Annotated in this window: 47 protein-coding genes and 2 tRNA genes (2 of these 49 cut by a window edge); 23 read left to right on the forward strand and 26 right to left on the reverse strand. The window is 31.9% G+C overall.

Annotation, left to right across the window (positions count from 1 at the left end; all coding sequences use genetic code 11):
- The 9 genes from KK2020170_RS02395 to KK2020170_RS02435 all read left to right on the forward strand — a co-directional run.
- Positions 1–257, forward strand: the 3' end of a protein-coding gene (locus tag KK2020170_RS02395) for a bifunctional UDP-N-acetylmuramoyl-tripeptide:D-alanyl-D-alanine ligase/alanine racemase (RefSeq protein WP_221259213.1). The gene continues 2173 nt to the left of window position 1, outside the view; 257 of the gene's 2430 nt are visible here — the last part of the coding sequence; its start codon lies beyond the left edge, outside the window; the stop codon is at positions 255–257.
- A 54-nt stretch (positions 258–311) separates the two neighbouring features.
- Positions 312–719 carry a large conductance mechanosensitive channel protein MscL gene (mscL, locus tag KK2020170_RS02400; RefSeq protein WP_221259214.1) on the forward strand — a complete coding sequence of 136 codons (408 nt, stop codon included), beginning with the start codon at positions 312–314 and terminating at the stop codon, positions 717–719.
- Positions 720–883: 164 nt separating this feature from the next.
- Entirely contained in the window at positions 884–1873 is a 990-nt protein-coding gene (locus tag KK2020170_RS02405) for an aspartate-semialdehyde dehydrogenase (protein WP_221259215.1), read from the forward strand.
- Between the two features lie 69 nt (positions 1874–1942).
- Positions 1943–2281: a hypothetical protein gene (locus KK2020170_RS02410; RefSeq protein WP_221259216.1), complete on the forward strand. Its 339-nt coding sequence runs from the start codon at positions 1943–1945 to the stop codon at positions 2279–2281.
- A gap of 46 nt (positions 2282–2327) precedes the next feature.
- Complete coding sequence (locus KK2020170_RS02415) at positions 2328–4706, forward strand: TonB-dependent receptor (RefSeq protein ID WP_221259217.1); 2379 nt, start codon at positions 2328–2330, stop codon at positions 4704–4706.
- 12 nt (positions 4707–4718) lie between these two features.
- Complete coding sequence (locus tag KK2020170_RS02420; RefSeq protein ID WP_221259218.1) at positions 4719–5273, forward strand: type 1 periplasmic binding fold superfamily protein; 555 nt, start codon at positions 4719–4721, stop codon at positions 5271–5273.
- Positions 5274–5454: 181 nt separating this feature from the next.
- Positions 5455–7581 (forward strand): prolyl oligopeptidase family serine peptidase, encoded by a 2127-nt coding sequence (locus KK2020170_RS02425; protein ID WP_221259219.1) that lies wholly within the window; start codon positions 5455–5457, stop codon positions 7579–7581.
- Between the two features lie 74 nt (positions 7582–7655).
- Entirely contained in the window at positions 7656–8345 is a 690-nt protein-coding gene (locus tag KK2020170_RS02430; RefSeq protein WP_221259220.1) for a carboxypeptidase-like regulatory domain-containing protein, read from the forward strand.
- The gene (locus KK2020170_RS02435; protein WP_221259221.1) at positions 8342–9313 is read left to right on the forward strand and encodes a transglutaminase domain-containing protein; all 972 of its coding nucleotides are present in this window, start codon (positions 8342–8344) and stop codon (positions 9311–9313) included. The genes KK2020170_RS02430 and KK2020170_RS02435 overlap by 4 nt, the downstream gene beginning before the upstream one ends.
- Positions 9314–9349: 36 nt before the next feature.
- Here the strand turns inward: KK2020170_RS02435 and KK2020170_RS02440 are convergent, their stop codons facing one another.
- The 11 genes from KK2020170_RS02440 to KK2020170_RS02490 form a co-directional block, all read right to left on the reverse strand.
- Positions 9350–10150, reverse strand: a complete 801-nt coding sequence (locus tag KK2020170_RS02440; RefSeq protein ID WP_221259222.1) for a TIGR00266 family protein — start codon at positions 10148–10150, stop codon at positions 9350–9352.
- A gap of 88 nt (positions 10151–10238) precedes the next feature.
- Positions 10239–10553, reverse strand: coding sequence for a hypothetical protein (locus tag KK2020170_RS02445; protein ID WP_221259223.1), 315 nt, complete (start codon positions 10551–10553; stop codon positions 10239–10241).
- A 103-nt stretch (positions 10554–10656) separates the two neighbouring features.
- Entirely contained in the window at positions 10657–11334 is a 678-nt protein-coding gene (mtgA, locus tag KK2020170_RS02450; RefSeq protein WP_221259979.1) for a monofunctional biosynthetic peptidoglycan transglycosylase, read from the reverse strand.
- Positions 11335–11400: 66 nt separating this feature from the next.
- On the reverse strand, positions 11401–12513 hold the full coding sequence (locus tag KK2020170_RS02455; RefSeq protein WP_221259224.1) for an NAD(P)/FAD-dependent oxidoreductase: 1113 nt from the start codon (positions 12511–12513) through the stop codon (positions 11401–11403).
- A gap of 187 nt (positions 12514–12700) precedes the next feature.
- Positions 12701–14173 (reverse strand): T9SS type A sorting domain-containing protein, encoded by a 1473-nt coding sequence (locus KK2020170_RS02460; RefSeq protein WP_221259225.1) that lies wholly within the window; start codon positions 14171–14173, stop codon positions 12701–12703.
- 143 nt (positions 14174–14316) lie between these two features.
- Complete coding sequence (locus KK2020170_RS02465) at positions 14317–14511, reverse strand: hypothetical protein (RefSeq protein WP_221259226.1); 195 nt, start codon at positions 14509–14511, stop codon at positions 14317–14319.
- A 1-nt stretch (position 14512) separates the two neighbouring features.
- Complete coding sequence (locus tag KK2020170_RS02470) at positions 14513–19540, reverse strand: LamG-like jellyroll fold domain-containing protein (protein WP_221259227.1); 5028 nt, start codon at positions 19538–19540, stop codon at positions 14513–14515.
- A gap of 97 nt (positions 19541–19637) precedes the next feature.
- The gene (locus tag KK2020170_RS02475; RefSeq protein ID WP_221259228.1) at positions 19638–20297 is read right to left on the reverse strand and encodes a LytR/AlgR family response regulator transcription factor; all 660 of its coding nucleotides are present in this window, start codon (positions 20295–20297) and stop codon (positions 19638–19640) included.
- Between the two features lie 10 nt (positions 20298–20307).
- Complete coding sequence (locus KK2020170_RS02480) at positions 20308–22005, reverse strand: tetratricopeptide repeat-containing sensor histidine kinase (RefSeq protein WP_221259229.1); 1698 nt, start codon at positions 22003–22005, stop codon at positions 20308–20310.
- A gap of 118 nt (positions 22006–22123) precedes the next feature.
- Positions 22124–22819, reverse strand: a complete 696-nt coding sequence (locus KK2020170_RS02485) for a DedA family protein (protein WP_221259230.1) — start codon at positions 22817–22819, stop codon at positions 22124–22126.
- Positions 22820–22821: 2 nt separating this feature from the next.
- Entirely contained in the window at positions 22822–24084 is a 1263-nt protein-coding gene (locus tag KK2020170_RS02490; protein ID WP_221259231.1) for a dicarboxylate/amino acid:cation symporter, read from the reverse strand.
- Positions 24085–24316: 232 nt separating this feature from the next.
- Between KK2020170_RS02490 and KK2020170_RS02495 the strand changes: the two genes are divergently transcribed.
- From KK2020170_RS02495 to KK2020170_RS02515, 5 genes are all read left to right on the forward strand, one after another.
- The gene (locus tag KK2020170_RS02495) at positions 24317–28510 is read left to right on the forward strand and encodes a reprolysin-like metallopeptidase (protein ID WP_221259232.1); all 4194 of its coding nucleotides are present in this window, start codon (positions 24317–24319) and stop codon (positions 28508–28510) included.
- Between the two features lie 92 nt (positions 28511–28602).
- Complete coding sequence (locus KK2020170_RS02500; RefSeq protein ID WP_221259233.1) at positions 28603–30504, forward strand: S9 family peptidase; 1902 nt, start codon at positions 28603–28605, stop codon at positions 30502–30504.
- 208 nt (positions 30505–30712) lie between these two features.
- A complete protein-coding gene (locus KK2020170_RS02505) occupies positions 30713–31231 on the forward strand; it encodes a hypothetical protein (protein WP_221259234.1) in 519 nt (172 codons plus the stop codon).
- 7 nt (positions 31232–31238) lie between these two features.
- The gene (locus KK2020170_RS02510) at positions 31239–31751 is read left to right on the forward strand and encodes a hypothetical protein (RefSeq protein ID WP_221259235.1); all 513 of its coding nucleotides are present in this window, start codon (positions 31239–31241) and stop codon (positions 31749–31751) included.
- A gap of 154 nt (positions 31752–31905) precedes the next feature.
- Positions 31906–32244 (forward strand): helix-turn-helix domain-containing protein, encoded by a 339-nt coding sequence (locus KK2020170_RS02515; RefSeq protein WP_221259236.1) that lies wholly within the window; start codon positions 31906–31908, stop codon positions 32242–32244.
- Between the two features lie 38 nt (positions 32245–32282).
- Here KK2020170_RS02515 and accC read toward each other — a convergent pair whose 3' ends face one another.
- From accC to pdxA, 6 genes are all read right to left on the reverse strand, one after another.
- On the reverse strand, positions 32283–33626 hold the full coding sequence (gene accC, locus KK2020170_RS02520) for an acetyl-CoA carboxylase biotin carboxylase subunit (protein ID WP_221259237.1): 1344 nt from the start codon (positions 33624–33626) through the stop codon (positions 32283–32285).
- A 96-nt stretch (positions 33627–33722) separates the two neighbouring features.
- Entirely contained in the window at positions 33723–34220 is a 498-nt protein-coding gene (gene accB, locus KK2020170_RS02525; protein ID WP_221259238.1) for an acetyl-CoA carboxylase biotin carboxyl carrier protein, read from the reverse strand.
- 33 nt (positions 34221–34253) lie between these two features.
- Entirely contained in the window at positions 34254–35252 is a 999-nt protein-coding gene (locus tag KK2020170_RS02530; protein WP_221259239.1) for a beta-ketoacyl-ACP synthase III, read from the reverse strand.
- Between the two features lie 159 nt (positions 35253–35411).
- Positions 35412–35606 (reverse strand): 50S ribosomal protein L32, encoded by a 195-nt coding sequence (rpmF, locus tag KK2020170_RS02535; protein WP_221259240.1) that lies wholly within the window; start codon positions 35604–35606, stop codon positions 35412–35414.
- A gap of 2 nt (positions 35607–35608) precedes the next feature.
- Positions 35609–36160 (reverse strand): YceD family protein, encoded by a 552-nt coding sequence (locus KK2020170_RS02540; protein ID WP_221259241.1) that lies wholly within the window; start codon positions 36158–36160, stop codon positions 35609–35611.
- 88 nt (positions 36161–36248) lie between these two features.
- On the reverse strand, positions 36249–37292 hold the full coding sequence (pdxA, locus tag KK2020170_RS02545) for a 4-hydroxythreonine-4-phosphate dehydrogenase PdxA (protein WP_221259242.1): 1044 nt from the start codon (positions 37290–37292) through the stop codon (positions 36249–36251).
- A 57-nt stretch (positions 37293–37349) separates the two neighbouring features.
- On the opposite strand from pdxA, the gene KK2020170_RS02550 reads away from it, so the two are divergent.
- Complete coding sequence (locus KK2020170_RS02550; protein WP_221259243.1) at positions 37350–37940, forward strand: riboflavin synthase; 591 nt, start codon at positions 37350–37352, stop codon at positions 37938–37940.
- A gap of 12 nt (positions 37941–37952) precedes the next feature.
- Here the strand turns inward: KK2020170_RS02550 and KK2020170_RS02555 are convergent, their stop codons facing one another.
- The 3 genes from KK2020170_RS02555 to mce all read right to left on the reverse strand — a co-directional run bounded on the left by KK2020170_RS02555 (position 37953) and on the right by mce (position 38944).
- Entirely contained in the window at positions 37953–38156 is a 204-nt protein-coding gene (locus KK2020170_RS02555; protein WP_221259244.1) for a hypothetical protein, read from the reverse strand.
- A 225-nt stretch (positions 38157–38381) separates the two neighbouring features.
- A tRNA-Ile gene (locus tag KK2020170_RS02560) sits at positions 38382–38455 on the reverse strand.
- 87 nt (positions 38456–38542) lie between these two features.
- Positions 38543–38944, reverse strand: coding sequence for a methylmalonyl-CoA epimerase (gene mce, locus KK2020170_RS02565; protein WP_221259980.1), 402 nt, complete (start codon positions 38942–38944; stop codon positions 38543–38545).
- A gap of 206 nt (positions 38945–39150) precedes the next feature.
- Between mce and rbfA the strand changes: the two genes are divergently transcribed.
- Positions 39151–39543, forward strand: a complete 393-nt coding sequence (rbfA, locus tag KK2020170_RS02570; RefSeq protein WP_221259245.1) for a 30S ribosome-binding factor RbfA — start codon at positions 39151–39153, stop codon at positions 39541–39543.
- Position 39544: 1 nt separating this feature from the next.
- A complete protein-coding gene (locus tag KK2020170_RS02575; RefSeq protein ID WP_221259246.1) occupies positions 39545–40744 on the forward strand; it encodes an ABC transporter permease in 1200 nt (399 codons plus the stop codon).
- A gap of 444 nt (positions 40745–41188) precedes the next feature.
- Here the strand turns inward: KK2020170_RS02575 and KK2020170_RS02580 are convergent.
- A tRNA-Leu gene (locus KK2020170_RS02580) sits at positions 41189–41268 on the reverse strand.
- Between the two features lie 204 nt (positions 41269–41472).
- Here KK2020170_RS02580 and KK2020170_RS02585 point away from each other — a divergent pair.
- The 3 genes from KK2020170_RS02585 (at position 41473) to pth (ending at position 43733) form a co-directional block, all read left to right on the forward strand.
- On the forward strand, positions 41473–42414 hold the full coding sequence (locus KK2020170_RS02585) for a ribose-phosphate pyrophosphokinase (RefSeq protein ID WP_221259247.1): 942 nt from the start codon (positions 41473–41475) through the stop codon (positions 42412–42414).
- Positions 42415–42440: 26 nt separating this feature from the next.
- Positions 42441–43046, forward strand: a complete 606-nt coding sequence (locus KK2020170_RS02590) for a 50S ribosomal protein L25/general stress protein Ctc (RefSeq protein WP_221259248.1) — start codon at positions 42441–42443, stop codon at positions 43044–43046.
- A gap of 120 nt (positions 43047–43166) precedes the next feature.
- Complete coding sequence (gene pth, locus KK2020170_RS02595; protein WP_221259249.1) at positions 43167–43733, forward strand: aminoacyl-tRNA hydrolase; 567 nt, start codon at positions 43167–43169, stop codon at positions 43731–43733.
- A gap of 46 nt (positions 43734–43779) precedes the next feature.
- On the opposite strand, the gene KK2020170_RS02600 is transcribed toward pth, so the two are convergent.
- The 3 genes from KK2020170_RS02600 to KK2020170_RS02610 form a co-directional block, all read right to left on the reverse strand.
- Positions 43780–46548 carry a zinc-dependent metalloprotease gene (locus tag KK2020170_RS02600; RefSeq protein ID WP_221259250.1) on the reverse strand — a complete coding sequence of 923 codons (2769 nt, stop codon included), beginning with the start codon at positions 46546–46548 and terminating at the stop codon, positions 43780–43782.
- A 134-nt stretch (positions 46549–46682) separates the two neighbouring features.
- Complete coding sequence (locus tag KK2020170_RS02605; RefSeq protein WP_221259251.1) at positions 46683–49460, reverse strand: T9SS type A sorting domain-containing protein; 2778 nt, start codon at positions 49458–49460, stop codon at positions 46683–46685.
- Positions 49461–49602: 142 nt separating this feature from the next.
- Positions 49603–52290: a reprolysin-like metallopeptidase gene (locus KK2020170_RS02610; RefSeq protein ID WP_221259252.1), complete on the reverse strand. Its 2688-nt coding sequence runs from the start codon at positions 52288–52290 to the stop codon at positions 49603–49605.
- A 135-nt stretch (positions 52291–52425) separates the two neighbouring features.
- On the opposite strand from KK2020170_RS02610, the gene KK2020170_RS02615 reads away from it, so the two are divergent.
- From KK2020170_RS02615 to KK2020170_RS02625, 3 genes are read left to right on the forward strand one after another with little or no spacing between them, the layout of a single operon-like run.
- Positions 52426–53361 carry a bifunctional riboflavin kinase/FAD synthetase gene (locus KK2020170_RS02615; protein ID WP_221259253.1) on the forward strand — a complete coding sequence of 312 codons (936 nt, stop codon included), beginning with the start codon at positions 52426–52428 and terminating at the stop codon, positions 53359–53361.
- Positions 53354–54649 (forward strand): HTTM domain-containing protein, encoded by a 1296-nt coding sequence (locus KK2020170_RS02620; protein WP_221259254.1) that lies wholly within the window; start codon positions 53354–53356, stop codon positions 54647–54649. Before KK2020170_RS02615 ends, KK2020170_RS02620 begins: the two co-directional genes overlap by 8 nt.
- Before the next feature lie 18 nt (positions 54650–54667).
- A complete protein-coding gene (locus tag KK2020170_RS02625) occupies positions 54668–55960 on the forward strand; it encodes an HTTM domain-containing protein (RefSeq protein ID WP_221259255.1) in 1293 nt (430 codons plus the stop codon).
- Between the two features lie 30 nt (positions 55961–55990).
- Here KK2020170_RS02625 and KK2020170_RS02630 read toward each other — a convergent pair whose 3' ends face one another.
- Together KK2020170_RS02630 and KK2020170_RS02635 are read right to left on the reverse strand one after the other, a co-directional pair.
- Positions 55991–57379 (reverse strand): dipeptidase, encoded by a 1389-nt coding sequence (locus KK2020170_RS02630; RefSeq protein WP_221259256.1) that lies wholly within the window; start codon positions 57377–57379, stop codon positions 55991–55993.
- A 102-nt stretch (positions 57380–57481) separates the two neighbouring features.
- Positions 57482–57671, reverse strand: partial view of a hypothetical protein gene (locus KK2020170_RS02635; RefSeq protein WP_221259257.1) — the 3' portion only. Its footprint extends 3890 nt past the window's final position; the window shows 190 of its 4080 coding nt (coding positions 3891–4080); its start codon lies beyond the right edge, outside the window; it ends in the stop codon at positions 57482–57484.

The following is a 57671-nucleotide window of genomic DNA, read 5'->3' on the forward strand; positions in this document are numbered from 1 at the left end:
ACGGAATTCGACGATCTTGGGGTAATGAAAAGGGCTATGTTTTTATCAATAATCAAAAAGCTACAATTCTAGGTAATGTTTGCATGGATATGCTAATGGTTGATGTAACCAACATTGAATGTTATGAAGGTGATGAAGTAATTATTTTTGGCGAACACCCATCAGTAATTGAAATAGCAAACGTTGTAAACACTATTCCATATGAAATTCTTACAGGAATTTCGCAACGTGTTAAAAGAATTTTCTTTAAAAACTAACTAACTGTTAAAATATTTTATAAATTCGTAATAAATTAACTAACACTAATCATTATGCTAAAAGAATTTAAGAATTTTATTATGACTGGAAACGTTGTTGAGTTTGCAGTTGCAGTAATTATGGCAGGCGCAGTAGGTGCTGTTGTAAATGGTTTTGTTAACGATATTGTTATGCCTTTTGTAGGTTATTTTACAGGTGGTGTAGATTTCGCTGACAAAAAAATTGTTTTAACCGAAGCCATTGCTGCTTCTGAAGGAGTAGCTGAAGTAGCTGAAGTAGCTATTCGTTATGGCTCTTGGGTAAACACTTTAGTAAACTTAGTAATTGTTGGATTCGTAATGTTCATGATTGTTAAAGCTTATAACAAAACAAAAAAACCAGTATTTGAAGAAGCTCCGGCACCAGCAGGACCAACTCAAGAAGAATTGTTAGCAGAAATTAGAGATTTACTAAAAAAATAATTTAGTTACATAACGCTACACTATATATTCTAACAAAACCCCGACAATAAATGTCGGGGTATTTTTTTATAAAAATTTATAAAGTATAATCTTTTGTGAAATTTTGAATCCGCTTACGTGGTAATTCAAATAATATCTACTTTTGCATATCAAATTTAATCTTTATGAAAATAGCAGTTGTTGGTGCTACCGGAATGGTAGGCGAAGTAATGCTTAAAGTTTTAAGCGAAAGTTCTTTACCCGTTACAGAATTAATCCCTGTTGCTTCTGAGAAGTCTGTTGGAAAACAAATTGAATGGAGAGGTAAGACATATAGTGTTGTAGGATTGGTGACTGCTGTTGAAATGAAACCTGATGTTGCATTATTTTCTGCAGGTGGACAAACCTCTTTAGATTGGGCACCAAAATTTGCAGCTGTTGGAACAACTGTTATCGATAACTCTTCAGCTTGGCGAATGGATGAAACAAAAAAGTTAGTGGTTCCAGAAATCAATGCGAATGTTCTAACTAAGGAAGATAAAATTATTGCTAACCCTAATTGTTCAACTATACAAATGGTTATGGCTTTAGCTCCACTTCATAAAAAATACAAAGCAAAACGTGTCATTGTTTCAACCTATCAATCTATAACAGGAACTGGTGTAAAAGCGGTTGAACAATTAGAAAACGAATATAAAGGAACTCAAGGTGAAATGGCTTACAAATACCAAATTCACCGTAATGCAATTCCCCAATGTGACGTTTTTGAAGAAAATGGCTACACTAAAGAAGAAATGAAATTAGTTCGCGAAACTAAAAAAATATTAAACGATAATACCATTGCTGTCACAGCTACTGCAGTTAGAATTCCTGTAGTAGGTGGTCATAGTGAAGCTGTTAATATCGAATTTGAAAATGATTTTGACGTAAATGAAGTGCGTACATTATTAAGCGAAACTCCTGGAGTTACTGTCCAAGACAATTTAGAGGCGTTTTCCTACCCTATGCCTTTATACGCAGAAGGGAAAAATGATGTTTTTGTAGGAAGAATTAGAAGAGACGAAAGCCAGCCCAACACTTTAAATATGTGGATTGTAGCCGATAATCTAAGAAAAGGAGCAGCAACAAATACCATTCAAATTGCAGAATATTTAGTTAAAAATAACTTACTATAAAAAAAGAGTCTCAATTGAGGCTCTTTTTTTTAACAAATTTTTTAATTTATACTTTCTATCTTTGTAAAAATGATGAGAAAGTATCTATTAGTAAACCTATTTTTAATGTTCGCTGTATTATTTGCAGTGAGCTATCAATCGGTGCATGCATTTTCACATCATGAACACAATTTTCCTTCTTGTCATCATGAAGGAGATAAAAACAAAAATACTTTTGAAAAAACAATTTCAGAAAAAGAAGATTGTCCCATTTGTGAATTCAAGTTTGCAACCTTCTTAAAAACTGAAATTTTTACCTTTAACTTTTATGCTCCATTTAAAGAAAGTCCGTATTCTTTTAGCGTAAAAGAAGCTACATCGTTCTTTTGTGGCAGTTTATTTTCTCATCGCGGTCCGCCAATTAATTAATTTATTCTAAAAATAAAATTAGAGTTTAATTAATTATAAATTGTAAATGCAACGTTTATTGCTTTGTGTTTTCTTATTGTCGCATATTATAGTAAGTGCTCAATATTCTTTAAAAGGTACAATTACAAATGAAAATAATGTACCCATTAACGATGTGCATATTCACTTAGGCAATAAGATTACAACAACAAATAGTGAAGGAAAGTATTCGATTGAAAATCTTATAGAAGGAAATTATAAACTATACATTTCCTACATTGGTTATGAATCTATCTCTAAAACTATTTTAATTACTGAAAATACTGAATTTAGCATTCAATTATTTCCAAGTGTTACTAATTTAGAATCTGTTGTGGTTAGCGAACGTATTATGAAAAATAGTACAATTGATAACGAGCAAAAAATAAATTCTGAAACTATTGAAAATTATAGCAATGTAACTTTAGGTGATGCTTTGAAAGAGATTTCGGGTGTAAGTACATTAAAATCTGGAACAACTATTGTAAAACCAGTTGTTAACGGCTTACATAGTTTTAGAGTACCCGTTATTAGTGACAATGTTCGACTAGAAGATCAACAATGGGGCGTAGAACATGCTCCCAATTTTGATGTAAATGCCGCTAATTCACTTTCCGTATTAAAAGGAGCGTCAACACTTCAATATGGAGGAAACGCTATTGGCGGAATTGTTGTAATCGAACCAATTTCTTTAAAAAAAGACACAATAATAGGAAAAACCATTATTACTGGAGCTTCAAACGGAAGAGGTGGAAGTATCAGTTCGAGCTTAACAAAAGGAACTCGAAAGGGTTGGGCATGGAACATTGTTGGTACTGCTAAATATTTTGGCGACCGAGAAGCTCAAAATTACGTCTTATCTAACACTGGCAATCGTGAACAAAACTTTTCGGGAAACTTAAAATATGTTCAAGATAATTATAGTATTTCTGGTTCTTATAATTTCTATAATGCGCAAATGGGTATTTTAAAAGCTTCTCATATTGGTAATGTAACCGATTTGTATAATGCGATTACAAACCAAGAGCCATATATAGTAGAGCCGTTTAGTTACAATATAAATCGCCCTAAACAAGAAGTGCAACATCATTTGGCAAAATTATTTTACGAACAAAAGTTAAATGATTTTTCAAAAATCGATTTCCAATATGCTTTTCAATTTAACAATAGAAAGGAATTTGATGTTCGTAGAAATAGTGAAGATGAAAGACCCGCTTTAGATTTAAATTTAGCTTCGCATAACTTTCAAACGAACTACAAATATTCTAAAGAAAGTTGGAAATTTACAAATGGTATTAATTTTGGTTACCAAAACAATGTTGCAAATCCTAATACAGGTGTCAGACCATTAATTCCAAATTTTGACAAATTTGATTTTGGTATCTATTCAATTACGAATTATAAAATTGACAATTCGCTTAAAATTGAAGGTGGAATTCGTTATGATTTTTCAAGGATTATGGCTTCGAAATATTATTTGAAATCGAGATGGGATGAACGTGGTTACGATGAAGATTTTTCGCAATTCATTGTTGAAGACTATGGAACACAATGGCTAACAAAACCAACTTTTGATTATCACAATTTTGCTGGAAGTATTGGTTTTAACAAACAGTTTCATCATGAAATTAATTGGCTGTTTAGTATTGGTTTAGCAACAAGAAATCCAAATGTTTCTGAACTTTTTAGTGATGGTTTACATCATGCTATTGGTCAAATAGAATTAGGTGATTTACGTTTGCAACAAGAAAAAGCTTTGAAAATCAATTCAACTATTCGAAAAGAATGGAAAAAAGTAACACTTGAAGCTAATCCTTTTATCAGTCGTATAGCCGATTTTATTTATTTACAGCCAACTGGATTTGAAACAACAATTCGTGGAGCATTTCCTGTTTGGGAATACAATCAAACCGATGCTTTGTTAACCGGAATTGACGTTAGCGGAAGTTGGATTATCAATAAACATTTTAGTTATAGTGGAAACTTAGCTTATATAATAGGTCGCGATATAAAAACAGATGATTATTTAATCGACATGCCTCCATTTAACACAACGCATAGTATTCAATACAAAAATGAAAAATGGAATAATTTATTGTTAGGATTAAAGTCAGAAACGGTTTTAAAACAAACTAATTATCCAAATTTTAATTTTGAAACGAACATAGTTGTTGATGGAAATTTAACTCCTGTTACTGTTGATATTAGTTCGCCAACAAAAACTTATAGTCTTTTACATTTTCAAGCCGAATATCAATTTTCAATATTTAAAAACAAAACACTAGCGACTGCTTTTTCTGTTCAAAATTTATTAAACACTAATTATAGAGACTACCTAAATCGCCAAAGATTTTATGCCGAAGAAATGGGTAGAAATTTTCAAATTCAATTAAAATTTAATTATTAAAAATTTAAAAAAATGAAACATTTAAAATTAACATCATTCGCATTATTAGCATTTACATTATTTTCTTGTTCAAACGATGATTCTGGGCCAGTAAACGAAGAAGAAGTAATCACTACAATTAGGGTTACTTTAACAAACGGTGGAAATACTATTACTTTACAATCTCAAGATTTAGATGGAGACGGGCCAAACGCTCCTGTAGTTACAGTTTCTGGAAATTTAGATACGAGTACAACTTATTTAGGTTCTGTAGAATTTCTAAACGAATTAGAAAATCCTGCTGAAGACATTACAGCAGAAGTTGAAGAAGAGGGCGTAGATCACCAGTTATTTTTTGACTTAACAAATTCTTTAGGAACAATTACTTATGACGATGTAGATGATAATGGTAACCCAATTGGTTTAGAGTTCAATTTAGTAACTGGTAGCTCAGGCTCTGGCACTTTAACTGTTACTTTACGTCACGAACCAAACAAAGAAGCTTCTGGTGTTAGTGATGGAGACATTACAAATGCAGGAGGCTCAACAGATGCCGAAGTTAGTTTCCCAATAACAGTTTCGTTATAAATTTTTAAAACCCTTTGAAATTTCAAAGGGTTTTATTTTAACAAAACTTAACAAATCTATTTAGTATTTTTGTTTTCAACCAAAAATTTTTAGAACGAAATGCCTAACTACAAATTTTTAAACATATCAAAGATTTTAATAAAGGCATTACATCTTCATTAATCTAAAATATTTTATAAAGATGAAAAAAACAATAACACTTCTTTTTGCTGCTACCGCAATTATTGCATGTAAAAAAGAAGAAACTAAAACAGAAGAATTAGACATGAGTGTGGTTTATCCGCAAACAAAAAAAGTTGATACAATTGATGTATACTTTGGTGATTCCATTAATGATCCTTACCGTTGGTTAGAAGACGACAGAAGTGCAGAAACTGAGGCTTGGGTTAAAGCTGAAAACGAAGTAACATTTGGTTATTTAAACAAAATTCCATTTCGTAATCAAATTAAAGAACGTTTAGAAAAACTTTGGAATTACGAAAAGATTTCTGCACCATTTAAAGAAGGAAATTATACTTATTTCTATAAAAATGATGGTTTACAAAATCAATCTGTTTTATACAGAAAAGACGCAAGTGGTAAAGAAGAAGTTTTCTTAGACCCAAATACTTTTTCAAAAGATGGTACAACTTCACTAGGTGGTTTAAGTTTTACAAAAGATGGAACAATGGCTGCCTATGCTATATCTGAAGGAGGAAGCGATTGGAGAAAAGTAATCGTAGTAGACACACAGACTAAAGAACAAATTGGCGACACAATTGTTGATGTAAAGTTCAGTGGAATGTCTTGGTATAAAAATGATGGTTTTTATTATTCAAGCTATGACAAGCCAAAGGGAAGCGAGCTTTCGGCTAAAACAGACCAACACAAACTATACTATCATAAACTTGGCACAAAACAAAGTGAAGACAAAGTTGTTTTTGGTTTAAAAGAAAAAAGAAGATATGTAGGTGGTTATGTTACTGAAGATGAGAACTATTTAATTATTTCGGGCGCAAATGCCACAAACGGAAACGAATTGTATATTAAAGATTTATCAAACAATGGTCCTATTGTTAACATTATCAACAACTTTGATAGCAATAGCGATGTGATTGATAATATTGGCACAAAATTCTATGTTGTAACCGATTATCAAGCGCCAAACAAAAAAATTGTAACTTTTGATTTAGCAAAACCTCAACAAGAAAATTGGGTTGATTTTATTGCAGAAACAGAAAATGTATTATCACCATCAACTGGTGGCGGTTACATCTTTACAAAATATATGAAAGATGCTGTTTCTCAAATCAAACAATACGATTATGAAGGAAAACTAGTTCGTGAAATCGAACTTCCCGGAGTTGGTTCTGCAGGTGGATTTGGAGGTAAAAAAGAAGAAACAACTTTGTATTATTCGTTTACTAACTATGTTACTCCAGGGACAATATATGAGTTTGATCCAAAACCTGGAGCTTCAAAAGTTTACAACAAACCAAATGTAGATTTCAAATCAGAAGATTACGAGTCAAAACAAGTATTTTACACTTCTAAAGATGGTGCTAAAGTTCCAATGATTATAACTTATAAAAAAGGAACTGAATTAAATGGTAAAAACCCAACTATCTTATATGGTTATGGCGGATTTAATGTTAGTCTTACGCCAAGTTTTAGTATTGCTAATGCTGTTTGGATGGAAAATGGTGGAGTTTATGCCGTAGCTAACTTACGTGGAGGTGGTGAATATGGTAAAAAATGGCACGATGCAGGAACTCAAATGCAAAAACAAAACGTATTTGACGATTTCATTGCTGCTGCAGAATATTTAATAAAAGAGAAATATACTTCATCAGATTATTTAGCAATTAAAGGTGGTTCAAACGGAGGTTTATTAGTTGGTGCAACGATGACGCAACGTCCTGATTTAATGAAAGTAGCGATTCCACAAGTTGGTGTTTTAGATATGTTACGTTATCATACATTTACAGCAGGAGCTGGTTGGGCTTACGATTATGGAACAAGCGAGCAAAGCAAAGAAATGTTTGAATACTTAAAGGGTTATTCTCCGGTTCACAATGTAAAAGAAGGAACGCAATACCCTGCAACTTTAGTTACTACTGGTGATCATGATGATAGAGTAGTTCCTGCACACAGTTTCAAATTCGCTGCTGAATTACAAGCGAAACAAACGGGACCAAACCCAGTTCTTATTAGAATTGATACCAATGCTGGACATGGTGCTGGTAAATCTACTGAAGCCATTATTAATGAGCAAGTAGATATTCAAGCATTTGCTTTGTATAATATGGGGATTAGAGAATTGAAATAATTTGATTTATAAAATAAAAAAACCGCTCATATGAGCGGTTTTTTTTATAACTTGCCATAACTAATAAAATTGTTATGAGTAATAAATTCTATTTAAATATTGACTCTCCTTGTTCAGAAGATTTTAATTCATTTACTCCTACTAAAGAAGGTGGCTTTTGTAGTTCATGTACAAAAAATGTTGTTGATTTCACAAAATTATCTCATGAAGAAATTAACACTTATTTCAACAACAAACGAAACAATAATATTTGTGGACGCTTTAAAACGGAGCAATTAAATACTATTCGTGACCCACAATATAAAAGAAGTAACTTTTTTGGATATCTAAGTGGAATTGCAATAGCCTGTCTTACATTTTTTAATAGTTCAAATTTACAAGCACAAGAAATTAAAAATCAAAATGAAACCAACGATAAAACTAAAATAAAAACCGAAGACACAAAAGAACAAAAACTAATTACTGCTAAAGGAATAGTGTCAGATGATTTAGGGCCAATTGCTGGAGCAAGTGTTACATTAGAAGGAACTAATATAACAACAACAACGGACTTTGATGGTAATTTCGAATTCCCTAAAAAGCTTAAAGTTGGTGATGTCTTAATCTTTAGTTATGTGGGTAATACCTCCAAAAAAGTAATAATGAATGAAAATTCTGCTTCTAATGTAGAATTAAAAGTAGATTTAATTGAGTGCGGTGTTATGATAATGGGTAAAGTAGCCAAAAAGGGAGTTTACTCTTCAAAAAAACAACTTTATAGGTGAGAAGATTATTTATCATTTTATTTTTTTTTACAACTTTATCACCTAAAGCTCAGGTATCAGATTTTGATTCAATAAATTTTACAAGAGCAGATAATATTGCAAAACTCAATGAAGGTGAAAGTTTAGATAATTTGCCAATTCTTGCTTATAATCTTACTCACAAACTCAACACTGATATTGAGAAATTTAGAGCAATTTTTTATTGGGTAAGTAATAATATTAATGCTGATGATGCACTTAATTCAAAAGTCTTACATAAAAGAAGAAAATTTAAGAACGATAGCTTAGCTTTTATTAGTTGGGATAAAAAAAATAAAAAAAAATTCTTTAAAAAACTTATAACCCAAAAACGAACTGTTTGTACTGGTTATGCTTATTTAATAAAAGAACTTTGTTTTTTTTCAAATATCGAATGCGAAATAATTAATGGTTATGGAAGAACATTTGAAAGCAATGTTGAATCATTAGACTTAGTTAACCACTCATGGAATACTGTAAAATTAAACAACAAATGGTATTTATGTGATGCTACTTGGGCAAGTGGGTATTTAGCAGAAAAAGGAAAGTTTATAAAGGAATATAATGATGGTTATTTCTTGACTGAACCTCACTTATTTGAAAAAAATCACATTCCTGAAAATAAAAAAAAGGAAATAAATCAAATCTTTCCTCTTGTTTATGGTGAAACTTTTAAATTAAACATTGACCCAATTTTACCTAGTACTTTAAAATTAAATTGTAAAATAGGAGAAGTAATTACTTTTAGTTATAAAAGTTTAAACAATGAATATATACCATCACTCATTCAACTAAAGGGAGTTAAAGAAATTCCATTTAAAATTTTTGATGTTCAAAAAAAGAATAATATAACTTCTTTTAAATATTCTTTTACAAATAAAGGAAATTATGATGTACATCTTAAAGCAAATAATGATATAGTTGCTACTTATATTATTAATGTAGAATAAAAAAAACCGCTCATATGAGCGGTTTTTTTATTATGATTAAAACCTATTATCTCCATCTAAAAGATTTCCAAGTCCGCCAAGTAAACTTCCTTCTCCTTTATCCTTTCCTCCCATTTGTGGTGCCGCCTGAATTACTCTATCAGCTAAACGGCTAAACGGTAAGGATTGTATATATGCCACTCCAGGTCCGCGAAGTGTTGCGAAGAAAACACCTTCGCCTCCAAAAATGGTATTTTTAATTCCGCCTACAAATTCAATATCGTAATGTACGTCTTTAGTAAATCCAACAATACAACCCGTATCTACTTTTAAAACTTCACCTGGTTGAAGTTCTTTACGTGCTAATGTTCCACCTGCATGTACAAATGCCATTCCATCTCCTTCTAATTTCTGCATGATAAATCCTTCTCCACCGAACAATCCTCTACCTAACTTTCTTGAAAAGTCAATTCCTACCGAAACTCCTTTTGCCGCACATAGAAAAGCGTCTTTTTGGCAAACAAATTTACCACCATATTTCATTAAATCTATCGCCACAATTTTCCCAGGATAAGGCGATGCAAAAGATACTTTGCGCTTGCCCATATCTATATTTTGGTAAGCCGTCATAAACAAACTTTCGCCTGTTAAAACACGTTTCCCTGCCGATAACAACTTACCGAAAATTCCACCTTCTTGTTTGCTTCCGTCTCCAAAAATAGTTTCCATTTTGATACCGTTTTCCATCATCATAAAACTTCCTGCTTCGGCAACAACAACTTCTTGCGGATCAAGTTCTATCTCAACATATTGCATTTCTTCACCATAAATATGGTAATCTATTTCATGTGCTTGCATAATTTTAAGTTTTTGTTTTATTAGTCGGGAAACGAAATAAATTGTTACTTTTTGAAACTAAAAAATCCCGAACAAGTCGGGATTTTAATTATTTAACAAACTTTGAAAGTTTTATTGTTTCGCCACACATATCGCTGGTTATTTTAAAAACAACATCTCCTTTCTTACCTTCATTTGCCCAACGAACTTCTTTACCTACATTACAACCAATACTTGTTTTACCACTTTTATTTATACTTACAAAACCTGTACCTGTATGAATGCTTACTTTTTCTTTTGTATCGTTTATCAGTGTGAAGCTTTTTTCTAATGTAACTTCTTTCAAAAAAGATTCAGTTTCATTAATATTAAAAACATTTAAACCAATAACTACAAAATAGAACGAGATTAATAGTGTTTTCATAAATTATAGATTAACATAAATAGACGAAACTAAAGTAGATTAAAAAAAATTAAAAAAGTGGGTGGATTTGTGAAATGGCATTTTGAGTTTCTAAAAACATTATTTAATATGTTAAATCTACATACCCAATATATTTGGTAATAGTAGCTTTTCTACGATTAATATAGGGCCCAGAATTTACAGGTTTATATTTTCTGGGATTAGGTAAAATTACTGCAATTCCAGCTGCTTCATATTTCGATAAATTTCGCGCCTCTTTATGGTACCAATGTTTTGAAGCTGCTTCGGCGCCATAAACACCATCACCCATTTCAATGCTGTTTAAATAAACTTCCATAATACGTTCTTTACTCCACAAGAGTTCAATTAAAACTGTAAAGTAAGCTTCAAAACCTTTACGAATGTAGCTACGTCCTGGCCAAAGAAAAACGTTTTTAGCCGTTTGTTGTGAAATGGTACTTCCCCCTCTAATTTTTTTCCCTTTTTGATTTTTCTCAAACGCCTTTTGCATAGAATCAAAATCGAAACCATTATGCTCTAAAAACTTGCCATCTTCGCTAGCAATAACCGCTTTTTGAAGATTGGGAGAAATATATTCAATATCAACCCAATCGTGTGAGCAAGTCATTTCTTTCCCGGCTTCCTTTTGCTCTAAAGCTCTTATCGCCATCAACGGTGTATAAGGTACAGGTACAAATTTGTATAATAAAACAAAGAAAACACTAATGATATTAAACCATAGAAAAGTTTTCCAAACAAAACGGAAAATTTTCTGACCCATGCTTCTTTTTAAAGGTTTTTTTGTAGGTGTAGTTTTCTTTTTTAATGTAGTTTTTTTTGCCATAAACTAAAGTAAGTCTGCTAATTCTTGTCCTATTAAACTTCCTATTGCAACTCCCATTCCTCCCATTCTTACACCACAATATACATTTTCAGTAAGTTGTTCTACTATAGGCTTTTTATGATTTCCTACACCCATTATTCCGCTCCAACGATGTTCTATTTCGAAATCATATTTTGGCAAAATTACATTTTTAAGCAATTGCTCTAACGAATCTTGAATAATTTTTGTCTGATTCAAATCGGTTGTTGTTTCACCTTCGAAATCTAAATTTCTTCCGCCACCAAAAAGTATCCTATTTTCAAAATTTCTAAAATAATAATAGCCTTTATCGAGATGAAATGTTCCTTTTATATCTAAATTTTCAATTGGCTTAGTAATTAAAACTTGAGCTCTTGCTGGTTGCACTTTACCTTCGGTAAGTTGGGTAGCAAATCCGTTGGTAGCAAAAAGTAATTTATTGGTAGTAAATGAAATTTCATTGGTAACTACCTCAACTTTATCATTTAAATCTTGATACGAAGAAACATTTTGCTGATTTAAGATTAAAATATCCTTTGAAGTTGCTTCTTTTAGTAAAGCTTGCATCATATTTCCGGTATCGATTTGACCTTCAAACGGATTGAAAATTAAATAGTCGAAAATATTTTGAAAACCAAATCGGTCTACTTGTTTTTCGAAAACATCGGTTTTAAAAACAGGTTTTAAAACCTCGTTAATAAATGGAATTTTTTGAATACATTCTTCAAAAAAAGCTTCGTCGTCTTTAAGGAAAAGCTCGTAACCGCCATATGGTTTAAAATCGATAACTGAATCGCCTAAATTTTTACGAAGTAATTGTAAACCTTTCCAGCGTTTTTCAACCAACGCTACAACCTCATCTTCAGAATGTGTTTTTAAATCATCTAAAATTTCCGAAATACTTCCAAAACAAGCAAAACCAGCATTCTTCGTACTTGCTCCTTGAGGTAAAATTCCTTTTTCGAGAATTAAAATTTTGGAAGTTGGAAATCTCTCACGCAAAGCCAAAGCGCAATGCAAACCGACAATTCCACTACCAACAATAGTGTAATCGACATTTGAAAACCAATTTTTTAACTCCCAATAACTAAGTTGCATGCTAACTGAATTTAAAAAGTAAATGTAGTAATATTTTAGGTTTAACTGCAACGTTTAGTTCAACAAAAAAGCCGGCAATAGCCGGCTTGAAATTATTTAAAATAAATAAACATCCCTAAAGAAAACAAAAGAATATACACCAATAGTAGTGTAAACTCAAGTCTTTTATCTTCTGGAATTTTCATTATTATCTTTTGATTAATTTAAAAGTTTTTAAACCTCCGCTTTGGTTAGTCACCGTAAGTAAATAAATACCATTAGCATAATTAGATAAATCTAAATTGCTTGAACCAATTGACACTTTAGTAGAAAGCACTTTTTTACCAATCATATCGTAGACAGTAACTAAGCTTTCTTGTTGAGATGTTATACTAAAAACACCATTTGAAGGATTAGGATAAACAGTTAATATATTATCATCATTAATAGCGAAATCGTTATTACTTAATGTAGCACAATTATTTCCAGTTGTTACAATAGAACCCGCTAACCAATTAGAAGTTGCACTGTTTAAGGTAAAATTATTTAAAGTTCCATTATTACCATTAGAAGATGTATCTGATAAAGTTGTTTCAGTTGAATTATTTGAGCCATCATTCCCTTGATTGAAATTATAATATGCAACCAATCCAGTTTCTGATCCATTTAATTCGCAATCTTTCGAATTATTAATTTCAACATTTGATCTAGCTACATTCCAAAATCTTACATCATCAATATCTCCATGAAATGCTCTTACTGGGATATAGGAATCTATTTGACTTCCAATTCTTACATTATCATTATTTGTTGCTAATGGAGTACTTACTGTTTGTGTCCCTTGTAACACACCATCTACATACAAAGATTTAAACCCATTATTACATGTAACAGCAATGTGATGCCAATTTCCATCATTAACGGAAACTGTAGAAGCTAAATCATCTCCAGGACCTGTACCAAATGCTATTAAATTTGTTGAACCAAAACGATGAATTCTTGGGCCTTGCTCTCCTTTTGAAATAACGGTTTGCCATTCTTCTGTAAAAGATGTAACACGTACCCATGCTTCTATAGAAAAACTAGTAGTAAAATCAAAATTTGATTCATTTGCCAATTCAACTCGATCATTAACCCCATCAAAATTTAAATGTGTTGCTGGTGATGCTGGCGGAGAAACAAACGTTTTAAACCAAATATCATAAGTATTATATAATCCTGGGTTCCCACTACCAAAATAATAGCCCCCAGGCCCATAACCTCCAAAATTTGCGCGAAAATTAATACTTGCTGAGCCTAATCCTCTAAAATCAAAAGTATACATGTTTCCAGCGGTTATACTTACAGGTGAAGATAAAACTATAGCATACTCTTCTGTTAAGCCCGAAGATGTCGAACTAATATTTAATGTTGTAGTATTTAAAACAGCTCCGGCGTAACCATTACCATTATATATTGTTAACTGAAAGTCTCCAGGAGTAAAAGCTCCAGTATCACCAAGCCTTAAATTAATTTGACTTAAATCACCTGTGACACCTGCTGTAAAGGACTGTCCTTGAGGATTCGCTGCATTAGCGCCAGAATCTATACCTGAAGATGACACACTTGACTGATCTAGTGTTTGCCCAAAAGAAAACAAACTAATAAAAATTGCAATTAATAAGTAAAGTTGCTGTTTCATAAATTTATTTTTAAGTTTATGAAACAAACCTATTAACTATATTTTTTTTTTGTAAAAAAATGGTGTGAAAGCACGCAAATTTGTATGTGAATGATATTTAAAAAAAATACCTCAAAAATAAATTTACTTCTGAGGTATTAAAATTATTTTGATATGGAAATCTTATTTTTTAAAATATAAAAAGCATATAGAGCAGCAAATAAAAACAAAACAAACAACCATTGATTAATTGGTGCTGGTGGTGGATCATCATCTGCCGGTGGATCTACAGGTTGTGCTATAACAGTTTGGCATATAAAAAAAAGGCCAAGTAAAATTTTTAAACTTATGTTTTTCATTTTATTTCAATATTTTTTTAGTGAAAACTGAGCCATTTTCATTTGCAACTCTTACTAATAATACTTGATTCCCAAAGGTATTAGCAATAGAAAATTGATTCGCATTTATTTCATTTTGAGTAAATAATTGTCTTCCTGAAATATCAAAAATCTCAACTTTACTCAATTCAATTTTCATGTTTTGAATTTGAATTTGATTTGTTCCATCAATAAAAACTTTAAGATTATTCTCCAAATCAATATTATCACTAGAAAGAACTGAATTATTAGTATAAACTACTGAAAATCTGTCATTATAAGTTCCGGCAGTTGCATTAAAGATATAGTCTGCTTGTTTAATATTAAATCTAATATTTAAAATTTTATCCCAAATAAAAATATCTTGATTGACAAATAATCCATCAAATGAATCTAATGAAATTCTATAATCTCCATCTTGATTGACTGTAAAACTTAATGCAACTTCATCACTATCAACAAAGTTTTCACTTCTACCTTGAATTACATATTTTTTATTATCAAAAATTGATGATAAATGAGTAGACGAATTTGTGAATAATTCACCATCTATACCTTGATCAAATCCAATAGTAGCTCCGGTCATATAAGCAATCATCATTTGATTATAGTCTTTAGTATCATCAGATAAATTTAACCATAAACGATGTCTTTCAATTGTGTTTACTGTTCTAAAGAATTGTCCAAAACTTTCTACTTGTCTTAAACTATTTTTAAATTCTACATTACCTACAGAATTTATATTTGTAATAAATCCTTGTCCTACCTGAGTTAACCCGTCAGGCTGTAAGCCACCAGCTGCTGCAGCAACTCCACCCGCTATTGTGTAAGAAGCGTAGTTATTTAAAGGATAAACACCACCACTTGCAGGAACTGTATGAGTCCAATAATACAGCACATTAACTCCAACATCTTGATTTTCAGATATAAATTGAAGATTATCTATTGGTGAAGGATATGGGTTTCCTAATAAATTATAACCTACCGTTACTGGAATTGTAATATCACCATTATTTGGAACTCCTTCAAAAAGACCACTGAATGGTGATGCTAAAGTTGCATTCCAATTATTTGCCGCTCTTATTAAATATCCTTTACCAGGTGTAAATATTGTAGTACTTGGATCTGCAACTGAAATCCATGCAGAAGCTGTAGTTGTTCCTGACGGATCATAAGTATAAAAACGATTAGTAAGTGTTAGCGGAGAAAATCCTAATAAATTTTGATTAGCAACTGGCGATGACCAAGCTGTGTAATCTAATCTTATAATTGGTGCACTATCACGAATCATTTTTACATTTCCAATATTTGGTATATTACTTACTTGAACTAAATATGCATTGTTTTGAAATTCTAAATTAGCAGTTGCAGCAACTATAACAGTTCCTTGCACATGTAAAGTTTCATTAGAATTAATTATTACTTCAGCTGTTCCATTAACCTGAAGAGAACATGCGCTAAAACCAATACCAGTATAATTACCATTAAAAACAACTTGTTTAGTTTCATCTGGAAATCCATTTGACCATGAAGAACCGCTCCAAACAGTTGTTGAAGTACACGGACAAGCAATCTGCACAGGAGAATTTCTATTAGTAAAATCTCCTAAACCTAATTGTCCAGCCCAATTATTTCCTGTTGACCAAATTTCTCCAACAATATTTAATGCTATTAAAAATCCTTCACCACCATCAACATCATACCAATTTGTAGCTGTTCCAACTTGTGTTGGCACTAATCTATTAGAATTATCACCTAAACCTAATTGCCCCGAATTATTTCTTCCCCAAGTATATAAAGTTCCATCGCTCTTAATAGCCATACTATGAGAATTTGCGCTTATAAATTTATACCAATCTGTAGCTGTTCCTATTTGAGTAAATTCATTTAAATTGGCAGTATTATTCTGTCCTAATTGTCCAAATTGATTGTTTCCTGTCCCCCAAAGCGATCCATCAATTTTTTGTGCTAAAGCAAAAGCACCTAATCCTACTTGTACTTTAGACCAATTAGTATCTGTTCCAATTTGTACAAAACTTAATCTTTGAATATTATCACCTAAACCTAATTGCCCATCAGCATTAGCTCCTGTTCCCCAAAGAGTTCCATTTGATTTAATTGCATAGGTACTTTGACCTGCACCATTAATGGCAATCCAGTCTGTATCAGTACCTATTTGTGTTGGCACTAGTCTTTGAGTTAAATCTCCCAAACCAAGTTGTCCTTCATTATTTCCGCCCCAAACCCATAAAGTTCCATCTGTTTTAATAGCCAAAGAAGTGTTAGATCCACAATCAATTTTATCCCAATCGGTTGCAGTACCAAGTTGAGTTGGTACATTCCTTTGTGAAGTATCTCCTAAACCTAAATGTCCTTGTGTATTTCTACCCCAAACCCAAAGCGTACCATCTTCTCTTAGGGCTAGAACGTGTCTGTCTCCACTAGAAAGTGTTTTCCAATTTGTTGCAGTTCCTATCTGAGTTGGTACTAATCTATTCGAAGTATCCCCTAATCCTAATTGAGCTTCGGCATTAAAACCCCAAGCCCAAAGCGTACCATCATTTGCAATTGCATACGTTTGGTTTACTCCTGTATAAATATTTTTCCAACAGCCAGAAATTGAAGCAATAACTGTAACCACAATCTCGACTCTTTCACTTTCACAACCATTTGTATTTACACTAGATACCCAATATGACATATTACCAGCAGTTGACGTACTTGGTGTTGGCGCTGTTGTTGAACCTGTTCCTCCTGTTGCTGATGTATACCATAATAAATCTGTGCCGTTTGCTCCAACTGTTGCTGTTAAAGGTGTTGCAGTATCTCCTTGATTGTAAACCACTGGAGTTGTTACGCCTGGATTACTTGGCATAATTGAACCTGATACAACTGGCGAACCTGCTAACCAATTTGATGTTGCTCCGTTTAAGGCAAAATTATTTAAAGTTCCGTTATTACCATTAGAAGACGAATCTAATAAAATTGTTTCTGTTGAATTATTTGAGGCATCATTCCCTTGATTAAATTTATAGTAGCTTACTAAACCTGTTTCAGTACCTTCTAGCTCACAATTCATATTATCTTGAATATCCGATTGTGCTCTTGCTATATTCCAAATACGAACTTCATCAATTTCTCCATCTAATAATTCTCCCCAAAATGTTGTTCTATAAGTTGAACCAATACCCATTAAGTCACCATTTGTAGCATATGTTTTATTTGTTGTACCAACATTTACACCATCAACATAAACAGTTAATAAATTACCATCAAAAGTTACTGCTACATGATGCCAATTATTATCATTAATAGATGTAGTAGTGGTATAATCGTTAAACTCGCCAATTACAAGCACTCTTCCAGAACCATCTAATAAAACACCAAATCTTTGATTAGTAGATTGATTTCCATAATTAACTATTGTTCCAACATTTGATGTACTTGTCTTAACCCACGCCTCTACTGTTCTAGCACTATTTCCAAAAGGTAATAAATTATTATTAGCAGAAACATAATCATTTACGCCATCAAAATCTAAATGTGTTGCTGGTGTAACTGAATTTACAGTTACCACAATCTCTACTCTTTCACTTTCACAACCATTTGCGTTAGTTGAAGAAACCCAGTAAGAAGTAGTGCCTACTGTTGCAGTGCTTGGCGTAGGAGCAGTTGTAGAACCAGTACCACCTGTTGCACTTGTATACCATACTAAGCCTGTTCCATTTGTGCCAATTGTAGCTGTTAAAGCAGAAGCAGAATCGCCTTGGTCATAAACTATTGGAGTTGTTACTAAGGCATTTGAAGGAACAATAGAGCCAGTAATTACAGGAGAACCTGCTAACCAATTTGAAGTTGCTCCGTTTAAGGCAAAATTATTTAAAGTTCCGTTATTACCATTAGAAGACGAATCTAATAAAATTGTTTCTGTTGAATTATTTGATGCATCATTCCCTTGATTGAAATTATAATAAGACACTAAACCTGTCTCATTACCTTGCAATTCACAGTTCCTAGAGCCATTTATTTGGTTTATAGTTCTAGCTATATTCCAAATACGAACTTCATCAATATTTCCTGTATAAAAACGAACGGTGTAATCTGAATTATTACCAATAAATACAGGAAAATTTGAATTTACAATACTTCCTGTTGCTAGAACTTGATTTTCTAAAACTCCATCAATATATATTTTTATTGAAGTCCCATCATAAACACCTGCCACATGATGCCAGTTCCCATCTGTTATTGAAGTAGTAGATACAGCTCCAACTCCTGATGTTCCAGAACAAGTAAAATCTACAGTTCCTGTATTATTTAAATGCAACCTCCAACTGTTATCCCCTTTTGTAATTAATGGATCCCATTGTTCTGGCATTACATTTGAATTCATCCAAACTTCGACAGTCATAGCGGTTGTAAAATCATATAATGATTCATTTGGCAGCTCTACTCTATCATTTACACCATCAAAATTTAAATGTGTGGCTGGTGATGCTGGCGGAGATACAAACGTTTTAAACCAAATATCATAAGTATTATAAAGTCCTGTGTTTCCACTAGCAAAATAATAGCCTCCAGGTCCATAATTTGAAAAATTTAAGCGAAAATTAATACTTGCTGAGCCTAATCCTCTAAAATCAAAAGTATACATGTTTCCTGCGGTTATACTAACAGGTGAAGAGAGAACAATAGCAAACTCCTCTGTTAATCCCGAAGATGTAGAACTAATATTTAATGTTGTAGTATTTAAAACAGCTCCGGCGTAACCATTACCATTATATATTGTTAACTGAAAGTCTCCAGGAGTAAAATTTCCATTATTACCAAGCCTTAAACTAATTTGACTTAAATTACCTGTGACACCTGCTGTAAAGGACTGTCCTTGAGGATTTGCTGCATTAGCGCCAGAATCAAAACCTGAAGATGATTCACTTGACTGATCTAGTGTTTGCCCAAAAGAAAACAAACTAATAAAAATTGCAATTAACAAGTAAAGCTGTTGTTTCATAAATTTATTTTTAAGTTTTGAAACAAACCTATTAACTATATTATATTTTTTGAAAAAAAATGGTGTGAAAGCACCCAAGTTTGTATGTGAATAAAATTTAAAAAGAAAAATCGTATTTTTTTGAAAATGGAATTTCATGATTTTCAATAAATAAACTTGATTTTGTTTTTTTCTGAATTTTAGAACCATTTACAATGTAAGAACGATGTACTCTAAAAAAATTTGAATTTGCTATTTCTTCTAAAAAACCTTCTAATGATTGACGAATAGAATATTTTTTTGATGTAGTTTGAATATCTATGTAGTTGTTGTCACTTTTTATAAATAAAATATCATCATGATTGATTTTTATATAATCGTATCCATCTTTAATTGAAATAATATTCAGTTGTTTCTTTAAAAGCACCAACTTTATTGCCGCCATTAAATCATCTTCTTTTATTGGCTTAGTTAAATATGTTTCTGGATTAGTTGCTAATGCTTTATTCATTAAAACCTCATCATTTTGTCCTGTAAGAAAAATAATTGAGGCGTTTTTATTCGTGTTTTTTGCCAATTCAATCCCAGCATTTTCTCCATTTAAATTAATATCCATTAATACAATTTCGGGCTCAAAGCTTTGAAAAAATTTGACTGCAACTTCGGGCTTATGAGCCATTTCTATATCAGAAAAACCTTTCATTTTTAGAAAGTCTGCAATAAAATCTGCAATTAATATTTCATCTTCAACAATTAGTATTTTAGTATTTAAACTCATTATTTTAAGTTTATAGTGATTTAGTAAATGTAAACTGAAACCCGCTTTTATTTTCTATACAACAATCTACTTCTAATTGCCTGCATAGTTGATGAATTAGTTTGGGCTTAGGAATTGTTTTAGTTAAAATTGAATTTCCATTGTCTTTGTAATAAAATTGGATTTGATTCTCTTCAACTTTTAAGATAAAATTAATTTCTTTTTTTTCTTGATCAGTAAAAGCGTGTTTGATTGAATTTATATATAATTCAGTTAGAATTAGTCCAAAATATAAAGCATAATCGATTTTTACAAGTATTGAAACCGCACTTATATTTGATTGAATTTTATTTTCATTAAATATATCTGAAAAGCTAAAATGCACATCAAAAAGATAATTTCTTAAATCTATTTGCTGCTTATTTTTAGATTTATATAGCTGTTTGTGCAAGGTAGCAATTGAATTGATTTTTTTTAATATTTTTTCAAATTCAATTTTCTCAGTATTATTTAATTTTTCTTGTTGATTTTTAATTAAAATCAGAATTAACTGTAAATTATTATTAATTCTATGACTTGCCTCACTTAATAAAAACTCATTTTCTGCAGACAAAATTCGAAGTTCATTATTAGATTTTTTCTCTCTTTTGAAAAAATATGTCAATGTAAGAATTCCGATAGTTACTAAAATAAAAATGATAAAAACCAACCAAAACTTTTTTGAACTATTTTCAATTTCAAGATTTTGAATTTTGATCTTGTTTTCATTTTCTTGAATTTGTTTTTCTTTTTCCGCTAAATCATATTTTTTTTCGAGCTTATTAAGTTTAAAATAGACTTCTTGATTATTAATGTCTTGAGTATATTTGTAAACTTTATCGGCTGCATATAATGCTTTTTTAATTTGGTTTGTTTCTTTATAGTATCCCTTTATTTGTAGATAAAAACTACATTTTTGTCTTATGTTTGATCCACTGTCAACTTTTTCAATTAATTTTTCTAATATTTCAACTGCTTTTTTATTATCATTTCTATATCGCGCATAAAGTGCTGCCAAATTATAGGAAATATCAATTTCTGCATTTAATAATTTGTGTTTTTGAGCATACTTTAAAGCTATCTTATATTTAGCAAACGCCTTATTTCTATCACCTTTATAATCTTCAATTTGAGCAACTTCATTTAAGGTATAAGCAATAATTTCTTTGTTGTTAATTTGCTTTTCTAAACTAATAATTTGCTTCGCTATTTGTTTTATAATTTCTAAAGTATCTTTGCTTCCATGATGATAACCATTAAAAATTGCCATTTTTCTGTTTAAAGCATAGGCAACAATATCTTTATTCTTAATTTTATCAAGATTGAATTTTTCAATATTTAAAAGACAAGTGTCTGCTTTTTTTCTTTCACCAAAGTATCGATAAAACTCAGTTTTAAGTGTATATGTGTAAAGTAAACTATCATCAATTTTTCTGTTTCGGTAATCATTTTCTGCTTTAGTAATATAATAAAAACTTGAATCTGATATATTTTGATATTTCAAAATAGTTGAATATAAAAGATGGTATTTAGATTTATTACTTTTGGCTTTACGAATTGCAATTTGAATAGATGATGTAGCCTCTTCTATTTGATTGTTTTGTAAATAAACAACAGCGTTATTGTATTCAGTTTTTTGAGAGAAAATTGAAAAAGATAAAAACAAGAAAAGTAAAACTACTCTCTTCATAATTTAAATTAAACTATAAAATTAATTCATTTTACTTTACAAATAAAAAAATGATGTAAAAGCAGTTAAGTTTGTATGTAAAACTAAGCGAGTCGTTCTATTAAGCGTAATTATAAAATTATAATTCTTCATTATTCTTAGTTTTCCTTCTCGATTTAATAGCTTTCATAGCTAAAGGAAAAGTAGTAACAGCAATTAAAATCAAGATTATTTTTTCAATGTGTTCCTTTAAGTCTAATCCAAATTCATCTTGGAAAAAGCCATATAAATAATGTCCAGCAAAAACTAATGCAAAAGACCATAAAATTGAACTCAAAACATTATAAAACATAAATCTCGGTTTGTCCATATGAACAATTCCAGCAATTATAGGAACAAACGTTCTAACAATAGGAAGAAAACGAGCAAAAATTATTGCTTTACCGCCATGTCTTTCAAAAAAAACTTGAGACTCAATTAAGTACTTTTTCTTAAAAAAGAAGCTATCTTCCTTTTCATATAAGAATTGACCACTTCTTGCACCAAACCAGTAACCAAAAATATTACCTAAAGTTGCAGCAGCAGCAATTAAAAGTGACAAAATAGTTACATTAGAAAAATCACTTGGAATATAAAAAAAGGTTTCAACAAGTTCGCGCGAATAAATTCCAGACAAAAAAAGTAAGCTATCTCCAGGCAAGAAAAAGCCAGCAAACAAACCAGTCTCAGCAAATACAATAAATAAAACCATGTAAATTCCAATAGGAACTCCATTAATTTCCATTGTTATATAAAACTCTGGATTAAATAATTTGGTCCAATGAAAATCTTCCATTTCTATTCTAATTTATCTACTGATTTTGCAACAACCATTGAAACAGCAGCGTCACCAGTAACATTTACAGTTGTTCTGCACATATCTAATGGTCTATCGATTGCAAAAATTAAAGCTAAACCTGCTTCAGGAATTCCTGCTTGCGCTAATACAATTACTAACATTACCATACCAGCACCCGGAACAGCAGCACTACCAATAGATGCTAAAGTTGCTGTTGCTATTATTCCAAGTTGAGCGCCAAGACTTAAATCCATACCGAATGCTTGTGCAATAAAAACTGCAGCAACTGCTTGATACAAACTTGTTCCATCCATATTTATCGTAGCGCCAATTGGCAATACAAAACTCGCTACTTCATCGTCTACACCTAAATTATCAACTACTCGTTCCATAGTTACAGGTAAAGTAGCTGCACTTGAACTTGTTGAAAATGCTAAAAGTTGAGCTGGCGAAATCCCATTAAAGAAGAATTTTGGACTCTTCTTAGCTAATAGTCTAACTAAAAGCATATAAACGCCAATCATTAATACTAGACCAATAATAACTGAAAGTCCATACATTCCAAGAGCTTTAAATAAATCTAAACTTGGAGATTCAGCAATTAGAGAAGCTAAAAGTGCAAAAACACCATACGGAGCTGCTAGCATTATGATGTCAATCATTTTGAGAATAACTTCGTTAAATCCATCAAAAAAGGCTTTAACTGGCTGTGCTTGTTCTTGTGGAATAAGTATTAAGGCAATACCAAAAAATATTGCAAAAAAGATCACTTGAAGCATATTACCATTATCTGAAGCTGCTTTTACAATATTGCTAGGAACAATATCTTCTAATGCTTGTAAAGGACCTGCTTGTTTTTGATTTTCTGCCGCTGCAATTTTAGAGTTTGCATCATTAGCATAGCTTCCCACTAATTCAGTTCGAGTGTCTTCTGAAATATAACTTCCTGGTTTTACAATATTTACAATTACCAACCCAATTGAAACAGCAAATACTGTTGTTAAAATATATAAACCAATAGTTCTTCCTCCCATTTGAGAAAGCTTCGAAATATCTTTCAAATCAGAAACACCTTTTATTAACGAAGCTAAAATTAAAGGAACCGCAATTAATTTTAACAAATTAATAAAAATGTTTCCAAAAGGTTTTATCCAATCAACAATGAATTCTTTTCCCCAATCAAATTGTATCAATAAAACTGCAAATAATACCCCAAATAGCATTCCTAATAATATTTGCCAGTGTAAAGCTAATTTCTTCATTCGTGTAAACCTTTTTGAAAACGTGAAAATACGGATATTTTTCTAAAACTGAAGCCTAAAAACTAGAATATTCAAAAGCAATTAATCCTTTGCAATTATTAGGGAACTCTAAATTTTACAATAACAAAAAAGTGATTTTTGTTATATTTTAACATTTTTTACAGAAAATCTGTAATTAATGTAACAAAAATATATATACATTTGAATTCAACAAACCTTATACTATATTATTATGAAACAAAAACTATTAGCTATTCTATTAATAGCTGTTACGAGTTTTTCGTTTGGACAAAATGGAGATTCATTTTGGCGAACGACCTCAAAAAAAAGCAACGCTAAAGTTGTAGCCAATAAAAACGTTATTGGTAATCCAAAACTTTTTGAATTAGACATTCAAAAACTTCAACAAAAATTGGTAAATCTACCTGAAAGGAATTCCAATTTAAAAACTTCTAAAACAATTATTTCATTTCCAAACGCAGAAGGTAAAATGGAAAATTTTCAAGTTTGGGAACAATCTAATATGGATCCAGACTTAGCCGCAAGATATCCAGAAATTAAATCGTATGTTGGTCAAGGAATTGAAAATCCTTCTGCTACAATTTATTTTAGTATTTCTCCACTTGGAATCCAAACAATGACTTTATATGGAGATAAAGAGGCTACATTTATTGAGCCTTATACAACAGATTTATCTTCTTATACAGTTTATAGAAAATCAGACAAAAGACAAGCTTTTACAAAATTTGATTGTTTAGTTGATGATAATTTATCAAGTCAAATTCCAACTGGGGCAAACTTAAGACCAAATGCAGACGATTCTAAGTTAAGAACATTCCGTTTAGCGATGTCGGTTACAGGAGAGTATACAGCTTATTTCGGAGGAACAAAAGCAAATGCTCTAGCGGCAATTAACAACACTATGACAAGAGTTAATGGTGTATTCGAAAAAGACTTTGGCGTACGTATGGTTTTAATTTCAAATACTGACGCTGTTATTTATACAAGCGCTTCATCTGATCCTTATTCTCCATCAAGTTCAATGTCTAATTGGAATTCTCAATTACAATCAACTTTAACATCTGTAATTGGTGAGTCTAACTATGATGTCGGACACCTTTTTGGAAGAGATGGTGGTGGTGGAAATGCTGGTTGTATTGGTTGCGTTTGCGTTAACGGTCAAAAAGGATCTGGATATACTTCACCAGCAGATGGCGTTCCACAAGGTGATAATTTTGATATAGATTATGTAGCCCATGAATTAGGACACCAATTTGGAGCAAACCATACTTTCTCTATGAGTAATGAAGGAACTGGAGCAAATATGGAACCTGGTTCTGGATCAACAATTATGGGATATGCTGGAATTACTTCTCAAGATATCCAAGCGCATTCAGATGCTTACTTTCACGCAGTTAGTATTCAACAAGTGACCAATAATATTAAAGGAAAAACTTGTCCAACGGTAACAAATACAGGAAATAGTGTTCCAACTGCAAATGCTGGTTCAAATTATACAATTCCAAAAAGCACTCCTTTCATGTTAACTGGTACAGGTACAGATGCAAATGGCGATGCTTTAACTTATGTTTGGGAACAATTTGACAATGCCTCAAGTTCACAAACTGGAGCAAGTTCAGCAGCTAGTGCAACAAAAACATCTGGACCAAACTTTAGATCATATTCTCCTTCTACATCACCTACAAGATATTTTCCACAAATGTCGAGAGTTTTGGCTGGTGCAACTACAACTTCAGGGTCTGAAATTACTGTAGAGGCATTATCATCTGTTGCAAGAACTTTAAACTTTAGATTTACGGTTCGTGATAATAGAGCTGGAGGTTCAGCAAATAATAGTGATGATATGGTAGTAACGGTAAACGGGACTGCTGGACCTTTTAGTGTAACCGCACCAAACACTTCAGTTTCTTACGTGGGCGGAAGCTCACAAACTGTTACTTGGAACGTTGCTGGAACAACAGCAAATGGAGTAAACTGTGCTAATGTTGATATCCTATTGTCTACAAATGGAGGTTCAACTTGGACAACAATTTTAGCTTCAACACCAAATGATGGTTCTCAAGCTGTAACAATTCCTAACACACCATCTTCTCAATGTAGAATAATGGTAAAAGGAACTAATCATATTTTCTTTGATGTTTCAAATTCAAACTTCACCATTACAGCTGGAACAGGTGCTGATAATACTGCACCTTCTACTCCACTTAATTTAACTGCGTCTGGAACAACACAAACAACTACATACTTATCTTGGTCTGCTTCAACAGACAATGTTGGTGTAACAGGATATAATATTTACAGAGGTACAACCCAAATTGGAACTTCAACTTCGACAAATTATAATGTTACTGGCTTATCGGCTGCTACAAATTATAGTTTTACTGTTAGAGCTAAAGATGCTGCTGGAAATTTATCAGCTCAAAGTAATACTGCATCAGTAACAACATTATCAAGTGGAGGAACCGGACCAACTTACTGTACATCTCAAGGAAATAGCGTTGCAGATGAATATATTAGCCGTGTTCAGTTAAACACAATTAATAATAGTTCTAATGGAGGAAATGGTTACACTGACTTTACAAGTATTTCAACAGGATTAACTAAAGGAAATTCATACACGATTACAGTAACACCAACATGGACAGGTTCAACTTATAGTGAAGGCTACGCTGTTTGGATTGATTATAATCAAAATGGCAGTTTCGATGATTCTGGTGAATTAGTATGGAGTAAGGCAGCTTCAACAACAACTCCAGTTAGCGGAAGTTTTTCTGTGCCAGCTACAGCTACAAATGGAGCTACAAGAATGCGTGTTTCTATGAAATATAACGGAATCCCAACCTCTTGTGAAACATTCTCATACGGAGAAGTTGAAGATTACACAGTAAATATTTCGGGTGCAACAGCAGACACAACTGCTCCAACTGCTCCAACAAGTTTATCAGCTTCAGGTACAACTCAAACCACAACAAATTTAAGTTGGAATGCTTCAACTGACAATGTGGGTGTAACAGGTTATAATGTTTACCAAGGCGCAACTCAAATTGGAACAGCTACAACTACATCTTACAATGTTACAGGTTTAACAGCAGCTACAACATATAGCTTTACGGTTAGAGCTAAAGATGCGGCTGGAAATATTTCAAATTCAAGTAATACAGTTTCAGTTACAACTTTACCAAATGCAAGTACAGGATGTACTTCTACAATAACTTCTTTCCCTTATAATGAAGGATTTGAAAGCGGCTTAGGTGCTTGGACGCAAAGTTCTTCTGATGATATGGATTGGACAAGAGATGCATCTGGAACGCCATCAAGTGGAACCGGACCATCTTCAGCGGCAGAAGGTTCATATTACATGTATATTGAAGCTTCAAGTCCTAACTATCCATCTAAAGTTGGTATTTTAGAAGGGCCTTGTTTCAACTTAAGCGGTTTATCTAATCCTACAGTTTCTTTCCAATACCACATGTATGGTGCTGCTATGGGAACTTTAAAATTAGAGGCGAGAGCTAATGGTTCTTCAACTTGGACAACAATTTGGACAAAATCTGGTGATCAAGGAAATGCTTGGCAAACAGCCACAGTTAGTTTAGCAAGTTATTCTACAGTTCAATTGCGTTTTAATAATACCACTGGAACAAACTATACTGGTGATGCAACTATAGATGATATTTCAGTAAGCGCTACAGTTACAAATCCTAATCCTGTTTCATATTGTACTTCTCAAGGAAATAATACAAATGATGAGAGAATCTCAAGAGTAGTTTACGGAAGTATTAATAATTCTTCAACTGGAACTGCTGGATATGAAGATTTTACTTCAGTTTCAACAAATGTATCAAGAGGAAGTTCTCAAACGATAACGATTACACCATTATGGACAGGAACTGTTTATAGCGAAGGATATGCAGTTTGGATTGACTTTAATCAAGATGGTGATTTTACTGATGCAGGTGAGCAAGTGATTTCAATTGCAGCAACTAAATCAACACCTGTAAGTGGAAATATTACAATTCCTACATCTGCAAGTTTAGGAGCTACAAGAATGCGTGTTTCTATGAAATATAATGGAATTCCTACTTCTTGTGAAGCTTTCTCTTACGGACAAGTTGAAGATTATACAGTAAATATTCAAGCTGGAGGTAAAGAAATTGAAGATAATTCAACAATTACTTCTACTCCAGAAATTAGAATTTATCCTAATCCTGCGGTTGATATTTTAAACGTAACTTCAGTTTCAGAAAATGCAACATTTAGAGTGTTCAACTTGATGGGACAAGTTGTTTTAAATGGAAAAATTTCAAACGAAATGATTAATGTAAGTAACTTACAAGAAGGAAATTACATTTTAGAAATTTCAAACAACGACAAAATAACAACAAAACGTTTCTTAAAAAAATAAGAAATTAGAGTTAAACTTTGAAAAGCCTTCCAATATGGAAGGCTTTTTTTATTCTATTTAAATGAGTAATTTTAACTCAAATTTTTATTAAGATGAAAAAACAGTTTTTACTTATAGTATTGATTATGGCAGGACTTTCAGCTTCAGCTCAAAATATAATGACACCAGAGTTATTATGGAAATTAGGGCGCGTTTCGGTTTTAGGTATTTCTAAAGATGGAAAAAACATTGTTTACAAGGTAAGCACTCCTTCGGTTGAAGAAAATAAATCGCACTCGAAGTATTATACCATTTCAGTAAATGGCGGTAATGCAACTGAAATCGAAAAAGACAAAGCCTCAACTTTAGTTCACGATAAAAATGTAAGCGCTACGGGTTCCATTTTATCCAACAAAGAAGTAAAAACAGAAAAAGTTTTAGGAAGCGATTTCTATCCAGAATTAGATAAAAGTCAAGCACAAGTATATGATAATCTTGATTATCGTCATTGGGACACTTGGAATGAAGGCAATCATAACCACGTTTTTGTCACCAATAATAAAGGAATAGAAATTGATATTTTAGCTAACGAACCTTATGATTGTCCGCAAAAACCATTTGGCGGCGATGAAGATTATATTTGGTCTCCTGATGGTTCGAAAGTAATTTACGTTAGTAAAAAGAAATTCGGAACGGAATATGCAATTAGTACAAATACTGATTTATATGAATACGATATTGCTTCAAAAACAACCAAAAATCTAACTGAAGGTAATTTGGGTTACGATGTTGCACCACAATTTTCACCAAACGGAGATTTGTCATGGTTACAAATGAAACGCGATGGTTATGAAGCTGACAAAAACGATATCATTGTTCATCATAAAGGAATGGACATTAATTTAACTGCTGCTTGGGACGGAACTGTAGATAGTTTTACTTGGAGCAAAGACGGCAAAAAAGTATATTTCTTAGCACCAGTTGATGGAACCAAACAATTATTTGAAGTTAATTTTCCAGGTTTAACCAAAATTGCTGTTCATGTTAATCAAATTACAAAAGGACAATTTGATGTGAATCAAATTATTGGTTTCAACGGAAATACCATTTTAGTTACTCGTAGCGATATGAATCATGCAAACGAAATTTTTAGCTACGACTTAAAGAAAAAATCGTGGAATCAAATTACGAATATCAATACCGAAACCTATTCGAAATTAGCGTTGCCAACTGTTGAAAAGCGCATGGTAAAAACAACTGACGGAAAAGACATGTTGGTTTGGGTAATTCTACCCCCAAACTTCGATAAAACTAAAAAATATCCAACATTATTATATTGTCAAGGTGGTCCACAAGGAGCACTTTCACAATTCTATTCGTTCCGTTGGAATTTCCAAGTTATGGCATCACAAGGTTATGTTGTTGTAGCTCCAAATCGTAGAGGAATGCCTGGCCATGGTGTAAAATGGAATGAAAATATTAGTAAAGATTGGGGCGGACAAGCGATTGATGATTATTTAAGCGCTATAGACGATGTTGCTAAAGAATCGTATGTAGATAAATCGAGATTAGGGGCTGTTGGCGCAAGCTATGGTGGCTATTCGGTATTTCAGTTGGCTGGAATTCACAACAATCGTTTTAAATCATTTATTGCTCACGATGGAATTTTCAATTTGCAAAGCATGTATGGTACAACCGAAGAAGTTTTCTTTACCAATTGGGATATGGGTGGTGCTTATTGGGAAACTGAAAACAAAGCCGCACAAAAAACCTACAAAGAATTTAACCCAATTAACTTAGTAAACAATTGGAATACACCAATTCTTATTGTTCAAGGTGGAAAAGATTACCGCGTACCAATTGGACAAGCTTTAGAAGCTTTTCAAGCGGCACAACTAAAAGGGATTAAAAGTCGATTACTATATTTTCCAGAAGAAAACCATTGGGTTTTACAACCACAAAACGGAATCGTATGGCAACGTGAATTTTTTAAATGGTTGAAAGAGACTTTATAATTTTTAGAAGCAGAAAATTCAAGATAGAAGATAAGTAGTCCCGCTTTCGGTAGTCGCTTTAAACGTCAGTTCGAGTGTTTTGTTTCACTTCTCGATACTTTCGCATAGCGAAAACTCGAAGTGACGAAACAAAATGTATCGAGAACCGTTTAAGAGCTCCAACAAAACCTCAATCGGGGCTATAAAACAAAATTTGTAGTTTTAATACATGATTGCACTTTCCGAAATAGAAAAAACAATAAAAGGTTTTGCTCAATTGGGTTTAACCATTGAAGCGGCGCATTGGTTAGTAAAAGTATATGAATTAGAACAAGAAAACTTTTCCCATTTTGAATTAACCGAAAAAGCGGAACCAAGTTTTATTCTGTTAACTACAAATGGAGTAATCGGAAGCAAACAACTAATTAAATTACCTGCAAATGCTTTTGAGTTTCCATTGTTCTTGATGCTGAATTTATTAGCGCATGAAATGTTGCATGTAAAACAGAAATCGGAGAAATGTAAAGTTGAAGATAAAAACGAACGCGAGTTTCAAGCGTATTATGAGAACTTGTTTCACAAAGAATTTCCTTTAATTCCAGAATTATCAACATTTCAACAAAAAGCTTTTGGCAATAAAGCCATAGAATATTACAACCGAATGAAAGAAGGTTCTGATGTACAAAAAAAATATGCTAAGCAGAAAGAGGAAGTTGAGAAATTATTAGTTAAACTTACTATAATGTAAATTTTAAATGAAAAATTTTTTTAACAAAATTGCTCCGTGGTTTGATAGAGATAAGTATGGAATTGTTTCACTTTCTTTTTTTTTAAGCATGACCTCGTTTTTATTTTTTATAACAAAAAACAATGTTAAAAGTGAAAATGATTTAATTACCCTAAGAAATAAAGTTGAATATTATTCTTTCAAAAATGAATCAAGAGGACGAAGATTATATTATATCAAATTAGTTGATTATTCTTGTCACTTTATAATAAAAGCTGATTTTATAGACGATTTTAAAGCAGGAGCGTTTTATTCTATACAAAAAGGAGATATTATAAATATTTCAATACCAAAAAAGAGTGATGTTTTTAAACAGAAAGATATTTTAGTTTTTGGAATACGAAATAAAGATTTTGTTTTTTTAAATGAAATTGATACAATAAAAAAACACAACAATAAAATTGATTTATATGCAGGCTTGATATTCTTATCAATCTCCATTATTTCTTACATTTATAAAAGACAAAATATTAATACTTAAATAATCCGATAACGCGTAAATGTTTATCGTGCAAACAAAAAGAATCGAAAAGATTGCTTCGCTTCGCTCGCAATGACAAAAAAACACAACACCCCTGAATTCAGTTGTATAAATCATTTTAAGTCAGCATAATTTTGGATAAAACAACAGAATTATGAATATTGACAAATTTAATTTTAAAAAGCTAAGACTGTTACGAAAGTTTAACGGTTACACGCAAGAAGATTTTTCAAATCTACTCGGAATCTCTCAATCTGCTTATGCTAGATTAGAATCAGGCTATACGCATTCATGGGAATCGCATTTGAAAAGAATAACCGAATTGTTGAACGTAAGTCCAGATTACTTTTTTACTATTGATGAACCTATGAACGATAGAAGGATTAGTAAATATGAGCGAGAATTACGTGAAAAAGAGAACTTAATTCAGGAACTTAGACAACATATTAAATTTCTTGAAGGATATAAAAACAAAAACCTACACTTTGTTTAAAACAAAAATCCCGAGAAAAACTCGGGATTTTATATTTTTTAAATTTCTTTCATTTTAAAAGTTTCCATAAACTTAGTGGTATAATTACCAGCTACATAATCTGGTTCATCCATTAACTGTCTGTGGAAAGGAATGGTAGTTTTAATACCTTCAATTACGAATTCATCTAAAGCACGTTTCATTTTGTTAATTGCTTCTTCACGTGTTTGTGCAGTCGTAATCAACTTCGCAATCATAGAATCATAATTTGGTGGAATAGTATATCCAGCATACACATGTGTATCTAAACGAACTCCGTGTCCTCCTGGCGCGTGTAAAACGGTAATTTTACCTGGCGAAGGTCGGAAATCATTATACGGATCTTCCGCATTAATACGACATTCTATTGAGTGTAATTGTGGGAAATAATTTTTACCCGAAATTGGCACTCCAGCCGCAACTAATATTTGCTCACGAATTAAATCGTAATCGATAACTTGTTCTGTAATAGGATGTTCTACCTGAATACGCGTATTCATTTCCATAAAATAGAAATTTCTATGCTTATCTACTAAGAACTCAACTGTACCAGCGCCTTCATATTTAATATATTCTGCCGCTTTTACTGCTGCGTCACCCATTGCATTTCTTAAATCATCTGTCATGAACGGAGAAGGAGTTTCTTCCGTTAACTTTTGATGACGACGTTGTACTGAACAATCTCTTTCTGATAAGTGACATGCTTTACCAAATGAATCACCCACTACTTGAATTTCAATGTGACGTGGTTCTTCAATTAGTTTTTCCATATACATACCATCGTTTCCGAAAGCAGCAGCAGCTTCTTGACGAGCACTTTCCCATGCTTTTTGAAGCTCTTCTTCTTTCCAAATGGCACGCATACCTTTACCACCACCTCCAGCAGTAGCTTTCATCATTACAGGGTAACCAATTTTCTTAGCTGTTTTTTTAGCATCTTCATAAGAAGCTAAAATCCCTTTTGAACCTGGAACACAAGGAACTCCTGCCGCTTCCATAGTAGCTTTTGCAGTAGCTTTATCTCCCATTTTTTCAATCATTTCTGCAGAAGCTCCGATAAATTTAATTCCGTGCTCTTCACAAATTTTTGAAAACTTAGCATTTTCAGATAAGAATCCATATCCTGGATGAATTGCATCAGCATTCGTAATTTCTGCTGCTGCAATGATATTAGACATTTTTAAATACGATAGGTTACTTGGTGGAGGTCCAATACAAACCGCCTCATCTGCGAAACGCACGTGCAAACTATCTGCATCAGCTGTAGAATATACTGCTACAGTTTTAATGCCCATTTCTTTACAAGTTCGAATTACACGAAGTGCAATTTCCCCTCTATTTGCAATTAATATTTTTTTAAACATAATCTTCTAATTTAGATTGTTAGACGTTTAGATTATAGACAGATAGACTTTTCAGATGTTTCTGAAATCTAAAATCTGGAAATCTAAAATCTAAAATTAAGATGGATCAACTAAGAATAATGGTTGATCAAATTCAACTGGAGAAGAATCGTCAACTAAAACTTTAACAATTTTACCTGAAACTTCTGATTCAATTTCGTTGAACAATTTCATTGCTTCGATAACACAAACTACATCTCCTTTTGAAATAGTAGAACCTACTTCAACAAACATTGGTTTGTCTGGAGCTGGTTTTCTATAGAATGTTCCGATGATTGGAGATTTTACAGTGATATATTTACTATCATCTGAAGCAGATTCTGTAGCAACCGGCGCTGCAGCTGGAGCAGCTGGAGCAGTTGGCGCAACTGGTTGAGGAGCCGCCGCCTGTGGTAATGCTGCCGAAACTGGAACTTGATGAACATAAGTCGTAGTTGCTTCTCCGTCCGGAGCAGTTTTAATAGTGATTTTAAAATCATCCATTTCTAACTTCACTTCTGTAGCTCCTGATTTTGCTACGAATTTAATTAGGTTTTGAATTTCTCTAATATCCATAATATTGAAATTTGGTTTAGTAAAGTTTGTTTGTTATTTTTTTGTATATGCCCATTTTAAGTAGATAGCTCCCCATGTGAAACCACCACCAAATGCAGCAAAAATTATATTGTCTCCTTTTTTTAATTTGTCTTCAAAATCAGTTAGTAACAAAGGTAAAGTAGCTGAAGTTGTGTTTCCGTAACGGTGAATGTTTACTAAAACTTTAGACTCGTCTACACCCATTCTACTTGCAGTAGCATCAATAATACGCTTATTTGCTTGATGAGCTACTAACCAATTTACATCATCGTGAGTTAAATTATTACGTTGCATAATCTTCTCACTTACGTCAGCCATCCCCGAAACAGCATATTTAAAAACTGTTTTTCCATCTTGAAAAACATAATGTTGCTTGTTTTTTACCGTTTCTTCAGAAGCAGGTAAAATTGAACCTCCTGCATCAATTTTTAAGAATTCACGACCAATTCCATCACTTCTTAAAAACTCATCTTGTAATCCAAGACCTTCAGTGTTTGGTTCAAATAAAACAGCGCCTCCTCCATCACCAAAAATGATACAAGTTGCGCGGTCTGTATAATCAATAATTGAAGACATTTTATCAGCTCCAATTAGTAATACTTTCTTATATTTTCCTGATGCTATATAAGCAGAGGCAGTTGACATTCCATAAAGAAAACTTGAACAAGCGGCATGCAAATCATAAGCAAAAGCATTTGTAGCGCCAATTTGTGTTGCAACATATACTCCAGTTGAAGCCACAGGCATATCTGGAGTAGCTGTCGCCATAATAATCAAATCAATCTCTTTTGGGTCAAGATTTGCTTTTTCTAATAAATTTTGGGCTGCTTTTATAGCAAGGAAAGAAGTCCCTTGTCCTTCTTCTTTAAGTAATCGCCTTTCTTTAATTCCTGTTCTTGTGGTAATCCATTCGTCATTAGTATCTACCAATGTTTCTAAAACTTGGTTAGACAACACATAATCAGGAACATAAGATCCTATTGCAGTTATTGCGGCAGTTATTTTACTCATAAAAAATAGTTTCTTTTCGACTTATAACATCAAAAAAGTGGTGGAAATTACGAAAAAAAATCCAAATGAGATGAATTAAACATAGATTTTGTAAATCTAAAACATAATAAAAAAACCCTCACAATGTGAGAGTTTTATTTAATTCTATCTCTAAAACAATTAAGCAACTGCTTCTGTTTTATCCACAACAACTTGTCCTCTGTAGTACAATTTACCTTCATGCCAATAAGCTCTGTGGTATAAATGTGCTTCACCAGTTACAGGACATGTTGCAATTTGAGGAGCTGTCGCTTTGTAGTGCGTTCTTCTCTTATCTCTTCTTGTTGACGATTGTCTTCTCTTAGGATGTGCCATTTTTATTTATTTTTATCTTTATCCGTTAATAGTTTTTTTAATTCTGCCCATCTAGGGTCTATTTCATCTTCTGGTTCTTTTTCTTCATTAATTTTTGGAGAAAGTTTTTCTAATGCTTCAATAGCTTCTGACTCTAAAGTTCCATCTTCAACTCCTGGATGAATTCTTTTAGCAGGTACTGACAACACTATCATTTCATAAACATATTGTGAAATATCAACCTGAAATTCTCCATGAGGCAAAATTAACAACTCTTCGTTTTCGTTATTAAATTCTTCTCCAAATTTCACGATTACCTTTAATTTACCTTTAATTGGCAAATCGAAATCCTCACCTGTGATATCGCAAGGAACATTTACAGTTCCACTATGTTTAAAATACAACTCTAACATTGTACTTTTCTTCTCTAAAACTAAATCTACTTTGATTTCTGCAGAATTAAATTCCACATATTCAAAGCATTCAAAGAACGAATTATCTATATGATAATCAAACTGATGCTTCCCAATTTTCAATCCCGTAAAAGGAATTAAAAATGCTTTTAAATTTTTCATAACAACAGTCGACCCCTTTATTTTGGGTTGCAAAGATATTAAAATTATTATAAAACAAAACTTGTTATGAACATTTTTTTGTTCAAAACTAATTTTGGCTCACTTTTAAAGGATTTTCGGTTAACTCCTTGTACTCGTTTCGATTAGCAAAAACATCTAAAGCTAAATACAAAGCCTCTTTAAAAGAATCATGATTGGCCATTCCTTTTCCAGCAATTTCAAAAGCTGTTCCATGATCTGGAGATGTTCTAATTTTTTCTAAACCTGCTGTATAATTAACCCCTTTGCCAAACGACAGTGTTTTAAAAGGTATTAATCCTTGATCGTGATACATTGCTAAAACTGCATCAAAATTTTGATACATATTACTTCCAAAAAAACTATCAGAAGAATAAGGTCCGAAAACCATTGTTCCATTATCAAAAAGTTTTTTTAATGTAGGCTTTACAACCTCTTCGTCTTCTTTTCCTATAACACCATTATCTCCACTATGAGGATTTAATCCTAAAACCGCAATTTTAGGTTTAGCAATTTTAAAATCTTTAATTAAAGTATTCTTTATTGTTTCAACTTTTTCCTCAATCAATTCTTTTGAAATCTTAGAAGCAACTTCATTAACAGGAATATGATCGGTTAAAAGGCCTACCCTTAACTTATCATGAACCATTAACATAAGTGCATTACCATCCAACTCTTTATCTAGATAATCTGTATGACCAGGGAATTTAAATTCGTCAGACTGAATATTGTATTTATTAATAGGAGCTGTTACTAAAACATCAATTAAGCCGTTTTTCAAAGCTTTGGTAGCCTCAACAAATGATTTAATTGCATATTTACCTACATTGTCGTCCAATTTACCATGCTCCAGATTAACACCTTCTTTCCATACATTTAACACATTAAACTTACCTGATACAACTTGACTTAAATTATCAATGCCATTAATATGAATCTCTATATTCAAATTTTTTCTTAAAAAAGAAATAATCTTAGCGTTTGCAAAAACTACAGGCGTACAAAGTTCAAACATTCTAGAATCTTCAAAAGTCTTCAAAATGACCTCTGCACCAATTCCGTTTAAATCACCAACAGAAATTCCTACAATAATATTTTCTGATTTTTTAACCATTTTTGGTTTTTTTATTGCTTAATTTTGAATTGCAAATTTAGTAATAAAATTCTAGTTATGTTTACAGGAATAATAGAGACCTTAGGAAAAATAACCAAAATTGAAAAAGAACAAGATAACTTACACATTACAGTCAATTCTGAAATAACTTCTGAGTTGAAAATTGACCAAAGTGTCGCACATAATGGCATATGTTTAACTGTTGTTGCAATTGAGAATGATTTATACACAGTCACAGCTATAAATGAAACCATAAAGAAAACAAATATTGGAAGCTGGCAAACTGGAGAATTTATTAATTTAGAGAGAGCGATGAAACTTGGCGACCGTTTAGATGGTCATATAGTTCAAGGTCACGTTGATCAAATCGCTACATGTAAAAAAATAGAAACCGAAAATGGAAGTTGGGTTTTTACTTTTGAATACGACAAAAATTTAAGCAATATTACCATTGAAAAAGGTTCAATTACTGTAAACGGAACAAGTCTTACCGTTGTAAATTCAAAAGAAAACGAATTTAGTGTTGCTATAATACCTTACACGTTTGAACATACAAACTTTAAATATTTTAAGACTGGTACTATAGTTAATCTAGAATTTGACGTTATTGGAAAGTATGTAAAAAGAATTTACGAATTACAGAAATAAAAAAAAGAGCTCCTATAAAGAGCTCTTTTTTGTAAACAAATATTTTTTTGAAATAAAGTATCCTAAAACTAAGGCCACAAAAAACATGGCAACCAAACCACCGTCAATTGGTAAACCAGGTGGCGGCGTTGGTGGCGGAGGCGTTTGAGCCATAGCAAACTGGCTACTTAATACTAACATTACCACAACAACTATTTTTTGTACTGCTATTTTCATAGGCCGTAAAAGTAAAATTTATTTTTTAATTACAAACTAATTTATGTTTTCTTATTGATTCATTAACAATCTCTAAACATCACAATATTAGTTCTTATTTGTAAAATACGAAAATATAAATATTTTTATATTAATCAATACTTTTATAAAAAAAACTTAAAAAAAACTTAATTTTTTAAGTTCGCTTCGAAAAAAATAGCCATTCATCGGCTATAATTTCCTTTGTGGTCCCACCTGGGCTCGAACCAGGGACCACCTGATTATGAGTCAGGTGCTCTAACCAACTGAGCTATAGGACCAGTTTAGCATTTCACTAAATTCAAACAAAACCTTGGTTTCATTTGAGTGTGCAATATTACTACTATTTTTTAATTCAACAAAATTATTTATTTTATTTCCTGACAAAGTTCAATCAAAACACCATTTGTAGATTTAGGATGTAAAAATGCAACCAACTTGTTATCGGCACCTTTTTTTGGTTTTTCGTTTAAAACAATAAACCCTTCTTCTTTTAATCTTGAAATTTCTGCTTCGATATCATCTACATCAAATGCTATATGATGAATTCCTTCGCCTTTTTTGTCGATAAACTTTGCAATTGGACTATCTTCCTTAGTTGCTTCTAACAATTCAATCTTGTTTGGTCCGTTCATAAAAAATGAAGTTTTAACCCCTTCACTTTCTACTTCTTCTTCTTTATAAGCAGGTTGTCCAAATAATTTTTCAAAAACTAAATTTGATTCTTTTAAACTTTTTACAGCAATCCCTATATGTTCAATTTTATTCATCATAACTATTTTATGGTTTACAAACTAGCCCCGATGGAAGCGAAAATCATTTTGTTTTGTTTTTTTTAAAAAGATGTTTCGACTAAGCTCAACATGACAAAACAAAATATTAAAGCGAACAGCGGGAAAATGGTTTACAAAAATAAAACAAAGTTTCGCTACTAAAAACTAAATCACCTTATTATATTATTATGTACTTTTGCAGTATGGAAACAAATAGACAAAAAAAAATAGGTCAGTTATTACAAAATGACTTGGTAGATATATTACAAGGTGAAATTAGAAAGAACGGAATTTCTAATCTTATCATTTCGGTTTCTAAGGTTAATGTTACAAGTGATTTGTCGATTGCAAAAGTTTACTTAAGTGTTTTTCCATCAGATAAAGGTGGCGAAATTTTAAATGCAGTTAAAACAAATAACTCTTTAATTAAACACGATTTGGCACAACGTGTTAAAAACCAATTGCGAAAAGTACCCGATTTAATTTTCTATATCGATGACAGTTTAGATTATATTGAGAAAATCGACAATGCGCTTTCGGGCAAAGAAAATCCAGTTGAAAATCCTGATTTATTAGCCAAAAGAAAGAAATCGTAATTTGAATTTTCCTTTCTACATAGCAAAACGTTATGCAATAAGTTTTAGCAAAAATTCGGCAATTAATATTATTACGTTTATTGCTTCTTTTGGAATTATTGCTGGCACTATGGCTTTGTTTGTGGTTTTGTCGGTTTTTAGTGGTTTACGTGATTTTAGTTTGAGTTTTACAAACGCCACTGATCCCGATTATAAGTTAGAACCTACAAAAGGAAAATTAATCACACTATCAGAAGACCAACTTCAAAAAATTAATTCTAATTCCTCAATAGCTTCGTATAGTAAAATTGTTGAAGAGCGTGTAATGTTTTCTTTTAATGATAAAGAGCAAGTTGCGTATCTAAAAGGTGTTGATGAAAACTTTATAAACGTATCTAATTTAAACGAACATTTATATGTTGGCAATTGGTTAACCCCAAAATCTAGCGATGTTGTTGTAGGTGCAGAAATTAGCCGAAAACTTGGTTTAGGATTATTCAGTTACACTTCTCCGTTAAAAGTATATGCCCCAAAAGCAGGAAAAGGATTAATTGAAGATGAAAACGACGCTTTTTTAATTGCGAATTTAAACACTGTTGGCATTTACAACATTAATGAAGATGTAGATAATAAATATGTTTATTGCGAATTAGCTTTGGCACAGCAATTATTGCAATTGAAGAAAAATCAAGTTTCTTCAATTGAATTAAAAACAAAACCCGAAACAGAAGAAAACACTTTTCGCAGTGAATTACAATCGATTTTCGGAAACAATATTCTTATTAAGAATAAAATTCAGTTGAATGATGCTTTGTATAAAATGTTGAATACTGAAAATATTGCTACGTATTTAATCTTCACTTTAGTGTTAATTATTGCTCTTTTTAATTTAATTGGTGCATTGATAATGATGATTATTGAAAAGAAAACCAATTTAAAAACACTACTTAATTTAGGAACTTCAATTAGTAATATTAGAAAAATATTTCTTTTTCAAGGTTTACTTTTAACTTTTATTGGCGGAATAATTGGAATCGCTCTTGGTGCTTTATTAGTTTTTCTTCAACAAAAGTTTGAATTATTAATGATTACTTCAACTTTAGCCTATCCAACAAAGTTTGAATTTGAAAATTTACTAATTGTAGCCGTTACTATTTTATTGTTGGGCTATTTAGCTTCGTTTTTAGCAAGTAGAAGTGTTACTAAGAAGTTGTTGGAGTAAGACAAGACCTCAACTTTTTAGTAATGCAATGTTATTGTTTTTGTGTAATTCACAAAAAAAATTATTATAACTATATTAATAATAATTGAAAAATAGATTAAAAATCTTATTCTTAAACTTTGTTCAAATTCTTTCACAGCGTAATATGTTATTTTTTCTAACTTTAGATATAATAAAAAATTAACAGCAATATAAAATATAATAAAATAATAAAACGGAAAAGTAGTAAAGAAAAAAGATAAACACATTATATTCAAAGTAATTATTGTCCCTATCATAAAAAGCGGTAAAAAAAACCACTGGCCTTGATGCTCTTTATAAAATAAAGCATATATTTTTGCTAATGAAATAAAAATTTTATCAAGAATATCCATTATAATCTGTAATTAAAAATTTAAAACATACAAAAAAACTCAGAAACAAAATTGTCCTGAGTTTTCAATGTACCTTGGGTGGGAATCGAACCCACACTCCGAAGAACACGAGTTTGAGTCGTGCGCGTCTACCAATTCCGCCACCAAGGCTTTTAAAGGTGAGTGCAAATGTATTGAAATTTTCTAAAATCAGAAGCAAAATAGTTTAAAAATTACTTCCATAGTAAAAATTAATTCCTAAATTTGCACCGCATTTAATGCAACACACAACTAACTAACTACATCCGAGACGTTTATCTTTTTAAGCAACTAACTTAAATAGTATCTTCGAACCGGTATAAAAACAAAAATTAGATGTCATACCAAGAGCCAGAAGCAAAAATATTTGCATGTTCTCAGAGTGTGTACCTAGCAGAAAAAATAGCTGAAAGCTATGGCGTTCCACTAGGTAAAGTTACGTTCTCAAAATATAGTGATGGAGAGTTTCAACCTTCGTTTGAAGAGTCAATAAGAGGACTACGTGTTTTCTTAGTCTGTTCTACCTTTCCTAGTTCTGACAATTTAATGGAATTGTTGTTAATGATTGATGCAGCCAAAAGAGCTTCAGCAAGACACATTACAGCTGTAATTCCATATTTTGGTTGGGCAAGACAAGATAGAAAAGATAAACCACGTGTTCCGATAGGTGCTAAATTAGTTGCTAAATTATTAGAAACTGCTGGTGCCACTCGAATTATGACCATGGATTTACATGCAGATCAAATTCAAGGATTCTTTGAAAAACCTGTTGACCATTTATTTGCTTCTACTATCTTTTTACCATATATAAAAAGTTTAGGACTAGATAATTTAACAATTGCTTCACCAGACATGGGGGGTTCAAAAAGAGCCTATGCTTATTCTAAATTTTTAGAGTCTGATGTTGTTGTTTGTTACAAACAACGTAAAAAAGCAAATGTTATCGATACAATGGAGTTAATTGGTGACGTTAAGGGTAGAAATGTTATTCTAGTTGATGACATGATCGATACTGGAGGAACACTAGCTAAAGCTGCTGACGTTATGATTGAAAAAGGCGCTATAAGTGTAAGAGCAATTTGTACTCATGCTATCCTTTCAGGAGAAGCTTATGAAAAAATTGAAAACTCTCAATTAGCTGAATTGATCGTAACAGATTCTATTCCTTTAAAGAAAGAATCGAGCAAAATAAAAGTAATTACTTGTGCAAATTTATTTGCCGAAGTAATGCACATGGTGCAAAACAACAATTCCATTAGTGGAAAGTTTTTAATGTAAATTATTAATTATTTATATATTTTAAAATGAAGTCAATTACAATTAAAGGACAAAAAAGAGAAAGCGTAGGCAAGAAAGCTACCAAAGCCGTACGCGATGCTGGATTCGTCCCTTGCGTTATCTACGGAGGAGACCAACCAGTTCATTTTTCAGCAGATGAAAGAGCATTCAAAGGGTTAGTTTATACTCCAAATGCACATACTGTTGTAGTTGAATTAGAAGGTGGTAAAAAAATTGATTGTATCTTACAAGATATTCAATTTCACCCAGTTTCAGACAAAATTTTACACATCGACTTCTTCCAATTAGACGACAATAAAGAAATCGTTATGGAAGTTCCTGTAAAAGTTACTGGAAAATCTCCAGGTGTTATGGCAGGTGGAGTTTTACGTTTAAACCAACGTCGTTTAAAAGTAAAAGCGTTACCTAAACATTTACCAGATTTTGTTGAAGCTAATATTTCACCATTAGAAATGGGTAACAAGTTATATGTAACTAAAATTGCTACTGATAACTTTAAATTAATGCACCCAGAAAACACTGTAGTTTGTCAAGTAAGAATTTCTCGTGCTGCTATGAAAGCTGCTCAAGAAGCTGCAAAAGCAGAAAAAGCTGCAGGAAAGAAAAAATAATTTTCTATCAATTTTATACAAAGGCACCTTTTTGGTGCCTTTTTTATTTATAAGCAATTAGTACATTTGTAAATGCATTGGTTTTTAAAATATTTTAAACAAAAAGAAAAAGTAACGACAATGAAAAAATTTCTGATTGTTGGATTAGGGAATATTGGAAGTGAATATGTAAACACCCGCCATAATATTGGTTTTAAAGTATTAGATTATATTATTAATCAAGAAAACGGCAGTTTTAATTCTGTTAAGTTAGGCGATTTAGCTGAGATAAAAATAAAAGGTAAAACGGTTTTCTTGTTGAAGCCAAATACCTATATGAACCTAAGTGGAAAAGCTGTTAAGTACTGGATGGATAAAGAAAAGATAGCCAAAGAAAATATTTTAGTTATAACTGACGATTTAAATTTACCCTTTGGAACGATTCGAATTAAAAGTAAAGGAAGCGATGGAGGACACAACGGATTAAAAAACATTCAGTTATTACTTAATACAACTGAATATCCAAGATTTCGATTTGGAATAAGCGATGATTTTAAAAAAGGAAAACAAGTAGATTATGTTTTAGGTGAATGGGATGAAGAAGAAAAAGAAAAATTGAAAGAACGTCTGGAAATCTCATCAGAAGTGGTTAAATCTTTTGTCTCAGCAGGGCTTAACAATACTATGAACACTTATAATGGAAAATAAAAAAGAGCGCTTAAAGCGCTCTTTAAATTTATGTAATCTCTAAAAATTATTCAACAATAATTTTCTTAGTAATTTTTCTAGACCCATCTTGAATAGTAACTAGATAAATTCCCGTTTGAGCATCTGCTAAACTAATTTGCTCATTAACTAATCCTGAAGCTTGTAAATCTTTAGATAAGATTAATCTACCTCTTAAATCATGAACGCTTAAAGCAACTTCATTAGTATTAGCTGTTAACTGAATATTAAATGTTCCGTTATTTGGATTTGGATAAATAACAAAATCATTAGTTTCAAAAGATTCATTTGTTAAAACTGGAACTAATTCTGAACGACATAAATTAAATGTAACATAATTTATAGTTCCTGTTAATCCATCTGTCGTATTAAGATCTACAAACCAAATATACCAACTACCAGCTGAATTAGTGCCATTATAATATACGGTTGAAATATCATCAGCCGGGATTGTCGCTGCACCATCTATTGTATTTGAACAATTTAAAGCTGCACCAGACATATCAAAAAACTTATTTAAATTTACTCCGCCAGGACATCCAACAGAAGCTCTATAAACTCTACTTAAAACAGGTGTAGGGGTTACTGCATATCCACTTGGAGAAGAAATTGCAAATTGAGTTGTACCAATATTTGGGTGAGTTGCATCAACTACAACATTAACATCAGTAATTGTGAATGAATCTGAAATTGGTAAAGAAAAACCACTGTAAGAAGTTGTACTTTCAGTAATTGCAGCATTTAAATTAAATGTATAATCTGTACAAACATTCTGAGATTGATAAATATAATCTCCAATTGCAATATTTTTAGTATTAACATTAAAGAAAATATTACCAGAAGCCTTAACCATAATTCTACAATTTGGAGCACTTACAGAAGGCACAGTAATATCTTGAGATCCATCATTTAGCGTGTTTGTTAAGATTGTATTCCAAGTTGCTCCTCCATCAGTAGTATATAAAATATCAACATTATTTCCACCAGAACTTGTATTTGTATTATTTACCGCCCAAGTCACAGTTTCAGTTGTTCCCGGAGTCCAAACAATACCATCAACATTTTGAGAAGTAACAAGTAACGGTCCTCTTGTTGCGTCAACTGTCACAATCATATCATCATAATTAGTTTGTCCTTGTCCAGCAACATTATCTCTGGCTGTTAATCTAAAATTTAAAGTTCTTGCAACTGAACTTAATGCTTCCATTGTAACATCTACTCCTTGAGTTGTAGAACTACCATTCATAACAGAAGTCATTGTTGGGAAATATCTTGTTGGGCTAGATGTGTCTGGATAGCAAACAAAATTAGGACCAACTGTCTTTGTAGCACTAGCAACACTATTAGCTCCTGTATTAGCCCCTGCATCATCATTTTGCTCCCAAGTATAAGTCATTAATCCAGTTCCCCCAGCATCAGTTGCAGATCCCGTTAACATAAATGGAGTACTTCTAGGTATTGTATAATCTCCACCTGCATTAACAACTGGTGTACCATGAGTTATAGGCGATGACGTTGGACATGTTTTACCAACCATATTTGTTTGCACTTGTGCTATACTTGCCGAATGAAAAACATCAATTGAATTCATATGAGTATTGTAAGAAGTGATACCTGCATAACCCATAATAGTTACACCTCCACCAACTTCTTTATTTACTCCTGTACCCTCTGAAGAATGCGAAAAAGTATGATTTGCTCCAAATTGATGTCCTAACTCATGAGCTACATAATCTATATCAAAAGAATCCCCCATTGGCACACCATCTGCAGGAGAAGTAATTCCTCTACCTTTTGTAGAACCTGTTCCTGAAGCTGTACCATTCACACAAACACAACCTATACATCCTGCATTACCACCTCCGCCAGAAGCTCCAAACATATGTCCTACATCATACGCAGCATTATTAGCAGCTAATGAAGTAGATGGACCCGTTAATGTAGTATTTAATGCTTGTTGAAGTTGGGTATTCCAGCTAGCCATTGTTGTGTAAGGATCCGTTACTGGGTTGTAATAAATTACGTTAGTTGTTTGAGCGACAATATTCATATGAATAGCAAAATCTTTTTCAAAAACACCATTTACTCTTGTCATAGTCGCATTAAAAGCAGCTAATACTAATCCCGATTGAGCAGAACTTGTAGCGCCAAAATAATTAGCATACTCTCCATTACAAGACAGTGCTAATCTAAAATTTAGTAATGTACCTGAACTAGAACGAGATGTTATTTCTGGTGTAGAGATATCATTAACTAAGACTTGTTCTGGTGTTGAACATGTAAAAGGAAGTTTACCTTTAGTTCTAGAAGAAGAGTAAACCGCATAAACTGCTTTATCATCAGAATAAGGTTCCATAAACTCTGTTGGCCTGTTTGCTCTGAAAACCATAGTTTGTATTCCACTTGGATCTAAACTTAATCTTAAAGTAGCATATGGGTCATCAATACCAATACCAACATAAGATCTAATGTTTGGATACTGAGCCTGTAAATCCGCATCAAAGTTAGATGCTTCATACATTCTAAAATTTTCTAGTTCACCATTAACATTTGGGATAGAAATAATAACATCAGAATAATCTCCTGAGTTTCTGTCTGGAGCAGTCATTAAAGAATTCTTTAATTGCGCCATGTTAAGTTGCATTAGCTTAAAATTAACTGGAAAGCTTTCACGGCTAGCCGTTTTTGCAACTGTAAAATCATTGCTTTTTACAGAACCCCAAGCCTTATCCGTTTGAGAGAAAGCTTCAGAAGTAAAAAATAATGAACAAACAATAATAAGTAAAAGTTTTTTCATTTTTGATTAAATTAAATATTCTCAAAATTAATTATATTTTCCCAATAAAAATATAATTTAACATTTAAAGTCTATTTTAAACAAAAAAAAGGAGTGACAACGCACTCCTTTTCAAATACTTACATCTAATCCAACTATTTAACAACTATTTTCTTTGTTACTTTTCTTGAACCATCTTCTATATTAACTAAATAAATTCCCGATTGAGCATTTTGAAGGCTAATAGTTTCATTAACCATTCCGTTACCAGAAATTAATTTATTTAAAATTAATCTTCCTCTAGTGTCAAACACTTCAACTTTTACATTTCCTGAAGTAGTATTTAAACTTAAGTTAAATACTCCATTATTTGGATTAGGATATAATGTAACTCCAGTTAATTCGAAATTATCATTTCCTAAACTTTGTTGTCTAGCAAAACTGAAGACACCATCAATACCTGTTGCAAAAGACGCAGTTAACGTAACATCTGAACCAAATGCTCCAATTGAACAAGGTTGGATTTCTTCCGATCCGTTGTCTTTAACTACATATAACGCAGTTCTAGAATTACCAGTTGCAGCTTCCCAACCAGCAATTTCAGCTTCTGTGAAATAGAATGTTATAGTTGAACTTCCAGCTACTATATTTGAAGGAACAATTGTAAATTGTTTATCCATTCTAAAATCTAAAGGATTTGTTGAAGGACCATATTGAGTAGCTCCGGTTCCAGCACTTGAAACATACATGTCTGAACAACCATAATTAGAAGCGTCGTTTACTTGTACTCTTCCAATAATATTTCCTGATGAACTATCTCTGAAATAAGTAGAACCACTTCCATTTAAATTGTTTTGCCCTGCAGTAGCAACATCAGTAGCAGTTTGTACACTTACTGTAACATCTGCACTTACTTCAACTTCATCTACACCTAAAACCCACTCTCCAGTTGTATTGTAATGTCTAAAAGTAATATAAACTGTTTGACCCGAATAAGCTGGAGGGATTGCTAAATTATAATATGCTCCACCCATTGCTGGTATTGTTGTATCAACAAGTAATGTACCGCTCGTAATATTTCCAAATGAACCAATTGAATTTGAAACCCAAACTTGATAAGATTCACTAAAGAAGCCAGAATCATTTCCAGAACCAGCAAAATAATCTAATTGAATATTAGAAGCTCCTACAGGAATATTTATAGCTGGAGTACTCAAGAAATTATCTGGAGAGTAGTCCACTCCATTCCAAGAATAAGAAGCCATAAAGAAATCTGTATAAATTCCAAACGGAGAAGCCCAATTTGCTTCTTCTGCTAAAAACCAATCATCTGCTGGTTCAGCATTATTATCCAAAATTGACCAGTCTGAAGCATCTCCATCTGAGAAATCATCATAGAATAAACTCATATTTGAATTTGCAGAAATTGTAGCATCATCATTTAATATACTTAAAGTATAAACATTTCCTTTAGGATTTTCAAGTGCATTTCCTGATGTTGTTACAGTAAAAGTGATCATTAAATCTTCATCTGCTTCTACAATACCGTCATTCAAAACTCTAAATACTAAATTTTGATCTGCAGTAGACCCCGCATTAAAAGTTACACTTGGAGTCATTATTTGTACATCCCCTAAATCAGCAACAGACATTCCATCTAATGCAAAAGTAGCTGTGGCATTTTGTGAAGGAGCCATGTCTATACTTAATGGGATTGTAAATTCAGTATAAGAACATCCATTACCTTCAATAACTGATTTTGGCTGTCTATCTAGACACGCTTCTCTTTTAAATTGAATGTATGGTGTATTAGGAATTGCATCACAAACATTTGACATTAACAAATCATCACGACGTGGAGAGTTTGCCATAACTGCTAACATTCTATCTGTTTGATCTTGCGTGAACATATTCATACAGGTATCATCAGTATAGTCCATATAATTTTGAACTTGATCATTATAATCTATAGGAGAATCCGTACAACTATTAGTTGTAGGACAACCAAAGTTAGAAGCATCAGATAAAGGTGTGTCCGCACAATAATCATCTACGCCACAACCACCATCACCCCAAATGTGACGCAATCCTAACATATGCCCTACTTCATGAGTCATAGTTCTACCTTTATCATATGGAGCTCCATATGTTCCTGCTGGATAAATAGTACTAGAACCCCATGTATCAAATGCACAAACAACTCCATCTGTAGAAGCGCCAGAACCTGAATCATCAACACAATTGTCTGATGGCATTCCTGCCAAACCAGAACCAGTTGGAAATTGAGCATATCCTAAAACCCCATTTAAATCACCACCAAATCTAAATGTCCAACAGTTTAGATATTTAGTAGGATCCCAAATTGTTGAAGCTTTTGCTGCCTCAACAGCCGCACTATTAAAATTTGCAGTACCTAAATTAACTCTATCAATCCCATTAGTTGCATTCCCATTTGGATCTACTGCAGCTAAACAAAACTCTATTGTTGTATCAACACCTGCACCATCACCTGGAGTACCAGTTAATTTTCTAAAATCCTCATTAAAAACTTGAATTTGCGACAAAACTTGACCATCTGCAATATTTTCACCAGAACCAACTGCATCTCCATTATGGATTACGTGAACAACTACTGGTATTCTAATTACAGAAGGAAGCATTTTTGCTTGTCTAAGTTTCTTTATCTCTTGAATTTTTGGAGCTAACCAATCTTCAAAAACTTTATCCGACACGGCTCTACCGTTTAACTTTCTAGAGTTATTATACTCTACTGTAGCACAACGAACTACACCTTTAGGGGAGAACATTTTTGCCTTTGAAATCTCAGCTTCAAAGCCTTCTAAAGATTTGCTTTTTGAAGCTTTTCTTGTTTGTGCTTCTGCAAGGTTTACTAAAGCAAAAACAGAAAAAATTAATAGTAATGTTTTTTTCATTTCTGGGTATATTTAAAATATTTTTTTGGTCGTCCAATATAAAATAATATTGCCTATTTACAAAATGATTAACATAATAAATTAATTTAATTAAAAAAAGCGGCAAAATTTTGCCGCTTTTTTTAATTATTTTCAAGAAAAATTATTCAACAATAATCTTTTTAACAATTTGCTTCGAACCATCTTTTATTGTAACTAAATAAATTCCTGTTTGCGCATCTTGTAAATTAATGGTTTCATTGAACAATCCATTTGCATCAAAAGTTTTTGAAATAATTTGTCTACCTCTTACATCATGAACATTTACATAAACTTCATCAGACGTTGCAGTAAACTGAATAGAAAATGTTCCGTTGTTTGGATTTGGATACAAAACTAATTCGTTTATATCTGAAAAAGTATCATTAGATAACGTTGCTGTTTGAGTACAAATTTCAATTGACCAAGAATTTATCTGACCAGTATCTCCATTCCAAAAGTCTGCCGTATACAAATCCCATGTCCCATTTGAGGCTAGACCATTAAATACAGACAATGGAGATGAAGGGGCAAAGGTACCTGTCATATTAGTCGCACAAACAAAAGCAGGAGCACCATCACTTAAAGTTACATTGAAATTATCTTGTGATCCACAAGCTCTATTCCAAACTGTACTAAAAGTCGTATTATCTGGATGTTCTATTTGAATAACTAAATCATTTATATAAGTATGAGTTACATCTAATGAAATATTAACATCTGAAATTGTCCCAGTAGCAGGAACATTAATTGAATTAGTCACAACAGGCCCTTGTGTATTAGCAGATGGTCCGTCAGGAATTACTAAAGGAGTGTTGTTTGAATAAGTATTACAGGTAGTCGTAACAATGTAACCAACCGCAAAAGTTTCTGTATTTACATTAAAGAAAATATTCCCATTTGCTTTAACCATTAAACGACAATATGGGGCTGGCGTTGCAGGCATCGTAACATTTGCACTACCATTATTTGTTAATCCTGTTGCTAATGGCGTCCAAGTAACACCATTATCAGTAGTTATTAAGATATCGACCGTTCCTCCACCTGGGATTGTATTTGTATTATTTACAGTCCATGTTACCGTTTGCGATGAACTTGTAGGATATGAAATCCCAGTTGTATTTTGAGAAGTAACTGTTAAAGGGCCTTTAGTTGCATCTACTGTTACAACCATATTGTCAAAGTTTGTTTGACCTTGACCTAACACATTATCTCTAGCGGTTAATCTGAAGTTTAGGGTTCTACTTATTGAACTTAAAGCTTCAGCAGTTACATCAATACCAGCTGTTGTAGTACTGTTGTTTAAAACAGAAGACATTACTGGAAAATATCTCACACCACTTGGCGAATCAAGGTAATTAACCCAATTAGGACCACTTGTTTTTGTTGCAGATGCAGCCGATGCAGCACCAGTTTGCCCTGAACCATCATCAAACTGTTCCCACGTGTATGTTAACCCACTTGCACCACCAGCATCTGTAGCAGAGCCTGTTAAAACAAAAGGGGTTAATTGAGGAATAGTATAATTATTTCCAGCATCTACTACTGGAGCAGAATGTGTTATTGCAGTAGTAGTTGGACAAGATTTACCAGCCATATTTGCTTGAACTTGTGCAATACTTGCTGCATGGAAAACGTCAATTGAATTTGAATGAGTATCTTGAGCGGTAATCCCTGCATATCCCATAACTGTTACGCCTGAACCAACTTCCATATTTACACCTGTACCTTCATTTCCGTGAGAAAATGTATGGTTAGCACCGAACTGGTGTCCAATTTCGTGAGCAACGAAATCAACATCAAAAGCATCTCCATATGGAACAGTACTTGTAGTATAACCACTACCTTTTGAACCATTTACACACACACAACCTATACAACCAGCATTACCATTATTCCCAATTCCCGCCATTAAGTGTCCTACATCATAATTAGCTTCCCCAACTACAGACGTTAGAGTAGACTGTAATGCAGAGTTATATGCAGCATCTGATGTTCCACTGTAAGGATCTGTTGCTCCATTATCATAAATAATAGTCATATTATTGACTAAAGTCATATGAATTGCAAAATCAGTTTCAAAGATACCATTAACTCTTGTCATGGTAGTATTAATACCAGATAAAGCACTAGTTTTTGGGGTAGCTAAACCTAAAACACCATGTAAAATTGTAGTATATTCAGCAGTAACAGACATTGCTAACCTAAAATCTAAAAGCTGACCTGTGCTAGATTTATTAGTCATTAATTTTTGAATTACATCAGCCTCAATTTTTTCTTCAGGCGTACTACAAGTAAAAGGTTGCTTACCTTTGATTCTAGAAGACTTATAAACGGCATAAACTTTCTTATTTGCCGAATATGGTTCCATATACTCAGTTGGAGCACCCGCCCTTTTCACCGTAGTATGAATTTGTTTTGGATCTAAACTAATTCTGATAATTGCATATGGGTCATCAATCCCTTTTCCAACATAAGATCTAATCTCTGGAAATTGCGCTTGTAGTGAAGGTTCAAAATTAGAAGCTTCATACATTTCAAATTGCTCCATTTGACCAGATGCATTTGGCATTGAAATCACAACGTTACTCTTTTGAAGAGATTCTCTCTGCGGAGCATTTTTTAATACATTAGACAACATTGTCAAATCTAATTCCATAGTTTTAAATTCAGCAGGAAAAGACTCTCTTTCAACTGAACTCAATTTTTCAAAATTATTATTAGTAACAACTTTCCATGCTTTTCCCGTTTGAGAAAAAACAGAAACTGTTAAAAACAATAAACATAAATTAAAAAGTAATGTTTTTTTCATTTTTGGCAAGTTTAATAGTAAATATCTAACAAAAATAATAATTTATTTTTGTTTTCATAATATTATCAACAATAAAGTATTTTTTATGTAATAAAATTTATAAAAAGATTGTTTTACTTTTGTAAAAAATTAATTTTGAAAATTTACCATAATTTATCAGACTACAAATTTAATAACAAGAGTATTCTTACCTTGGGAACTTTTGATGGGGTTCATTTGGGACACTTACGTCTACTTAAGAAAATAGTAGGCGATTCAAAGAAAGAAGAGCTAGAGAGCATAGTTCTAACTTTTTTTCCACATCCAAGAATGGTCCTTCAAAAAGATACTGATATAAAACTTCTCAACTCAATAGATGAAAAAGCCCAATTATTAGAAGTAATTGGAATTGACCATTTAATTATTCACCCTTTTAACCAAGAATTTTCAAGACTATCAGCCGAAGATTTTGTAAGAGAAATTTTAGTCGAAAAATTAAATATTAAAAAAATAGTTATAGGGTATGACCACAGATTTGGTCGTAATAGAACAGCCACAATTGAAGATTTAATCGAATTTGGCAAAAATTATGGCTTTGAAGTTGAACAAATTTCTGCAGAAGAAATAAATGATGTTGCCATTAGTTCAACAAAAATTAGAAATTCATTGAAAAAAGGAGACGTAAAGCAAGCCAATAAATTTTTAGGATATAATTATATGATATCTGGTAATGTTATAAGTGGAAAAAAAATTGGAAGAACGATTGGTTTTCCAACTGCTAATATAAAAATTAATGAGGATTATAAATTAGTCCCAAAAGATGGTGTTTACATTGTTTCTTCAGTTATTAATAATACAACTGTATATGGAATGATGAATATTGGAAAAAATCCAACTTTTTCCGAAAATGAAAATTCTCTTGAAGTCTACTTTTTCAATCTTAACAAAGATTTATATGGTTTAAATCTTACAATTTCTTTTATAGAGCGAATTAGAGATGAAATTAAATTTAAATCAATTGAAGAATTAAAAAATCAAATTGAAACTGATAAAAAATTTAGCCTTTCCTTTTTAAAAATAAAAAATGAATAACTATTTATTTAAAAATATAGATGGCTCAGCATTAATTGTTTTTAGAATTTTTTTTGGATTCCTTATAGCTTGTGAAAGTTTTGGCGCTATAATAACTGGTTGGGTTAAAAATGTTTTTATTAATCCAAATTTCACATTTTCATTTATTGGTTTTGAATGGCTTCAACCCTTGCCGAATAATTGGATGTACTTTTATTTTGTGATTATGGGGCTAACAGGACTTTGCGTAATGTTAGGCTATAAATACCGTATAAACATAATCTTATTTACTATTCTATGGAGTAGTGTCTATTTTATGCAAAAATCTTCATATAACAATCATTATTATTTATTAATATTAATAAGTTTTTTAATGATTTTTATGCCTGCTAATCAAGAACATTCATTAGATGTAAAATTTAGCATTAAAAAGTCAAAAAAAACAATCCCTAATTGGATTCCCTTGCTTTTTATATCAATGATTGGAATCGTTTATTTTTATGCTGCAATTGCAAAATTTTACCCAGATTGGCTAAACGGTACATTCACCAGAAATCTTTTACTTGGAACTGAAATGCCTGCATTCCTAATAAAATTGTTTAAACAAAGATGGTTTTACCTCTTTATTGCATATGCAGGAATATTATTTGACTTATTGATTATTCCTTTATTACTTTTCAAGAAAACAAGAACAATTGCTTTAATAGCATCGCTTATTTTTCATATTTTTAATTCAATTACTTTGAAAATCGGTATATTCCCATATTTTGCATTAAGCTTTGCATTGTTTTTTTATGATCCAAAGAGAATTAGAAAAATATTCTTTAAAGAAGAAATTCATTTTGAAAATTTAGAAAACTTATACGGAAAGAAAATTTTGAAATTTTTAATCATTCCTTTTTTAATTATTCAAGTTGTTCTTCCATTAAGACACCATTTTATTGAAGGAAATGTATTGTGGACTGAAGAAGGCCATCGATTAAGTTGGCGAATGATGTTAAGAGAAAAAACAGGTTATATAAAAATTAAAATTACCGATAATAATACAAACGAAACTTTAATTTATAATCACCATAAAAACCTGAGCATTAAACAAGCGAGGCAATTAGCAATAAAGCCTGATTTTATTTGGCAATATTGTCAACGAATAAAAGAAGAGTTTAAAAATAAAAATATATCAATTTTTATAGAGTGTAAAAACTCTGTTAATAGAGGTGTATACTTACCTCTTATTGACCCTAATTTTGATATGGCTAAAGCTAAATGGAATTTTTTTGAACATAATGAATGGATTTTGCTCCATGATTAATTGTTTCACGTTATTAGAATGAATAAATTTCTTTTTAAAAATATTGACGGTTCTTCCTTAGTATTATTTCGAATACTTTTAGGTTTCTTGATAGCCTGTGAAAGCTTAATGGCTATTTTTCATGGTTGGATTGATGCAATATTAATTAAATCTCAATTTACATTTAATTTCATTGGCTTTGATTTCCTTCAACCATTACCAGGAAATGGCATGTATTATTATTTTGGATTGATTGGCCTAACTGGTATTGGCATCATGTTAGGTTTTAAATATCGAATGAACATTATCCTTTTTACATTTTTGTTAAGTGGTGTTTACTTCATGCAAAAAGATGTTTACTACAACCATTATTACTTATTACTCATCATAAGTTCTGTGATGATTTTTTTACCTGCTAATCAAGAAAAATCTTTAGATGCTAAATTTGGATTTGTTAAGATAGGCAACACTATTCCTCAGTGGATTGTTTTATTTTTTATATCAATAATTGGTATTTTATATACTTATGCAGCATTTGCCAAATTTTATCCCGATTGGCTTGATGGAACGTTTACCAAAATTTTACTTCAAAGAATAACTGCAAGACCATACTTGCTTGAGTTATTTTCACAAAAATGGTTTTATGTTTCGTTCGCTTATGCTGGATTATTATTTGACTTATTTATTGTCCCTCTTCTTCTCTATAAAAGAACAAGAAAGTTTGCATTTGTAGTTTCTGTTTTATTTCATTTATTTAACTCTTATACGCTACGAATAGGTGTTTTTCCATATTTAGCTTTGATTTTTTCAGTCTTTTTTTTCGAACCGAACAATATAAGAAAATGGTTCTTTAGAGAAAATATAGAAGTAGAAAACAATCTAAATTTTTACAAAAAAAAGCTTGTATATTGGCTTGTTATACCACTTTTAATATTGCAAGTTTTATTACCATTAAGACACCATTTTATTAAAGGTGATGTATTTTGGACAGAAGAAGGTCATCGATTAAGTTGGCGCGTAATGCTTCGTGAAAGAACAGGAGAAATAAAAATTAAAATTGTAGATAATAATACTAATAAGGAATCTTTTTATGACTATCATAAAAATTTGACTTACATTCAATCGAAACAGTTGGCTGTTAAGCCTGATTTTATTTGGCAATATTGCCAGCGAATTAAAAAAGAATACCTAGGACAGGACATTTCTATTTATATTGAATGCAAAAACTCAATAAACAATAAGCCAGCTAAATTTCTAATTGACCCTAAATATGATATGGCAAAAGCTAAATGGAATTACTTTTGGCATAATGAATGGATACTCTTAAATTAAAAAAGTCCCAATCAAGATTGGGACTTTTACTTATTTATTCATTTCTGTAAAATACTTGTAGAATAATGGAATCGTTTCAATTCCTTTTAAATAATTGAAAACTCCAAAATGTTCGTTTGGCGAGTGAATTGCATCACTGTCTAACCCAAAGCCCATTAAAATAGTTTTACTCTTTAATTCCTTCTCAAATAAAGCCACAATAGGAATACTTCCACCAGAACGAACTGGAATTGCAGGAACTCCAAAAGTTTCCGTATAGGCTTTATTTGCTGCTTGGTATCCAATACTATCAATTGGCGTTACATAACCTTGTCCGCCATGATGTGGGGTTACTTTCACTTTAACTGCTTTTGGGGCAATACTTTCGAAATGTCTTTTGAATAATTCAGTAATTTCTTCCCAATCTTGATTTGGCACCAAACGCATCGAAATTTTAGCAAAAGCTTTACTTGCAATAACCGTTTTTGCTCCTTCCCCTGTATATCCACCCCAAATTCCATTAACATCTAATGTAGGACGAATAGAGTTGCGCTCGTTTGTTACATAACCCGTTTCTCCGTAAACATCATCAATATCTAATGCTTTCTTATAATTCTCTAAAGAAAACGGTGCTTTTGCCATTTCTGCTCTTTCTTCTGCAGATAATTCCTCTACGTTATCATAAAAACCAGGAATGGTAATATGGTTGTTTCCATCATGAAGTGAAGCAATCATTTTGGCTAAAATATTAATTGGATTAGCAACTGCTCCTCCATATAAACCTGAATGTAAATCACGATTTGGACCTGTAACTTCAACTTCAACATAACTCAATCCACGTAAACCAGTTGTTATTGACGGTTGTGTGTTAGAAATCATTCCTGTATCGGAAATTAAAATAACATCATTAGCTAATTTTTCTTGATTGCGTTCTACGAACCAACCTAAGCTTTTCGATCCAACCTCTTCTTCCCCTTCAATCATAAATTTTACGTTACATGGCAAGCAATTATTTTGAATCATATATTCAAATGCTTTTACATGCATGTACATTTGACCTTTATCATCGCAAGCTCCACGAGCAAAAATTGCACCATCTGGATGAATTTCAGTCGCTTTAATTACGGGCTCGAAGGGTGGCGAGGTCCATAAATCCATCGGATCTGGCGGTTGTACATCATAATGCCCATAAACTAAAACTGTTGGTAGGTTTTTATCAATAATCTTTTCTGCGTAAACAATTGGATATCCTGGCGTTTCACAAAGTTCAGCAAAGTCAACACCTGCTTTTTCTAAACTTTCTTTAACAGCTTCTGCGGTTGAAATAACATCATGTGCATAAGCACTATCAGCACTTACCGAAGGTATTTTTAAAAGATCTATTAATTCATTTATAAAACGCTCTTTATTTTCTTGAACGTATTGTTTTATATTTTCCATTGTGTTTTTTTGAATATCATCAAAAATACAAAAAATGTTAGACTTGATGGATACAAAAAAAGTCCAATCATAGATTGGACTTTAATATCTTATTTAACTTAATTAGAAAATAATCTTTTTTGTTATTTCTTCTTTGTTTTCAAGAGTAATTTTAACAATTATTGCTTGATTAGAAATTGTTAAATTTTGAATTCTGTAATCTTTTACATTTAATTCTTTTTCAAATAATTTTCTCCCTTGTATATCGTAAACAATTACATTAGAAATTTTAAGGTTAATAGAATTTAAGACT

The sequence above is a fragment of the Flavobacterium okayamense genome, assembly GCF_019702945.1.
GTDB classification, from domain to species: domain Bacteria; phylum Bacteroidota; class Bacteroidia; order Flavobacteriales; family Flavobacteriaceae; genus Flavobacterium; species Flavobacterium okayamense.

Bases quoted from the DNA above. Each gene is read 5' to 3' on its own strand.
- mscL (WP_221259214.1), top strand. From the start codon at position 312: ATGCTAAAAGAATTTAAGAATTTTATTATGACTGGAAACGTTGTTGAG.
- KK2020170_RS02405 (WP_221259215.1), top strand. From the start codon at position 884: ATGAAAATAGCAGTTGTTGGTGCTACCGGAATGGTAGGCGAAGTAATG.
- KK2020170_RS02410 (WP_221259216.1), top strand. From the start codon at position 1,943: ATGATGAGAAAGTATCTATTAGTAAACCTATTTTTAATGTTCGCTGTA.
- KK2020170_RS02415 (WP_221259217.1), top strand. From the start codon at position 2,328: ATGCAACGTTTATTGCTTTGTGTTTTCTTATTGTCGCATATTATAGTA.
- KK2020170_RS02420 (WP_221259218.1), top strand. From the start codon at position 4,719: ATGAAACATTTAAAATTAACATCATTCGCATTATTAGCATTTACATTA.
- KK2020170_RS02425 (WP_221259219.1), top strand. From the start codon at position 5,455: ATGAAAAAAACAATAACACTTCTTTTTGCTGCTACCGCAATTATTGCA.
- KK2020170_RS02430 (WP_221259220.1), top strand. From the start codon at position 7,656: ATGAGTAATAAATTCTATTTAAATATTGACTCTCCTTGTTCAGAAGAT.
- KK2020170_RS02440 (WP_221259222.1), bottom strand. From the start codon at position 10,150: ATGCAAGCACATGAAATAGATTACCATATTTATGGTGAAGAAATGCAA.
- KK2020170_RS02445 (WP_221259223.1), bottom strand. From the start codon at position 10,553: ATGAAAACACTATTAATCTCGTTCTATTTTGTAGTTATTGGTTTAAAT.
- mtgA (WP_221259979.1), bottom strand. From the start codon at position 11,334: ATGGGTCAGAAAATTTTCCGTTTTGTTTGGAAAACTTTTCTATGGTTT.
- KK2020170_RS02455 (WP_221259224.1), bottom strand. From the start codon at position 12,513: ATGCAACTTAGTTATTGGGAGTTAAAAAATTGGTTTTCAAATGTCGAT.
- KK2020170_RS02460 (WP_221259225.1), bottom strand. From the start codon at position 14,173: ATGAAACAGCAACTTTACTTATTAATTGCAATTTTTATTAGTTTGTTT.
- KK2020170_RS02465 (WP_221259226.1), bottom strand. From the start codon at position 14,511: ATGAAAAACATAAGTTTAAAAATTTTACTTGGCCTTTTTTTTATATGC.
- KK2020170_RS02470 (WP_221259227.1), bottom strand. From the start codon at position 19,540: ATGAAACAACAGCTTTACTTGTTAATTGCAATTTTTATTAGTTTGTTT.
- KK2020170_RS02475 (WP_221259228.1), bottom strand. From the start codon at position 20,297: ATGAGTTTAAATACTAAAATACTAATTGTTGAAGATGAAATATTAATT.
- KK2020170_RS02480 (WP_221259229.1), bottom strand. From the start codon at position 22,005: ATGAAGAGAGTAGTTTTACTTTTCTTGTTTTTATCTTTTTCAATTTTC.
- KK2020170_RS02485 (WP_221259230.1), bottom strand. From the start codon at position 22,819: ATGGAAGATTTTCATTGGACCAAATTATTTAATCCAGAGTTTTATATA.
- KK2020170_RS02490 (WP_221259231.1), bottom strand. From the start codon at position 24,084: ATGAAGAAATTAGCTTTACACTGGCAAATATTATTAGGAATGCTATTT.
- KK2020170_RS02495 (WP_221259232.1), top strand. From the start codon at position 24,317: ATGAAACAAAAACTATTAGCTATTCTATTAATAGCTGTTACGAGTTTT.
- KK2020170_RS02500 (WP_221259233.1), top strand. From the start codon at position 28,603: ATGAAAAAACAGTTTTTACTTATAGTATTGATTATGGCAGGACTTTCA.
- KK2020170_RS02505 (WP_221259234.1), top strand. From the start codon at position 30,713: ATGATTGCACTTTCCGAAATAGAAAAAACAATAAAAGGTTTTGCTCAA.
- KK2020170_RS02510 (WP_221259235.1), top strand. From the start codon at position 31,239: ATGAAAAATTTTTTTAACAAAATTGCTCCGTGGTTTGATAGAGATAAG.
- KK2020170_RS02515 (WP_221259236.1), top strand. From the start codon at position 31,906: ATGAATATTGACAAATTTAATTTTAAAAAGCTAAGACTGTTACGAAAG.
- accC (WP_221259237.1), bottom strand. From the start codon at position 33,626: ATGTTTAAAAAAATATTAATTGCAAATAGAGGGGAAATTGCACTTCGT.
- accB (WP_221259238.1), bottom strand. From the start codon at position 34,220: ATGGATATTAGAGAAATTCAAAACCTAATTAAATTCGTAGCAAAATCA.
- KK2020170_RS02530 (WP_221259239.1), bottom strand. From the start codon at position 35,252: ATGAGTAAAATAACTGCCGCAATAACTGCAATAGGATCTTATGTTCCT.
- rpmF (WP_221259240.1), bottom strand. From the start codon at position 35,606: ATGGCACATCCTAAGAGAAGACAATCGTCAACAAGAAGAGATAAGAGA.
- KK2020170_RS02540 (WP_221259241.1), bottom strand. From the start codon at position 36,160: ATGAAAAATTTAAAAGCATTTTTAATTCCTTTTACGGGATTGAAAATT.
- pdxA (WP_221259242.1), bottom strand. From the start codon at position 37,292: ATGGTTAAAAAATCAGAAAATATTATTGTAGGAATTTCTGTTGGTGAT.
- KK2020170_RS02550 (WP_221259243.1), top strand. From the start codon at position 37,350: ATGTTTACAGGAATAATAGAGACCTTAGGAAAAATAACCAAAATTGAA.
- KK2020170_RS02555 (WP_221259244.1), bottom strand. From the start codon at position 38,156: ATGAAAATAGCAGTACAAAAAATAGTTGTTGTGGTAATGTTAGTATTA.
- mce (WP_221259980.1), bottom strand. From the start codon at position 38,944: ATGAATAAAATTGAACATATAGGGATTGCTGTAAAAAGTTTAAAAGAA.
- rbfA (WP_221259245.1), top strand. From the start codon at position 39,151: ATGGAAACAAATAGACAAAAAAAAATAGGTCAGTTATTACAAAATGAC.
- KK2020170_RS02585 (WP_221259247.1), top strand. From the start codon at position 41,473: ATGTCATACCAAGAGCCAGAAGCAAAAATATTTGCATGTTCTCAGAGT.
- KK2020170_RS02590 (WP_221259248.1), top strand. From the start codon at position 42,441: ATGAAGTCAATTACAATTAAAGGACAAAAAAGAGAAAGCGTAGGCAAG.
- pth (WP_221259249.1), top strand. From the start codon at position 43,167: ATGAAAAAATTTCTGATTGTTGGATTAGGGAATATTGGAAGTGAATAT.
- KK2020170_RS02600 (WP_221259250.1), bottom strand. From the start codon at position 46,548: ATGAAAAAACTTTTACTTATTATTGTTTGTTCATTATTTTTTACTTCT.
- KK2020170_RS02605 (WP_221259251.1), bottom strand. From the start codon at position 49,460: ATGAAAAAAACATTACTATTAATTTTTTCTGTTTTTGCTTTAGTAAAC.
- KK2020170_RS02610 (WP_221259252.1), bottom strand. From the start codon at position 52,290: ATGAAAAAAACATTACTTTTTAATTTATGTTTATTGTTTTTAACAGTT.
- KK2020170_RS02620 (WP_221259254.1), top strand. From the start codon at position 53,354: ATGAATAACTATTTATTTAAAAATATAGATGGCTCAGCATTAATTGTT.
- KK2020170_RS02625 (WP_221259255.1), top strand. From the start codon at position 54,668: ATGAATAAATTTCTTTTTAAAAATATTGACGGTTCTTCCTTAGTATTA.
- KK2020170_RS02630 (WP_221259256.1), bottom strand. From the start codon at position 57,379: ATGGAAAATATAAAACAATACGTTCAAGAAAATAAAGAGCGTTTTATA.